The sequence below is a fragment of the Streptomyces sp. Ru71 genome (assembly GCF_002920535.1).
GTDB lineage: Bacteria > Actinomycetota > Actinomycetes > Streptomycetales > Streptomycetaceae > Streptomyces.
In genome coordinates, this window is record NZ_PQSS01000036.1 from 1 (window position 1) to 57671 (window position 57671).

The window sequence follows — 57671 nt, forward strand, 5'->3', positions numbered from 1 at the left end:
CCGGGGTCACCGCTTTTCTCGTGGGCTTCCAGCCGACCGAGACGGGTGGGTGGGTGGGTGGGAAACCCACCGGGGGTCTGGGCGCGGAGCCCCCAGGGACGGTCACCCAGACACCGGGCACGCACAAGCAAAGGGCCCCGAACCCAATGGTCCGGGGCCCTTCTCAGCGGAGCGTCACGGCAGCTGCGCCGCCCGCGCCTCCCGCCGGTTGTCGCGGAAGTTGTTCACCCGCCGAGCCGTGGCGAAGAGCGGGATCACCGCGCCCATCACCAGCTGCAGCGCGCAGCCGGTCTGGAGCAGGAGCTGCCCGCTAGGGGCGCCGAACGCCCAGGCCGCCAGCAGGCCCATGCTGAGCACGATCCAGGAGAGCATCGCCACCGCGAGGCGCCCCCGCGGCTTGGGGTACTCCACCCGGCTCACCATCAGCCACGCCGTCCCGATGATCGCCAGCAGCGTCGCCGCGAACGGCAGCTCCAGCAGCACGATCGCGACCACCGTCAGCGCGCCGAAGGGGCTCGGCATGCCCTGGAAGGTCCCGTCCTTCACCGTCACGCACGAGAAGCGCGCGAGCCGCAGCACGACCGCCAGCAGAACCACGATCGCGCCGACCGCCGCCACTCTCTGGTGGGCGTCGTCGGCGACCATGCCGTAGACCAGGACGAAGTACGCGGGGGCCAGGCCGAAGCTGATCAGGTCGGAGAGGTTGTCCAGCTCCGCGCCCATCGGGGAGGACCGCAGCTTCCGCGCCACCAGGCCGTCGAACAGGTCGAAGACCGCCGCGCAGAGCATCAGGATGACCGCCGTGGCCGCGCTGTGGCGGGCCATGCCGGACTCCTGGCTGCCGGTGAGGTGCGGGATCAGGATGCCGGTGGTGGTGAAGTACACCGCCATGAACCCGCATGTGGCGTTACCGAGCGTGAGGGTGTCCGCTATTGAGAGACGGAGGGAGAGAGGCATCTCCTCCTCGTCCTCCTCGGCCGCCTCGGGCACCCAGCCCGACTGAGTCTGCGGATCAATCACGGTCAATGCGAGTCACCCCAGCCACGGTCTTCTGACCGACCTCGACCGCGACCTCCACACCCTCCGGCAGGTAGAGGTCGACACGCGAGCCGAAGCGGATCAGACCGATCCGGTCACCCTGCTCGACCTTCGTCCCCTGCGGGATGTACGGCACGATGCGACGGGCCACCGCGCCGGCGATCTGGATCATCTCGATGTCGCCGAGTTCGGTGTCGAAGTGCCAGACTACGCGCTCGTTGTTCTCGCTCTCCTTGTTGAAAGCCGGAACAAAGCCGCCGGGGATGTGCTCGACCGACGTCACCGTGCCGGCCAGCGGCGCGCGGTTGACGTGGACGTTGAGCGGGCTCATGAAGATCGCGACGCGGGTCCGCCCGTCCTTCCACGGCATGATGCTCTGCACCACACCGTCGGCCGGGGAGATGACCCGGCCCTGGGCGATCTCGCGCTCGGGGTCGCGGAAGAACCACAGCATCCCCGCCGCGAGCGCGGTGGCGGGAACGGCGACGGCCCGGGCCGCGCCGGAGCGGCGTGCGCGGGCCAGGCTGAGGGCTGCGGTGGCGACGGTCGGGAGAAGCCACGGCGATGCTCCGCGCGCGAGGCGTACGCCGGCTCGGCTGTCGCGAGGTGCAGAGGTTTGGCTGTGGGGCATGGATGACCTTCGTAGCGGATGATGCCGCTCTATTAGGAGGGGGACGGCGGCTTTCCGCGATCGTAGCGGTTCACGGGCACAACTGGGTAAGCCAGGAAGCCGAGTCGGCGTCCGAAGAGTGCCTACGGGGTGTGATCTTCCTCCCGAAGAAAACACCCCGTACCCGGACAATCAGCCCTGGAACCGATACTCTTCGAGCAGTCTGCGCCCGATGATCATTTTCTGGATCTCGGCGGTACCTTCACCGATGAGCAGCATCGGAGCCTCCCGGTAGAGGCGCTCGATCTCGTACTCCTTGGAGAAGCCGTAGCCGCCGTGGATCCGGAAGGCATCCTCCACGACCTCCTTGCAGTACTCGGAGGCGAGGTACTTCGCCATCCCAGCCTCAAGGTCGTTTCGTTCCCCGGAGTCCTTTTTGCGTGCCGCGTTCACCATCATCGCATGCGCGGCCTCGACCTTGGTGGCCATCTCGGCGAGCTTGAACTGGATCGCCTGGTGCTGGGCGATCGGCTTGCCGAAAGTGTGACGCTGCTGGGCGTACTGGACACCCAGCTCGAAGGCACGCTGGGCGACGCCGCAGCCACGCGCCGCGACGTTGACGCGGCCGACCTCCACGCCGTCCATCATTTGGTAAAAACCTCGGCCGGTGACCCCGCCGAGCACCCGGTCGGCCGGAATCCGCAGGCCGTCCATGATCAGCTCGGTGGTGTCGACGCCCTTGTAGCCCATCTTGTCGATCTTGCCCGGGATGGTCAGACCGGGGCGGACCTCGCCGAAGCCGGGCTCCTTCTCGACCAGGAAGGTCGTCATCGACTTGTGCGGGGCCGTGCCCTCGGGGTGTCCTTCGTCACTGCGCACCAGGACGGCCACGAGGGAGGACGTACCGCCGTTGGTCAGCCACATCTTCTGGCCGTTCAGGACGTACTCGTCGCCGTCCTTGACCGCCTTCGACGTGATGGCCGACACGTCGGAGCCCAGGCCCGGCTCCGACATCGAGAAGGCGCCCCGGATGTCGCCGGCCGCCATCCTCGGCAGGAAGTGGTCCTTCTGCTCCTGCGTGCCGTGCTGCTTCAGCATGTACGCGACGATGAAGTGCGTGTTGATGATGCCGGACACCGACATCCAGCCGCGGGCGATCTCCTCCACGCACAGCGCGTAGGTGAGCAGCGACTCGCCCAGGCCCCCGTACTCCTCGGGGATCATCAGACCGAACAGACCGAGCTCCTTGAGCCCGTCGACGATCTGCTGCGGGTACTCGTCGCGGTGCTCCAGCTCCGTCGCGACCGGAATGATCTCCTTGTCGACGAAGTCCCGGACGGTGGAGAGGATCTCCTGCTGGACGTCGGTCAGTCCGGCGGTCTGGGCGAGACGGGCCATGGCCTACTTCTCCTGCTGCTTGAGTTCCGGGCGGCCGGGCTGCTCGCCGCCGCGCTCCTTGATGTACGTCTCGGTCGGCACCATGACCTTGCGGCGGAAGACGCACACCAGCGTGCCGTCCTGCTTGTAGCCCTTGGTCTCGACGTACACGATGCCGCGGTCGTTCTTCGACTTCGACGGCCACTTGTCCAGCACGGTCGTCTCGCCGTAGATCGTGTCGCCGTGGAAGGTCGGTGCCACGTGCTTGAGCGACTCGATCTCCAGGTTGGCGATCGCCTTGCCGGAGATGTCCGGCACGCTCATGCCGAGCAGCAGGGAGTAGATGTAGTTCCCGACGACGACGTTCTTGCCGAAGTCCGTCGTCTTCTCCGCATAGTTCGTGTCCATGTGGAGCGGGTGGTGGTTCATGGTGAGGAGACAGAACAGGTGGTCGTCGTACTCGGTGACCGTCTTGCCCGGCCAGTGCTTGTACGTCGCCCCGACCTCGAACTCCTCGTAGGTGCGTCCGAACTGCATCGCGCTCAGGCCTCCGGGATCTCGAACTTCGACGTGCGCCGCATGCCGGCGGCGCGTCCCTTGCCCGCGATGACCAGGGCCATCTTGCGGCTGGCCTCGTCGATCATCTCGTCGCCGAGCATCGCCGAGCCCTTCTTGCCGCCCGCCTCGGACGTGTAGTAGTCGTACGCGTCCAGGATCAGCTCGGCGTGGTCGTAGTCCTCCTGGGAGGGCGAGAAGATCTCGTTGGACGCCTCGACCTGGCCCGGGTGCAGCACCCACTTGCCGTCGAAGCCGAGCGCGGCGGCGCGCTGGGCGACCTCGCGGTAGCCGTCGACGTTGCGGATCTGCAGGTAGGGGCCGTCGATCGCCTGGAGGTTGTTGGCGCGGGCGGCCATGAGGATCTTCATCAGGATGTAGTGGTAGGCGTCCGCCGGGTAGCCGGGCGGCTGCTCGCCCACGACGAGCGACTTCATGTTGATCGACGCCATGAAGTCGGCCGGGCCGAAGATGATCGTCTCGACGCGCTGGGAGGCCTGCGCGATCTCGTTGACGTTGTTCAGGCCCTGCGCGTTCTCGATCTGCGCCTCGATGCCGATCTTGCCGACCTCGAAGCCCATCGTCTTCTCGATCTGCGTCAGCAGCAGGTCCAGCGCCACGATCTGCTGGGCGTTCTGCACCTTCGGCAGCATGATGCAGTCGAGGTTCTGGCCGGCGCCCTCGACCACCGTCACGACGTCCCGGTAGGTCCACTCGGTCGTCCAGTCGTTGACGCGGACCACGCGCGTCTTGCCCGTCCAGTCACCCTCGTTGAGGAACTTGACGATGGTGTGCCGCGCCTCGGGCTTGGCGAGCGGGGCGCAGGCGTCCTCCAGGTCGAGGAAGACCTGGTCGGCGGGGAGGCCCTGGGCCTTCTCCAGGAAGCGCGGGTTCGAGCCCGGCACCGCCAGGCAGGAACGCCGCGGGCGAAGGCGGTTGACAGGCGTGGTCATGCGGGGACCTCCAGGGGGTCGAGCTTGTTCGCTGTCCGGATCTCGTCGACGATGCGGCCGATGATTCCGGTGATGTCGAAGTCCTTCGGGGTGAAGACCGCGGCCACTCCCGCGGCCCGCAGCTGTTCGGCGTCTCCGCTGGGGATGATGCCACCTGCGATCACGGGTATATCTGTGGCACCGGCCACACGCAGCCGCTCCAGCACGTCCGGCACCAGCTGCGCGTGCGAGCCGGACAGGATCGACAGGCCGACCGCGTGCACGTCCTCGGCGAGGGCGGCGTCCACGATCTGCTCCGGGGTGAGCCGGATGCCCTGGTAGACCACCTCGAACCCGGCGTCACGGGCCCGCACCGCGATCTGCTCGGCGCCGTTGGAGTGCCCGTCCAGGCCCGGCTTGCCGACCAGGAAGCGCAGCTTGCCCACGCCCAGGTCCTGCGCCGTCAGCTCCACCTTGCGGCGCACCTCGGCCAGCTTGGAACCCTGCTCGGCGGGCACGGCCACCGGCGCGGAGGAGACGCCCGTGGGCGCCCGGAACTCGCCGAACACCTCGCGCAGCGCCCCGGCCCACTCGCCGGTCGTCACGCCGGCCCGGGCGCACTCCAGCGTGGCCTCCATCAGGTTGTCGGTGCCCTTCGCGGCCTCCTTCAGCTTCTCCAGCGCCTTGCACGGGCGCGGGTGGTTGAAGGGCGGCTGGTAGCGGGTGTCCCGCCAGTGCTGGAGCGAGGCGATGACCTGGGCCTCGACCGCCGGGTCGACCGTCTGGATCGCGGTGTCCAGGTCGGCGGTCAGCGGATTGGGCTCGGTCGACTCGAAGATGTTGACGCCGACGATCTTCTCCTGCCCGGACTCGATCCGGGCCCGGCGCTCGGCGTGCGAGGAGACCAGCTGCGACTTCAGGTAGCCGGACTCCACGGCGGCCATCGCGCCGCCCATCTCCTGGATCCGCTCCATCTCCGCGAGGGAGGCCTCGACCAGCTCGTCGACCTTCGCCTCGATCACCTTCGAGCCCTCGAAGATGTCGTCGTACTCCAGCAGATCGCTCTCGTAGGCGAGGACCTGCTGGATGCGCAGCGACCACTGCTGGTCCCAGGGCCGGGGCAGGCCGAGCGCCTCGTTCCAGGCGGGCAGCTGCACGGCACGCGCGCGGGCGTCCTTGGAGAGGGTGACCGCCAGCATCTCCAGCACGATCCGCTGGACGTTGTTCTCCGGCTGCGCCTCGGTCAGGCCGAGGGAGTTGACCTGGACGCCGTAGCGGAAGCGGCGCTGCTTGGGGTTCTCGATGCCGTACCGCTCGCGGGTGACCTTGTCCCAGATGCGGCCGAAGGCGCGCATCTTGCACATCTCCTCGATGAAGCGGACGCCCGCGTTGACGAAGAAGGAGATACGGGCCACCACGTCGCCCATGCGCTCCTGCGGCACCTGGCCGGAGTCGCGCACGGCGTCGAGCACGGCGATCGCGGTGGACATCGCGTACGCGATCTCCTGCACCGGCGTGGCCCCGGCCTCCTGCAGGTGGTAGCTGCAGATGTTGATCGGGTTCCACTTCGGGATGTGGGAGACCGTGTACGCGATCATGTCCGTCGTCAGGCGGAGCGACGGCCCCGGCGGGAACACATGGGTTCCGCGGGACAGGTACTCCTTGACGATGTCGTTCTGGGTCGTGCCCTGGAGCTTGGTGATGTCCGCGCCCTGCTCCTCGGCGACGACCTGGTAGAGCGCCAGCAGCCACATGGCGGTGGCGTTGATCGTCATCGAGGTGTTCATCTGCTCCAGGGGGATGTCCTGGAACAGCCGGCGCATGTCACCGAGGTGCGAGACGGGCACGCCGACCCGGCCGACCTCGCCGCGGGCGAGGATGTGGTCGGGGTCGTAGCCGGTCTGCGTCGGCAGGTCGAAGGCCACCGACAGACCGGTCTGGCCCTTGGCGAGGTTGCGCCGGTACAGCTCGTTGGACGCCTCGGCCGTGGAGTGACCGGCGTAGGTCCGCATGAGCCACGGACGGTCCTTTTCCCTCCGGAACTCCGAAGGCTGACGCTCTGTCATCTGCGGCTCTCAGACGTTCCGGAAGCGGTTGATGGCGTCGATGTGCCGGGCACGCATCTCGTGGTCCTTCACGCCCAGGCCCTCCTCGGGCGCCAGGCACAGCACGCCGACCTTGCCCTGGTGCAGGTTGCGGTGGACGTCGTACGCCGCCTGTCCGGTCTCCTCCAGGGAGTACGTCTTCGACAGCGTCGGGTGGATCTTGCCCTTGGCGATCAGGCGGTTGGCCTCGTACGCCTCGCGGTAGTTGGCGAAGTGCGAGCCGATGATGCGCTTCAGCGACATCCACAGGTAGCGGTTGTCGTACTCGTGCATGTAGCCCGAGGTGGAGGCGCAGGTGGTGATGGTGCCGCCCTTGCGGGTGACGTAGACCGAGGCGCCGAAGGTCTCGCGGCCGGGGTGCTCGAAGACGATGTCGATGTCCTCGCCGCCGGTGAGCTCGCGGATGCGCTTGCCGAAGCGCTTCCACTCCTTGGGGTCCTGGGTGTGCTCGTCCTTCCAGAACTTGTAGCCCTCGGCGTTGCGGTCGATGATCGCCGTGGCGCCCATCTTGCGGCAGATCTCGGCCTTCTCCGGGGAGGAGACGACACAGATCGGGTTGGCGCCGCCGGCCAGGGCGAACTGGGTGGCGTAGGAGCCGAGGCCGCCGCTGGCGCCCCAGATCAGGACGTTGTCGCCCTGCTTCATCGCGGCGCCGTTGCGGGAGACCAGCTGCCGGTAGGCGGTGGAGTTCACCAGGCCCGGGGCGGCGGCCTCCTCCCAGCTCAGGTGCTTGGGCTTGGGCATCAGCTGGTTGGTCTTGACCAGCGCGATCTCGGCGAGGCCGCCGAAGTTGGTCTCGAAGCCCCAGATGCGCTGCTCGGGGTCGAGCATGGTGTCGTCGTGGCCGTCGGGGGACTCCAGCTCGACGCTCAGGCAGTGCGCGACGACCTCGTCGCCCGGCTGCCAGGCGTTGACGCCCGGGCCGGTGCGCAGGACGACGCCGGCCAGGTCGGAGCCGATGATGTGGTACGGCAGGTCGTGGCGCTTGGTCAGCGGCGAGAGCTTGCCGTAGCGCTCCAGGAAGGCGAAGGTCGGCACCGGCTCGAAGATCGAGGTCCACACCGAGTTGTAGTTGACCGAGGAGGCCATGACGGCCACCAGGGCCTCGCCCGGGCCGAGCTCGGGCACCGGGACCTCGTCCAGGTGGATCGACTTGCGCGGGTCCTTGTCGCGGGTGTCCAGGCCCGCGAACATCTCGACCTCGTCCTTGTGGACGGTGATCGCACGGTACGACTCGGGGAGCGGCAGGTTGGCGAAGTCGGCCGAGGTGCTCTCGGGCGACTGGATCGCGGCCAGGATGTCCTTCACGGTCACGGTGTTGCCTCCGGCGGTGAGCGCCCTGAGGGAGGGGCGCTGAGGGTTACGTCGGTGCTGCTGAGGGGTGTGAGGGTGTGCCGTCGGTTCGGCGGGGGTGGTGCTTCGGCAGCGCTTTGTGGCGCGGGAGGGTGCCTGTGACGCAGGCGTCCGGGGCGCGCGGACGGTGAGCCCGCTGGGACAGCCGCCCGGACTCCTTCAACGTATGACACCGCGTGTCAGCTGACAAGGCACTGAGTGCCAGAACCTGCTCTCAGATGAAATCTTTACGCAACAAATGAGCGATGATCGATCGAAGAGGGCTCGAAAGCGGCTGGAATTCAGGTGGAAAAGGGGTCCTGACATGGCAAAACGGCCACCCCCAAGGGGTGGCCGTTGTCACAGGGACCGAGTGACTCAGCGCTCCTTCAGCGCCTGCTCGATGGTGCGCATCACCTCGTCGAGCGGCGCGTCGGTCCGGGCGACCGTCACCAGTACCTCGCCGTGCGTGGAGGTGGTCGCCGCGGCGGGCTGGGGCGGCGCGGTGCTGCGGCCCGCCATGATCCCCGTGCCGAACGTCTTGCGCACGATCGCGAAGGCGTGGTCCAGCTGCGCCTCCACGTCCCCCTGGCCGCCGGCCCGCAGCCAGCGCCGCAGTACGTGGTTGTGCGCGGTGACCACCGCGGAGGCGGCGACCTCGGCCAGCAGCGGGTCGTCGTTGGCGTCGTCGTCGTGCGCGTGCTCGTCGAAGTGCCCGAGCAGATAGCGGGTGAACAGACGCTCGTAGCGGGCCACCGAGGCGATCTCCGCCTCGCGCAGGGTGGGCACCTCACGCGTCAGCTTGTAGCGGGCGACGGAGATCTCCGGGCGGCCCGCGTACATCTTCATGACTTCCTTGATGCCGCGGCAGACCGTGTCCAGCGGGTGCTCGTGCGCGGGGGCCGCGTTGAGCACCGCCTCGGCGCGGATCAGGGTGTCGTCGTGGTCGGGAAAGATCGCCTCTTCCTTGGAGCGGAAGTGGCGGAAGAAGGTGCGGCGGGCGACGCCGGCGGCGGCGGCGATCTCGTCGACGGTGGTCGCCTCGTACCCCTTGGTCGCGAAGAGCTCCATCGCGGCGGCCGCCAGTTCTCGGCGCATTTTCAGCCGCTGGGCAGCCGCGCGGGAACCCGCGGCCGTCTCCGGCGCGTCGGGCGTGGCGGGGGTACGTGAGGACTTGGCGGGCTGGGACATGACCCGAACGTACTGCATGTGCGCAGCTCGGTGCGCAGGTCCGGGGCTTCCCCCGCCCTCGGAGGGCGGGGGAGGAGCGGCCGGATCGAGCAGGCCGCCCCAGTCCGCGCGGTCGGAATCGGCCTGCGGCCAGTCGCCGGGACGCCGCCTAGCGGCGGGCATATTCGCGGAAGCCGCGGCCCGTCTTGCGGCCGAGACAGCCCGCGGCCACCAGGTGCTCCAGCAGCGGCGCGGGCGCGAGGCCGGGGTCGCGGAACTCTCGGTGCAGGACCTTCTCGATGGCCAGCGAGACGTCCAGGCCGACGACGTCCAGCAGCTCGAAGGGGCCCATCGGGTAGCCGCCGCCCAGCTTCATCGCCGCGTCGATGTCGTCGAGCGAGGCGTAGTGCTCCTGGACCATCTTGATGGCGTTGTTCAGGTACGGGAAGAGCAGCGCGTTCACGATGAATCCGGCGCGGTCGCCGCAGTCGACGGCGTGCTTCCTGATCTTGGTGCACACCTCGCGGACCGTCGCGTGGACGTCGTCGGCGGTCAGCACCGTACGGACGACCTCGACCAGCTTCATGGCCGGCGCCGGGTTGAAGAAGTGCATGCCGATCACGTCCTGCGGGCGCGAGGTGGCACGGGCGCACGCGACGACGGGGAGTGAGGAGGTCGTGGTCGCCAGGACCGCTCCCGGCTTGCAGACCTTGTCCAGGGTCGCGAACAGCTGCCGCTTGACCTCCAGGTCCTCGGCGACCGCCTCGACGGCCAGGTCGACGTCGGCGAACGCGTCGTAGGAGCCGGCCGGGGTGATGCGGTCCAGGGTCTGTGCCGCGGCCTCCGCCGTCATCCGGCCCTTGTCGACCGAGCGGGCCAGCGACTTGCCGATCCTGGCCTTCGCCGCCTGCGCCTTCTCCTCGCTGCGGGCCGCCAGCACCACGTCGTAGCCGGCCTTGGCGAACACCTCGACGATGCCGGAGGCCATGGTCCCGGAGCCCGCGACACCGACCGAGCGCACCGGGCGGCCGGGCGTGAGGCCGCCGCCCTCCAGCGGGGTCAGGGCGTCGCGCACGACGGTTCCGCTGCCGGGCGCCTCGTAGGTGTAGAAGCCGCGGCCCGCCTTACGGCCCGTCAGCCCCGCCTCGCTGAGCTGCTTCAGGATCGGCGCCGGGGCGTGCAGCCGGTCCCGGGACTCGGCGTACATGGCGTCCAGGACGGTGCGCGCGGTGTCGATGCCGATCAGGTCGAGCAGCGCGAGGGGGCCCATCGGCAGGCCGCAGCCGAGCCGCATCGCGGCGTCGATGTCCTCCCGCGAGGCGTACTTGGCCTCGTACATGGCGGCGGCCTGGTTGAGGTAGCCGAACAGCAGCCCGTCGGCGACGAACCCGGGGCGGTCGCCGACCGCGACCGGCTCCTTGCCCAGCTCCAGGGCCAGGTCGGTGACCTGGGCGACGGCCTGCGGCGCGGTCAGCACGCTGGAGACGACCTCGACCAGCTTCATCGCCGGCGCCGGGTTGAAGAAGTGCAGGCCCAGCACCCGCTCGGGGCGGGCCGAGTCGGCGGCCAGCCGGGTGACGGACAGGGCGTTGGTGCCGGTCGCGAGGATGGTCTCGGGGCGCACGATCCCGTCCAGCTCGCGGAAGATCTGGTGCTTGATCTCGTACGACTCCGGCGCCACCTCGATCACGAGGTCGGCGTCGGCGGCGGCGGACAGCTCGGTGGTGGTGCGGACCCGGGCCAGGGCGTCGGCGCGCTCCTGCTCGGTCAGCCGGCCGCGCTCGACGGCGCGGGCGGTGGAGGCCTCCAGGGCGGCGACGCACTTGGCCGCCTGGGCCTCGCTGATGTCGATGCCGGTCACCTCGCGGCCGGCCCGGACCAGGACCTCGGTGATACCGGTGCCCATGGTGCCGAGACCGACGACAGCGATCTTCTTCAGGGTGGAGGGAGAGCTGGGGGACAGGGGAGTGGCCATCGCGGGACTCCAGGAATGAGGGTGACGACGAGGAGAGCGCCCGGGTGCGCCACGGGGGCGCACCGGGTGCGTGCAGGAGTGCGGGTGTGGACCGGGCTGCGAGCGCACACGCCCGGGGCCGTCGCGGGGACCCCGCTCGGGCGGAAGCCGAGAGTGGGGCGGGCGCGCACACGCCCGGCGAACGGTGGAGGTCCGACCGGCCCTGTCCCGAGGCCGAGTCGTACTGCGGTACGTCAGGTACCGAACCGACTTCTGCTCATGGCGGCCGCGTCACCAAACCGCCAGGAGGAGCTGCGAGTGGGTAACTCGCTCGTCTGAGCTTAACCGCCGGGTAACGAGCGCGCCAGTCCCCGGACTTTGTGATGTACGTCCCTCGGTCCGCCCGGCGCCCCTACCCTCTCAGGCATGGACGAAGAGTTGCGATCGCTCACGGAGCGCTTACGGCGCGAATCCGGCGGCGGGGCGGAGTTCGAGCGGCTGCTCGCCACCGGGGACGACGATGTGCTCGCCGGGGTGCTCACCGCGCCCGGACAGCCGCTGTGGGCACGCGAACTGGCCGCGTTCCGGCTGGGCCGCGCCGGCGACCGGCGGGCCTTCGAGTCCCTCGTCCTGCTCCTCAACCACCGCGACCCCGAGCGCTGCGCGTCCGCCGCGCACGCCCTGGCCCGGCTCGGCGACCCGCGCACCGCCCGCGCGGCGGCCGCGCTCGCCACCAACGAGCTGCGCGTCGCCTACGCCCTGCATCCCGTGCGGCTGCTGGTCGCGCTGCGCGCCCCGGAGTCCGTACCGGCGCTGATCACCACGCTGCGGCGGCGGCTGCGCCCGCACGACCCCTACCGCCGGGTCGCCCTGGCGTGCGTGGAGGGCCTGGGTGAACTGGGCGACAGCCGGGCCCGCCCGGTCCTCGACGAGGCCCTCGCCCACCCCGCCCTGGCCGAGGCCGCGGTGCACGCCCTGGCCCGCATCCCCGGGCAGCGGTGAGGTCGCTCAGCCCGCCACGACCGCCAGCGCCTCGATCTCCATCAGGAACTCCGGCCGCACCAGGGCCGCCACCTGGACCGCCGAAGCGGCCGGGAGGCGGTCGTCCGGTATGTGCGCGGCGCGCGCCGCCCGGATCGCCGGCATGGCGGCCATGTCCGTGACGAAGTAGGTCAGTTTGACGACGTCGTCGAACGACGCCCCGGCCGCGGCCAGGCAGCGGCGGAGGTTCTCGAAGACCTGCCGTGCCTGGGCGGCCGGGTCGCCCTCGCCCACCACGGTGCCGTCCTCGGCCAGCGCGAGCTGTCCCGAGACGGCGACCATGCGGCCCGTGCCGATGACGACATGGCTGTACTGGGCCGCGGGCGCGACACCGTCGGGGGCGGAGATCCTCGTCAGCTCAGTCATGCGTCCATCATGGATCACGGGTCTGACAACGGGCCGCCCCCGACGGAGGGTCAACCGTCCGGTGCCGCCCGCTCCTCAGCCACGGAACCCCAGCAGCCCGTGCAGGGCCGAGCCGCGCGAGCCGCTGGAGGCCTCCTTCGTGCCGAGCGGCTGGGGGTCGGGCAGCGCCGCGCACACCGCGTCGACGGCCCCTCCGCCGCGCGGCACCGTGCCGTCGGCCAGGTAGGCCGCCAGATACCGGTCCAGGCAGCCGTTCCCGCTGAGCGTGATGCCGTGGTTGCCGCCGCCCTGCTCGACGACCAGGCTGGAGCCGGCCAGCAGCCGGTGCACGGCCGCGCCGCCCCGGTAGGGGGTCGCCGCGTCGTTCGTCGCCTGGAACAGCAGCACCGGCGGCAGCTTGGCGCCCGCGAGGTTCACCGGGCGCAGCGCGGACTTCGGCCAGAAGGCGCACGGCGCGTTGTACCAGGCGTTGTTCCAGGTCATGAACGGAGCCTTGGCGTACACCGCCCAGTTGTCCTTGCGCCACTGCCGCCAGTCGCGCGGCCAGGAGGCGTCCCGGCACTGCACGGCGGTGTAGACGCTGTAGCCGTTGTCCCCGGCGGCGTCGACCGCGCCGAAGTTGCCGTACGCCTCGACCAGCGGGGCGGTGTCCTGCCGGGTGACGTACGCCGCGAACGCCTCGGCGAGGTAGGGCCAGTAGCCGTTGTAGTAGCCGCCGGGGATGAAGGTGTCCTCCAGCTCCGAGGCGCCCACCTTGCCCTCGGCCGGCTTCCTCGCCAGCGCCGCCCGCATCGCGTACCACTTCGCCTCGACCTTCGCCGGGTCGGTGCCCAGGTGGTAGGTGGCGTCGTGCCGGGCGATCCAGGCCATCAGGGCCCGGTGGCGGTCGTTGAAGGCCTGGTCCTGGGCGAGGTTGTCGTCGTACCAGACACCCGTGGGGTCGACGACGGAGTCCAGCACCAGGCGGCGCACCCGCTGCGGGTACAGCTTGGCGTAGACCGCGCCGAGGTAGGTGCCGTAGGAGTATCCGAAGTAGTTGATCTTGGACGCGCCGACCGCCCGGCGGATGGCGTCCAAGTCGCGCACCGCGCTCACCGTGTCGATGTGGGGCAGCACATCCGCGTACGTGCGGGCGCAGGCCGCCGCGAACGACGTGGCACGCCGGAGGTTGGCCTGCTCCAGGGCGGTTGTCGCCGGCACCGAGTCCGGACGCACCGGCCCGAAGTGACCGGGCGCGCAGTCCAGGGCGGGGCTGGACCTGCCGACGCCGCGCGGGTCGAAGCCGATGACGTCGTAACTCGCGGCCACCGCCTTGGGCAGCGAGGAGGCGACGAACCCGGCCAGGGTGAGTCCGCTGCCGCCCGGGCCGCCGGGGTTGACCAGCAGCGGGCCCTGGTACGTCTTGGCCGTGTGCGGGACCCGGGACAGCGCCAGGGTGATCCGGCGGCCGTCCGGCACGGCGTGGTCGAGCGGCACTTTCAGGGACGCGCACTGCAGCGTCGGGTAGTCGGCGGTGCCGCAGCTCTTCCAGGTGAGGTGCGCGGCGGGGGCGGACCGTGCGGCACCGGCCTGCGCCGGCGCGGCCGTGAGGGTCGCGGCCAGGACGGCGGCGGCGCCGCACAGCGCGGCTGCGCGTTTGCTCATGGAGCCTCCCAGGACAAAGGGGGCGGGCCGCGCGTGTCACGGTCCACGCCGCATCGTCCCGGAAAGCGACTGCTGGGGAACGCGTTCTGGCGATACTTGACCCAATTGGGCCGCCGGATGCCCTCGAACGCTCTCACATGAGGGAAAGCTGGGTCGGTTCGGTCGTCCGGGGGGTGTCGGCCGGCTCCGCCGGCCGGATCCGGCGGGGCAGCCCCGGGCCGGCCGGCCCGATGCCGTACTCCTGGGCCAGTTCGTGCACCTGACGGGTGATCCGGCGCTGGTACCACTTCGGCGCGTAGGCCCCGGCGGCGTACAGCCGCTCGTAGCGCGGCACCAGGTAGGGGTGGTGCTCGTGCAGCCAGGCCATGAACCACTCCCGGGCGCCGGGCCGCAGATGCAGCGTCAGCGGCGTCACCGAGGTCGCCCCGGCGGCCGCGATGGCCCGCACGGTCGCCCTCAGCTGTTCGGGCCGGTCGCCGAGGAAGGGGATCACCGGCGCCATCAGCACCCCGCATCCGATGCCGTGCCCGGCCAGGGTCCGTACGACGTCCAGGCGCCGCTGCGGGGCCGGGGTGCCCGGCTCCACGGTGCGCCACAGCTCGCCGTCGACGAAGCCGACCGAGACGGAGATGCCGACGTCGGTCACCTCGGCCGCCTGCCTCAGCAGCGGAAGGTCGCGCAGGATCAGCGTGCCCTTGGTGAGGATCGAGAACGGGTTCGCGCGGTCGCGCAGGGCGGCGATGATGCCCGGCATCAGCCGGTAGCGGCCCTCGGCGCGCTGGTAGCAGTCGACGTTCGTGCCCATCGCGATGTGCTCGCCCTGCCAGCGCGGCGAGGCGAGCTGGTGGCGCAGCAGCTCGGGGGCGTTCACCTTCACCACGATCTGGGTGTCGAAGCCGATGCCGGTGTCCAGGTCCAGATAGCTGTGCGTCTTGCGGGCGAAGCAGTACACGCACGCGTGCGAGCACCCCCGGTAGGGGTTCACCGTCCACTCGAACGGCATGCGGGAGGCGCCGGGCACCCGGTTGATGATCGAACGCGCCCGGATCTCGTGGAAGGTCATCCCGGCGAACTCGGGCGTGTCGAACGTGCGGCGGACCACCGCGTCCGCGCCGAACAGCGCGGTGTCGTCGGCCCGGCCGTGCTCGCCGGAGTCCACGGTGAGGTTCTCCCAGCGCATGACGCCTCCTCGGTAGCTCGGGCGAAGGACTCGGTGCCTCCGGCCACACAATAGAACACTTGTTCCCATGATCGTGCGAGCGTCAGCTCCGGTCGTCCGCCGACCCCCGATCGATCACTTCCGCCACCCCGATTTGGGCCCCCGCACGGCGGGGTGGTTGGCTTGCCCCCATCCGAGAACACGAGGTCCTGGAGGGATCCGATGGCGCAGGTCGAGGCCACTACCGAGCGGGTCGTCGCGGCGGACCGGGAGAAGGTGTTCGACACCCTCGCCGACTACAGCGGCGCCCGCGAGAGGCTGCTGCCCGAGCACTTCAGCGAGTACGAGGTCCGCGAGGGCGGCGACGGCGAGGGCACCCTCGTCCACTGGAAGCTCCAGGCCACCAGCAAGCGCATCCGCGACTGCCTGCTGGAGGTCACCGAGCCCACCGACGGGCAGCTGGTGGAGAAGGACCGCAACTCCTCCATGGTCACCACCTGGACCGTCACCCCGGCCGGGGAGGGCAGGTCCCGGGTCGTCGTCACCACCACCTGGACGGGCGCCGGCGGCATCGGCGGCTTCTTCGAGAAGACCTTCGCGCCCAAGGGGCTCGGCCGGATCTACGACGCGATGCTCGCCAAGCTCGCCGCCGAGGTCGAGAAGTGACAAGTAGCCGGTGACCCACCGGGGTTGACCTCCGGTTGACTGACTCACCGGTTCGAGTGGATCTCCGTTCGACGAGCCGATTCGCCGTAACTCGCCGCGCCTGCCCGTAGTTGTCGCCTTACGCGGGAATTGTGCGACAGGCGCGACGAGGGGAGCGGCACGTGGGCGGGATCACCCTGACGCAGGAGGAACTGCGGGAAGCGCCCCCGGCGGCGCCCCCCGAACCTCCCGCGCCCGAGCCCGGCACACCGGCCGGGCTCACCCCGCGCCGGGTGCGCCTGGTCTTCGTCGGACTGATGCTCGCGCTGCTGCTCGCCGCGCTGGAGCAGATGATCGTCGCCACCGCCCTGCCGAAGATCGTCGGCGAGCTGCACGGCCTGGAGCGGATGTCCTGGGCGATCACCGCCTATCTGCTCACCTCCACGGTCGGACTGCCCGTCTACGGCAAGCTCGGCGACCTGCTCGGCCGCAAGGGCGTCTTCCAGTTCGCGATCGTCGTCTTCGTCATCGGCTCCGCGCTGGCCGGGCGGGCGCAGAGCATGGACCAGCTGATCGCCTTCCGGGCCGTGCAGGGCGTCGGCGCGGGCGGTCTGATGATCGGCGTGCAGGCGATCATCGCCGACATCGTGCCGCCCAGGCAGCGCGGCCGGTTCATGGGCCTGATCGGCGCCGCCTTCGGCCTCGCCTCCGTCGCCGGGCCCCTGCTGGGCGGCTACTTCACCGACCACCTCTCCTGGCGCTGGTGCTTCTACGTCAACGTCCCCTTCGGCCTGCTCACCCTCGCCGTCGTCACCGTCGTACTGAAACTGCCCAAGCCCACCGCCCGGCCCCGCTTCGACGTCCTCGGCACCCTGCTGCTCGCCGCCGGCTCCACCTGCCTGGTCCTGCTGACCAGTTGGGGCGGCACCGAGTACGCCTGGGACTCGCGCGTCATCACCGGCCTCGGCGCCGGCGCGCTCCTGGCCGCCGTGCTCTTCCTGCTCGCCGAGCACCACGCGGCCGAACCCATCGTCCCGCTGCGGCTGTTCCGCGACTCCGTCTTCAACACCTCCGCCCTGGTGGGCCTGGTGATCGGGGTCGCCCTGTTCGGCGCCGCCAGCTATCTGCCGACCTTCCTGCAGATGGTCGACGGGGCCTCCGCCACCGAGTCCGGGCTGCTGATGCTGCCGATGATGGGCGGCATCGTCGGCGCCTCCATCGTCTCCGGCCAGCTCATCAGCCACACCGGCCGCTACAAGCTCTACCCGGTGCTCGGCGGCGCCGTCTCCGCGCTCGGTATGTGGCTGCTGTCCCGGCTGGAGGCGGACACGCCCCGGCTGCACTACAGCATCTGGATGGCCGTCCTCGGCATCGGCATCGGCCTGGTGATGCCCGTGCTCGTGCTCGCCGTGCAGAACTCCGTGCGCCCCGCCGACCTCGGCACCGCCACCAGCGCCAACAACTACTTCCGGCAGATCGGCGGCAGCGTCGGCGCCGCGGTCTTCGGCACCCTCTTCGCCGACCGCCTCAGCGACGCCCTCGCCGACCGCCTCCCGGCACACGCGGGTGCCGCCCTGCCCGACGCCGAGTCCATCACCCCGCAGCTCGTCCACCGGCTGCCGCCCGCGCTGCGCGACGCGTACATCGCCGCCTACGCCGACGCCATGCCGCGCATCTTCCTCTACCTGGTGCCGGTCCTCGCCTTCGGCCTGCTCATCGCCTTCTTCCTCAAGGAGAAACCCCTGGTGTCCCACAACGCCCCCGCCCCCGAGACGCAGACCGAGACCGTGCACGCCGCCGTTCCGCAGGCCCGCGCCCCCCACGCCGCCGGCATCGCGGTGTGCGGCACGGTCCAGCACCCCGACGGCACCGTCGTGCCCCGGGCGGCGCTCACCCTCATCGACGTCGCCGGGCAGCAGATCGGCCGGGGCGCCAGCGGCGAGGACGGGCGGTACGCGCTGGCCACGCCCGGCTCCGGGGCGTACGTCCTGATCGCCGCCGCGGGCGGGCACCAGCCGCAGGCCGTCTCCGTGACCGTCGGCGAGCGGCCCGTCGAACTGGACGTCGTCCTCGGCGGCGCCGGACGCCTCGCGGGCAGCGTGCTCACCGCCGACGGCACGCCCGTGCGGGACGCCACCGTGACCCTCACCAACGTGCACGGCGAAGTCGTCGCCACCACCCGCAGCGGACGCGAGGGCGGCTACGTCATCACCGAACTGGTCGCCGGCGAGTACACCCTGGCCGCCAGCGCCCCCGCCTTCCGCCCCGCCGCCCTCCCGGTCACCGTGCAGGCCTCCCGCGAGACCCGGCAGGACATCGAACTCGCCGGCGGCGCCGTGCTGCGCGGCACCGTGCGGGCGAGCGGCGGACGGCCGGTGGAGGACGCGCGTGTGACGCTGCTCGACGCCGCCGGCAACGTCGTCGACACCCTCACCACCGGAGCGGACGGCACGTTCCGGTTCGTCGACCTGTCGTCCGGCGAGTACACCGTCATCGCCGCCGGCTACCCGCCCGTCGCCACCGTCCTGCAGGTCGCCGGCGGCGGCCGCACCGAACGGGACCTGCAGCTCGGCCACGAGGACTGAGCCGGCCGCCGGGGCCCGCGCATCGGGCGGCGGCAATTCCCCTATTGCCGCACACCACGGTGCGCGGTCCCCTTACCGTGGGAGGGCGGCGCAGATCTTGAGGGCGCGGCACCCACGGGGAACCCACCTGACGTCGAGGGGGAGAAGGGGCCTGGGCCATGGACCGTGGCACCGAAGCGGGCGTACGCCCCGGCCACGCGGCCGGCGGGGAGAGTGGACGGGCGGGTGCCGGCCGGATTCCGCTCGCCGTGGTCGTCGTCGACCGCGACGGTCTGGTGTCGCACTGGAGCACCGGCGCGCGGCGGCTGTTCGGCACCGCCCGCGAGGACGCCGTCGGCCGGGCGGCCGTCGACCTGCTGCCGGTCTCGGGCGCCCTGCCCGAGGACCCGGAGGACGGTCCGACGCTCGACGCCTACGGCCCGTACGAGGCGTACGACGGCCTCGGCCCCGATCTGGAGGCCTCGCTGGGCGGCCGCACCGCCTACCCGGCGGCGGGCCGGGCGCGCGTCGCCCACCCCGGCGGCACCGACCGCCTCGACATCCTGTGGTGGGCCTACCCGCTGGTCGGCCCCGACTCCGCGCGACTGCTGGTGCTCGCCGCCGACGCGGCACGGCTGCACGCCGAACGCGGCTACGACGACGAGCTGATCGAGCGGATCGCGCCCGGCTTCGCCCGCCACACCGAACTGCCCGACGCCGACGGCCTCGCCGGCCGGCTCCCGCAGATCCTGCCCAGCATGGGCCCGGGCCGCAGCGCCCGGATCGTCTCCCAGATGCTGGAACTGGGGTATCCGGTGCTGGAGTTCAGCCAGTTCGACCGGGTGCCCGTGACCCCCGACTGGGGCGTGCCGCGCCGCGCCGACCGCGGTGCCCCGGCCGTCGCGAACCCGCCGCGCCCGGTGCTGCCGGTGGCCGTCCCGGCCGGCGCCGAGGAGGACCTGGAGTACGCGGCCGTCCGCGAGCGGCTGGAGTTCCTCAACGAGGTCAGCCGGGGCATCGGCTCCTCCCTCGACCTCGGCGAGACCATCCGCGAGGTCACCAGCGCCGCCGTGCCCCGCTTCGCGGATTTCGCCGGCACCCATCTGCGCGCGGCCGTGCTGGCCGGCGAGGGTTTCCCGGACGGGCCGCCGGACGCGCGGACCGTGATGCACCGCGTCTGGGTCGAGCACAACGACGAACCGGGCCGCTGGGACGACACCGTGCCCGTCGGCGAGACCTTCGCCTTCCCCGAGCACACGCCCTTCTACCAGTGCATGGTCACGGGCGAACCCGTCCTCATCCCCCGGGTGAGCCCCGAGATGGGCGAACGCATCTCCGGCGAGTTCGAGAAACGCGACCTGCGGCCGCTGATCACCGGCCGGTCGCTGCTGATCGTCCCGCTCAAGGCGCGCAACGTCGTCCTCGGCTTCATGGTGCTCATGCGCCGCCCCGACCGCGCCGCCTTCGACGACATGGACCGCACCACCGGCGCCGAACTCGCCGCCCGCGCCGGTCTCGTGCTCGACAACGCCCGTATGTACACCTACCAGGAGAACGTCGCCGAGACCCTCCAGGACAGCATGCTGCCCCAGGTCGCCCCGCGCATGGCGGGCTGCGACACCGCCACCCGCTATCTGCCCGGCACCCGCCTCGGCCGGGTCGGCGGCGACTGGTTCGACACCATCAAACTGCCCGGCGCCCGCACCGCCCTCGTGGTCGGCGACGTCATGGGCCACGGCCTCAACTCCGCAGCCATGATGGGCCAGTTGCGCACGGCCGTACAGACCATGGCGGCCATGGAGGTGCCGCCCGACCGGCTGCTGCGCAACCTCGACGACCTGGCCCGGCGACTCGGCGACACCTACCTCGCCACCTGCCTGTACGCCGTGTACGACCCGATCCACGGCGAGCTGCGGATCGCCAACGCCGGGCACATCCCGCCGGTGCTGGTGCGCGCGGCGGACGGCCGCAGCGAACTGCTGGACCTGCCCACCGGGGCGCCCATCGGCATCGGCGGCGTCCCCTTCGAGACCGCGGTGGTGCGGGTGGCGTCCGGCGACCGGCTCGTGCTGTGCACCGACGGGCTGGTGGAGGTGCGCGGCGCCGACATCGGGGAAGGGCTCGCCGCGCTGTGCGAGTCCGCCGCCCACCCCGCGGCCTCCATGGACGACGCCTGCGACACCATCATCCGGGCGCTCAACCCGCGCGGTGGACGCAAGGACGACGTCGCCCTGCTGATGGCCCGGCTCAACGGCATCCCCGCCGGCCACATCGCCGAGTGGCGGCTCGGGCACGACCCGCGCGAGGTGCGCCGCGCCCGCCGCCTGGTCCACGACCAGCTGCTCGCCTGGGGGCTTCCCGACGCGGTGGAGAGCGCGCAGCTGCTCGTCAGCGAGGTCGTCACCAACGCCGTACGGCACACCGACGGCGGCCGGATCGGTCTGCGGCTCGTGCTCGCGGACGCGCTGCTCGTCGAGGTCACCGACGAGGGGGCCGAGCTGCCCGCGCTGCTGGAGAAGGGGCGGCTGGAGGAGTCCGGGCGGGGACTGCGCGTGGTCAGCCGGCTGGCGCGGGAGTGGGGTGCGAGCGCACAGGGGCAGGGGAAGACGGTCTGGTTCGAACAGGCCCTGACCTCCTGACGATCTCCTCGAACATCCGGTGAAGGGCTGCTCCCGGCCCTTGCCGTCCCCTCGGCCGTCGCGATATGTCGATCACGACGCCGACCACTCGGGAGCACGTATGAACGTCTCGGACAACTACCGCGACAACTGGGAGAGTTACTGGCGCAAGACGTCCGACGAACCCGGTGAGGCGATCTGGGACGCCGGTGTGGAGCTGACCGCCGTCCCGCACACCGAGCTGCTGCTGCCCCACGCCGACGCGGCGCTGCCCGTCGTCGACCTCGGCTGCGGCAACGGCACCCAGACCCGGTACCTCGCCACCCGGTTCGCGCGGGCCGTCGGCGTCGACCTCTCGCACGCCGCGATCGAGCACGCACGGCACGGCGGGGAAGGCGACGGCGTGGAGTTCCAGCAGCTCGACCTGACCGACACCGACGCCGTGCACGGCCTCCACGAGCGACTCGGCGACAGCAACGTGTACATGCGGGCCGTCATCCACCAGAGCGAACCGCAGGCCCGGCCGGCGGTCGCCGCCGCGGTCGCCGCGCTCCTCGGCACCCGGGGCCGGGCCTTCGTCGTCGAGCTGACCTCCGGCTCCCGCGAGGTGCTGCGGCGGGCCGCGCAGGGCCCGGGCGGGCCGGGGCCCAAGCTGCGCCGGGTCTTCGAGCACGGGCTCAAGCCGGCCGACGCGCCCGACGAGGAGATCCCGCGCGTGCTGGGCGCCGCCGGCCTGGAGATCCTCGCCGAGGGGGACACCGCGCTGGCGCAGACCGAGTACCTGGCCGACGGCAGCCTGCTGGAGCTGCCCGCGCACTGGTTCGTGCTGGCCCGTAAGCGGGTGTGACCGCGTTCACAGGGCGCGGCGCCGCCGGGCCGGTCACACCGTGGCGCCGCGTTCCGTCAGGCCGGTGACAGAGCAGCACGGCCGTCACCGCCAAGGAGCAGCAGCCATGTCCACCGCCTACCTCGTCGTCACCGTCCTCGCAGCCGCCCTGGCGGCCTTCTCCGCCGGTTCGGTCTTCCTCCACGCCGAGTGGACCGTCAAGCCGCTGGCGGACTACGGCGTACCGCGCGCCTGGTGGCCGTGGCTGGGCGCGGCCAAGGCCGCGGGCGCGGCGGGCCTGCTGGCCGGCCTGGCCGTCCCGGTGATCGGCCGGCTGGCGGCCGTCGGCCTGATCCTTTACTTCCTGGGCGCGGTGATCACGGTGCTCCGCGCCCGCTGGTTCTCCCACGTGCCGTTCCCGCTGGTGTACGCGGCCCCGGCGGTCGCGTCCCTGGTCCTGGGCCTGGCGGCCTGAGAGACGGCAGCGGGGCGGACCGGCGGGTCCGTGACACCGGTCCGGCCGCGAAGACCTGCGGCCGGACCGTCCCACGCGGGCGGCGTCCGGCGGGCCCGGAGCCGGGCCGTCGGGGGCACCGGGCCGGGGGCGGCAGTCGGGGACACCGGGGCCGGGAGCCTGGTCCAGGGGGCGGTCGGCGCGTAACGTGGCGCATCATGAAGATCCTCATCAGTGCCGACATGGAGGGTGCCACGGGGGTCACCTGGCCGGCCGACGTGCTGCCGGGGACGCCGCAGTGGGAGCGGTGCCGGGCGATGTTCACCTCCGACGTGGACGCGGCCGTGCGGGGCTTCTTCGACGGCGGCGCCGACGAGGTGCTCATCAACGAGGCCCACTCGACCATGCGCAACCTGCTGCTGGAGCGGCTCGACGAGCGGGCGCAGATGATCACCGGGCGGCACAAGGACCTGTCGATGGTCGAGGGCGTGCAGCACGGCGACGTGGACGGCATCGCCTTCGTCGGCTACCACGCGGGCGCCGGCATGGAGGGCGTCCTCGCCCACACCTACCTCGCCAACCAGATCACCGGCGTCTGGCTGAACGACGTACGCGCCAGCGAGGGCCTGCTGAACGCGCACGTCGTCGCCGAGTACGGGGTGCCGGTGATCCTGGTGACCGGGGACGACGTCACCTGCGAGGACGCGCTCGGCTACGCGCCCGAGGCGCTGAAGGTCGCCGTCAAGGACCATGTGTCGCGGTACGCCGCCGTGTGCCGTACGCCGGCCCGCACCGCCGCCGACATCCGCGCGGCCGCCAAGGAGGCCGCCCGGCTGGCGGTCCGTCAGGAGCTCGTCACCCAGGGGCCGTTCACGGTCGCCGTGGAGTTCGACGCCGAGCACCTGGCGATGGCCGCGACCGTCGTGCCGGGCGTCGCCCGGATCGGGGAGCGGAAGGTGGCGTACACCAGCGCCACGATGTACGAGGGCATTCGCACGTTCAAGGCGGTCACCACCATCGCCTCGGCCGCCGTGGAGGAGCAGTATGGCTGACGACCTGGCCCTGGACGAGGTGGTCGCCTTCACCTCGGACCTCATCCGCATCGACACCACCAACCGTGGCGGCGGCGACTGCCGCGAGCGGCCCGCCGCCGAGTACGCCGCCGAGCGGCTGGCCGGCGCCGGGCTGGAGCCGGTGCTGCTGGAGCGGACGCCGGGGCGCACCAATGTCGTCGCCCGCATCGAGGGCACCGACCGGTCGGCGGACGCGCTGCTGGTCCACGGTCATCTGGACGTCGTACCGGCCGAGGCCGCCGACTGGAGCGTGCACCCGTTCTCCGGGGAGGTGCGCGACGGCGTCGTGTGGGGGCGCGGGGCCGTCGACATGAAGAACATGGACGCGATGATCCTCGCCGTCGTGCGGGCCTGGGCCCGGGAGGGCTTCCGGCCCCGGCGGGACATCGTCGTCGCGTTCACCGCGGACGAGGAGGCCAGCGCCGAGGACGGCTCCGGCTTCCTCGCCGACCGTCACCCGCACCTGTTCGAGGGCTGCACCGAGGGGATCAGCGAGTCCGGCGCCTTCACCTTCCACGACGGCTCCGGGCGGGAGATCTACCCCGTCGCCGCGGGCGAGCGCGGCACCGGCTGGCTGAAGCTGACCGCGCGCGGCCGGGCCGGACACGGCTCCAAGGTCAACCGGGACAACGCGGTGACCCGGCTCGCCGCCGCCGTCACCCGCATCGGCGAGCACTCCTGGCCGACGCGTCTGACCCCGACGGTCCGGGCCGCGCTCACCGAACTCGCCGCGCTGTACGGCGTCGAGCCCGACCTGGACGACGTCGACGCGCTGCTGGGCAAGCTCGGCCCGGCCGCCCAGCTGGTCGAGGCCACGATCCGCAACAGCGCCAACCCGACCATGCTGGACGCCGGTTACAAGGTCAACGTCATCCCGGGCGAGGCCGTCGCCTACGTCGACGGGCGCTGTCTCGCGGGCCACGAGGAGGAGTTCCGCGCCACGCTCGACGAGCTGACCGGCCCGGACGTCGACTGGGACTTCCACCACCGGGAGGTCGCCCTCCAGGCGCCGGTGGACTCACCGACGTACCGGAAGATGCGGGCCGCCGTCGAGGAGTTCGCGCCGGAGGGGCACGTGGTGCCGTACTGCATGTCGGGCGGCACGGACGCCAAGCAGTTCTCCCGGCTCGGCATCACCGGCTACGGCTTCTCCCCGCTGAAGCTGCCCGAGGGCTTCGACTACCAGGCCCTCTTCCACGGCGTCGACGAGCGCGTGCCCGTTGAGGGGCTGCACTTCGGCGTCCGTGTCCTCGACCGCTTCCTGCGCACGGCCTAGGAGGAACGAGCAGCGTGCAGACCCTGCCGTACGGATCGTGGCCGTCGCCGATCGACGCGGCGCTCGCGGCGGCCCACGACGGGTTCCCGGAGTACGTCGGCTTCGTCGGCGACGAGGCCTGGTGGACCGAGCCCCGGCCCACCGAGGGCGGCCGGCGCACCCTGGTGCGTCGGCGGGCCGACGGCCGACAGGAGCCGGTGCTGCCCGCGCCGTGGAACGTGCGCAGCCGGGTCATCGAGTACGGCGGCCGGCCCTGGGCCGGTGTGCTGCGCGACGGCCGGCCGCTGGTGGTGTTCACGCACTTCGCCGACCAGCGGCTCTACGCGTACGAGCCGGGCGGCGAGCCCCGCCCGCTCACCCCGGCGGGGCCGCGCTTCGCCGAGCCGCGGATCCTGCTCGACCGCGGCGAGGTGTGGTGCGTGCTGGAGGAGTTCACCGGCCCGGCGCCCACCGATGTGCGGCGCGTCCTGGCCGCCGTACCGCTGGACGGGTCGGCCGCCGAGGACCGGGGCGCGGTGCGCGAACTGACCGGCGAGCGGCACCGGTTCGTGTCCGGGCCGCGGCTCGCGCCGGACGGGCGCCGGGTGGCGTGGCTGGCCTGGGACCATCCGAGGATGCCGTGGGACGGCACCGAGCTGCTCGTCGCCGACGTCGGCGCGGACGGCACCTTCGGCGAGCCGCGCCTGGTGGCGGGCGGGCCGCGGGAGTCCGTGGCGCAGGCCGACTGGGCGGCGGACGGGCGGCTGCTGTACGCGAGCGACCGCAGCGGCTGGTGGAACCTCTACCGCGACGGGGAGCCGCTGTGCCCGCGCGAGGAGGAGTTCGGCGGGCCGCTGTGGAAGCTGGGGCAGCGCTGGTTCGCGCCGCTGGACAGCGGGCTGATCGCCGTGCTGCACGGGCGCGGTCCCGCCGTCCTCGGGATACTCGATCCGGAGACCGGCGAGCTGGTGGACGCGGCCGGCCCGTGGACCGAGTTCGCCGCCACGCTCGCCGCGCACGGCGACCGGGTCCTCGCCGTCGGGGCGAGCCCGCGGACCGGCGGCGAGGTCGTCGAGCTGGACACCTGCACCGGGCAGGCCCGGGTGGTCGGCGCCGCCCACGAGGACGCCGTGGACCCCGCCCACTACCCCGAGCCGCAGGCCCGGACCTTCACCGGCCCCGGCGGACGCGAGATCCACGCCCATGTGTATCCGCCCCACCACCCGCAGTGCGCGGCACCCGACGGTGAGCTGCCCCCGTACGTCGTGTGGGCGCACGGCGGACCCACCAGTCGCTCCCCGCTCGTGCTGGACCTGGAGATCGCCTACTTCACCTCGCGCGGCATCGGCGTCGTCGAGGTGAACTACGGCGGCTCCACCGGATACGGCCGCGCCTACCGCGAGCGGCTGCGCGAGCAGTGGGGTGTGGTGGACGTCGAGGACTGCGCGGCCGTCGCGCTCGCCCTCGCCGAGGAGGGCACCGCCGACCCGGCCCGGCTGGCGATCCGCGGCGGCAGCGCCGGCGGCTGGACCGCCGCCGCCTCCCTGGCCACGACGGACGTCTACGCCTGCGGCACGATCATCTACCCCGTGCTCGACCTCGTCGGCTGGGCGTCGGGCGGCACCCACGACTTCGAGTCCCGCTATCTCGACTCCCTCGTAGGGCCGTTCAGCCCGGAACGCTACGCCGAGCGCTCGCCCGTCACGCACGCGGAGAAGATCAGCGTCCCCTTCCTGCTGCTCCAGGGCCTGGACGACGTGATCTGCCCGCCCGAGCAGTGCGAGCGCTTCCTCGCCCGCCTGGAGGGCCGGCGGCTGCCGCACGCCTACATCGCCTTCGAGGGCGAGGGCCACGGCTTCCGGCGGGCCGAGACCATGGTGCGCGCCCTGGAGGCCGAACTGTCCCTGTACGCCGAGGTGTTCGGGCTGAGCAGCACGGGCGTCCCGCTGCTGGAGCTGACCCGGTGAAGCCGCTGCGCAGGCCCCGCCGTCTCGCCCCCGGCGCCCGCGTGGCCGTCGTCGCGCCCAGCGGTCCTGTGCCCGAGGAACGGCTGCAGGCCGGGCTCGACGTGCTGCGCGGCTGGGACCTGGACCCGGTCGTCGCACCCCATGTGCTGGACCGGCACCGCGACTTCGACTACCTCGCGGGGACCGACGCGGACCGGGCCGCCGACCTTCAGGCCGCCTGGTGCGATCCGGCCGTCGACGCCGTGCTGTGCGCGCGGGGCGGCTACGGCGCACAGCGCATGGCCGATCTGCTCGACTGGGACGCGATGGCGGCGGCCGGGCCGAAGGTGTTCGTCGGCTTCAGCGACATCACGGCGCTGCACGAGGCGTTCGCGACCCGGCTCGGCCTGGTCACGCTGCACGGGCCGATGGCCGCCGGGATCGACTTCGTGAAGAACGCCCGGGCCCAGGGGCATCTGCGGGCCACGCTGTTCGCCCCGGAGACGGTCCGCACGATCGCTCCCGGTGCCGGTGCCCTCGCCTCCGGCGGTGCCGGTGCTCTCGTGCCCGGGCGGGCGCGGGGCGTGCTGCTGGGCGGCTGCCTGAGCCTGCTCGCCGCCGAGCTGGGCAGCCCGCACGCCCGGCCGTCCGCGCGGGGCGGACTGCTGTGCCTGGAGGACGTCGGCGAGGAGCCCTACCGCCTGGACCGCTACCTCACCCAACTCCTGCGCTCCGGCTGGCTGGAGGGCGTGCGGGGCGTGCTGCTCGGCTCCTGGGAGGAGTGCGGCCCCTACGAGCGGGTGCGGGCGATGCTCGCGGACCGGCTCGGCGGACTGGGGGTGCCCGTCGCCGAGCGGTTCGGGTTCGGGCACGGGGCGGGTGCGCTGACGATCCCGTTCGGCGTCGGGGCCGAACTCGACGCGACAGCAGGCACGTTGACGCTCGACGTTCCCGCCCTCGGCTGATCCGTCCGGTGACGGTGGGTCACGGGGTCGACTGTCGGCTTCGTGGGCTGCGAGAAGAGGTTATTTCACCTTACGTCGCACACACCTCTTGATGAAAAGCTGCTGGTTGGGTGCGTATTCCGCAAAGAGATCGTAAAGACGGACGTCGCACTCGTGCGGGAGATGTGAACGGGCAGTGATGGGTGGAGTCCTGGGGTCATCGCGTTTACCCGGGTGTCCGAGATCAAAACCCGCCATCTTCGACGGCTCCCCCTCGGCTCTTTACTCTCACCAGGGATGTTCTTTACTCAGGTAAAGCCTCCAGGCAGGACGCCTGTGGATCATGGGGCCGCCACCCCCCGTGTATCGACGTCCCTTGCGCATCCCAGGAGATTGCGGATGAATCACGCGCGCCTGAAGGCGTGGCCGAGAACGGCCGCAGCCAGCGTGCCCCGACGAACGCGGCAGCGAAGAAGAACCGCTGCCGCGTTGTCACTGACCATGCTGGCCGAGATAGCCCTGATGCTGAACACCGGCCAGGCCGTCGCGGTCGGCAAGGCCGAAGCCGGCGCCCCCACGAGCAAGGCCGCCAAGGCGGTCGGACCGGCCGAGGCGCAGGACACCGCCTCGGCCATGCTGATGGCCCGTCTCCAGGACCGCAGGATCGAGGTGCTCTCGGCGCGGACCGAGGACTCGAACACCTGGGCACTGCCGTCGGGCGCCCTGCAGACCGAGTCCTTCGCCGGCCCGGTACGGGTGAGGCGGGCCGGCAAGTGGCAGGACATCGACACGTCGCTGTCCGACGTGGGCGCCGATCTGAAGCCGAGGGCGGCGGCCGCGGATGTCGCCGTCTCCGACGGCGGTGACAGCGAACTCGCGTCGGTCGCCCGGGGCAAGTCCCGCTTCTCCATGGGCTGGCAGGGCAGGCTGCCCGCGCCGAAGGTGAAGGGCTCGACCGCCTCCTACGACCTCGGCGCCGGGCAGACCCTGAAGGTCACCGCGCAGAAGCAGGGCTTCTCCGAGGAGGTGATCCTCGCCGACAGCCCCGACAACCCGGTGTCTTACCGCATTCCGTTGCGGCTGGACGGGCTGAAGCTGTCCCAGGCGGCCTCCGGTCACCTGCTGATGAAGGACGCGAGCGGGCGTCTGGTGGCCGAGGCGCCGGCGCCCATGATGTGGGACTCCTCCAAGGACCCGCGCTCGGGTGATCCGAAGCACGTGGCCCGGGTCGCCACGAAGATCGAGACGGCGAAGGACGGGTCGCAGACCCTGGTCCTGACCCCGGACGCGAAGTTCCTGGCCGACCCCGCGCTGACCTACCCGGTCACGGTGGACCCGACGTCCACCCTGGCGGTCACGACCGACACGTGGGTGCAGACCCCGGACTACCCGGACTCGCAGCTGTCGTCGGGCGAGCTGAAGTCGGGAACGTACGACGCGGGCTCGGACATCGCGCGGTCGTACCTGAAGTTCAACGTGTCGCCGTTCACCGGCAAGCACATCATCGACACGAACCTGGCGCTGTACTCGTACTACTCCTCGACCTGCGCCACGACGGGTGCGGGCACCGAGGTGCGCCGCATCACCGGCAACTGGGACTCCTCCACCATCACCTGGGGAACCCAGCCGGCGACCACCACCACCGGCGCGGTGGTGAACAAGGCGGCGCTGGGCTACAACACGTCGTGCCCGGCCGGCACGATGAACTTCGACATCGACGCCATCGTGGCCGCGTGGGCGAGCGGCAGCGCCAACTACGGTCTGCGGATCGGCGGCGCGAGCGAGACCGACTCCCTGACGTGGCGGCGGTTCCGGTCCGCCAACTACATCTCCGGTGACAACTCGGTCGAGCCGCACCTGACGGTCACGTACAACTCCTACCCGGCCGTTCCCACGTCCTCCGCCATCTCGCCGTCCGTGGTGAACGCCTACAACGGCAAGCGGTACGTGACCTCGCTGACGCCGACGCTGTCGGCGAAGGTGACGGACTCGGACGGCGGCACGGTCAAGGCCCAGTTCGAGGTCACCCCCGACCCCGCGTACGCCGACACGACATACACGTACACCGCGACGAGCGCGGGCGTGGCGTCCGGTTCCACAGCCTCCCTGGCCGTCCCGTCGGCCAACGCCTTCCCGGCCGGCGCGCACCTGCGCTACCGGGTGCGCGGCTACGACTCCACCGACTACGGGTCCTGGACCGGGTACACCACGTTCGTGCTGAACACGGCACTGCCCGCGGCCCCGACCGTCAACTGCGCCCCGTACCCGCAGGGCACCTGGTCGGCGAAGGCGCCGGGCTCGGTGACCTGCACGCTCGACACGACGTCGACGGACGGCCAGGGCTTCAAGTGGGGCCTGGACGACTCGGCGATGTCCAAGAGCGTGTACGACACGGTGGACGGCACCGGCGGTGACCCGCTGAACATCGCCATCACGCCCGCCGACGGCTGGCACACGCTGTACGCCCAGACCATCGACTCGGGCGGCAACCTGTCGACGGCCACCACCAAGTACTCCTTCGGTGTGGGCACCGACGGTGCCGCGCTGCTGAGCCCGGGCGACGGCGACCGGCCCGCCCGGCGCGTCGCTCTGTCCGCCACCGGCAAGACCACCTACACCGGCGTCACCTACCAGTACCGCCGCGGTGAGACGGACACCTGGCACAACGTGCCGCTCGCGGACGTCTCCAAGAACAGCGACGGTACCGCTGTCACCGCCTGGCCGCTGGCCGCCCCGAACGGTGCGCCGCCCGCGCTGACCTGGAACATCACCACCTCGCTGGCCGAGGACGGCCCGGTCGAGATCCGCGCGGCCTTCACCGACGGCACCACCACCGGCAACTCGCTGCCCGTGACGGTCACCGTCGACCGCCAGGCCGGCGACGCGCCCACCCAGTCGGTCGGCCCGGGCGAGGTGAACCTGCTCACCGGCGACTTCTCCTTCTCCGAGAGCGACGTCTCGGCGTTCAGCATGAGCGTCGACCGTTCCGTCTCCTCCCGGCAGCCGACCGCGGGCAGCGACGCCGAGGGGCAGGTGGCGATCTTCGGTCCGCAGTGGACCTCCGGCACGACGGCGGAGACCTCCGACTCCGACTACGCCTACATCCGCAAGACCTCGGCCACCTCGGTCTCGGTCGTGGACGTGGACGGCGTCGAGACCGGCTTCACCGCGACCAGCACGGGAGGCTGGAAGAGCGAGCCGGGTGCCGAGGAACTCACCCTGACCGGCAGCCTCACCGGCTCCTTCACGCTGAAGGAGACCGACGGGACCACCACGACCTTCACGAAGGTCGACGCGGCCGCCACCACCTGGCAGGTGTCCACCACCTACCTGCCGACCGACAACTCCACCACCAAGGTCGTCTCGGAGAAGGTGGTCAGCGGTTCGCTCACGCTGGCCCGCCCGAAGTACGTCATCGCGCCCACCTCGGCCGTGGCACCCGCCACCTGCGAGACGACGCCGTCGACGAAGGGCTGCCGCCTGCTGGAGTACGTGTACGCCACCTCCACCACGGCCACGTCCACGGCGTTCGGCGACTACGTGGGGCGCGTCACGTCGGTCCGGCTGTGGGCCACCGACCCCGGTGCCGCCTCGGCGACCGCCACGGCGATGGTCCAGTACGCCTACGACGCCTCCGGCCGGCTGCGCGAGGCGTGGGACCCGCGGATCTCCCCGCTGCTGAAGACGGCCTACACCTACGACAGCGCCGGCCGGATCGCGACCCTGACCCCGGGCGGTGAGCTGCCGTGGACCTTCACCTACGGCACGGCGGGCAACGCGGCCACCGCGGGCCCGGGCATGCTGCTGAAGGCGTCCCGGCCCACGCTCGTGCAGGGCTCGAAGACGCAGACCGACGGGGGTACGGCCACCACCAGCGTGGTCTACGACGTGCCGCTGACCGGCGCGAAGGCCCCGTACGCGATGGGCGCCCCGGACGTCGCCGCCTGGGGCCAGAGCGACGCGGCCTCGGACGCGACGGCGGTGTTCCCGCCGGACGCGGTGCCGGCGTCGAACGACGGCGCGGCGCTGACCGCCGGTTCCTACAGCCGGGCCGCCATCTCCTACGCGGACGCCTCCGGTCGTGAGGTCAACAGCGCCGACCCCGGCGGCCACATCATCACCACCGAGTACGACCACGTGGGCAACGTCGTCCGCGAACTGAACGCCAGGAACCGGGAACTGGCCCTGGCCACCGGCGGTTCCGGCCTCGACCAGCTCACCCGGCTGGGCATCAACGGCTCCTCCACCGCCGAGCGCGCCCAGAAGCTGTCCACCGTGCACGTCTACTCCAGCGACGCGACGCGTGAACTGGAGACGTTCGGACCGCTGCACCTGGTCACCCTGGTCAACACCCTTCAGGGTGGCGCCGGCGGCACCTCGCTCGCCGCGGGCACCGAGACCCCCGCCCGCCAGCACGTGGTGACCGCCTACGACGAGGGCCGTCCCACGGACGGCAGCGCCACGGTGAGCAACCAGCCCACCACCATCACCACCAGTGCGCGCGTCGACGGTTTCCCGACCGACGCGGACGCCCGCGTCAGCACCATGCCGTACGACTGGGCCAAGGGACTGCCCACCTCGACCACGGACGACCCGAACGGTGTGAACATCACCCGGACGACCGTGTACGACGCTCAGGGCAGGGTCGTCAAGACCATGCAGCCCAAGTCCAACGGATCCGACGCCGGGACGACGGTCACCACGTACTGGTCGGCCACCGGCACCGGAGCGTGCAACGGCCGCCCGGAGTGGGCCGACCTGCTCTGCTCGGTGGGGCCCGCCGGCGCGATCACGGGCGGCGGCGCCAACCCGGCCGAGCTGCCCACCAAGACCACCGAGTACGACCGGTGGGGCAACGTGGCCAAGGTGACCGAGACGGCCAACGGCCTGACCCGCACCACCACGCTCACCTACGACGCGGCCGGCCGCGCGATCAAGTCGTCGATCACCGGTGGGCTCGGCACCGCGGTGTCGGACACCACGACCACCTACGACGGTGCCACCGGCACCGTGGCGTCCGTGACCTCGAACGGCCAGACCATCACCCAGAGCAGTGACATGCTCGGCAGGGGGATCTCCTACAGCGACGGCTCGGGCAACACCACGACCACCGAGTACGACAGCCTGGACCGCCCGGTCAAGGTGACCGACTCGGCACCGTCGACGACCACGTTCACCTACGACACCGCCCAGGAGCCGCGCGGCCTGCCGGTCTCCCGCACGGACTCGCTGGCCGGCACCGTCAGCGCCGTCTACGACGCGAACGGAAGCCTCGTCTCCGAGAAGCTGCCGGGCGGCTACACCCTCACCCTGACCCAGGACGAGGCCGGTGCGCCTACCACGCGGGTCTACACCCGGGACAGCGACGGCGTCGTCGTGGCCTCCGACACGGTCAGCCGCTCGGTGCACGGCCAGATCGTCGAGGGCACCGACACCGCCGGTACGAGCCGGACCCGTTCCTACACCTACGACGGGATCGACCGGCTCACCCGCACGGACGACACCGCCCCGGACGGGACCTGCACCCGCAGGGACTACACCTTCGACAAGAACACCAACCGCACCGCCCTGGCCACGTCCACCGGCGCCGCGGGCGAGGCCTGCACCTCCACGGGTGCGACCACCGTCGGCAGCACCTACGACACCGCCGACCGGCTGCTCGCCGCGGGTACCGTCTACGACGCCTTCGGCCGCACCACGACCACGGGCAGCACCACGCTGACGTACCACGTCAACGACCTCGTCCAGAGCGAGACCGTCGGTGACAACCGCACGCAGTGGTCCCTGGACGCGGTGGGCCGCCTCGCGCAGTCCGTCCAGCAGACCAAGGACGCCGGCGGCGTCTGGAACACCACCACCACCCTCACCAACCACTACGGATCCAGCGGAGACAGCCCGGCCTGGAGCCGGTCGTCCGCGGGCGCCGTCGTCCGCAGCGTCCCCGACATGGCGGGCGGCCTCGGAGCGTCGACCAGCGCCACCGGCGACGTCGTCCTGAAGCTGACCAACATGCACGGTGACGTCACGGTGCAGCTTCCGCTCGACACCGCCGTGGCCCCGGTGGCCCAGTCCTACGACGAGTACGGCAACCGTCTCGACGACACCGCCGCCACCACGTACGGCTGGCTCGGCGGCGCGCAGCGCGACAGCGGCACCCTCAGCGGAATCACCCTGATGGGCGTCCGGCTCTACGACTCGGCCACCGGACGCTTCCTGCAGATCGACCCCGTCCAGGGCGGCAACGACAACAACTACGAGTACTGCCGCGGCAACCCCGTGGGCTGCACCGACGTCAGCGGTGCGTACTCGTACACGTACAGTTACGACCTCGGGTACTTCTGGAGCTCCGCCAAGGAGGTGTTCAGCTGGGTCCGCCACCACTTCTGGGTGTTCCCCTTCACCGGTTGCGGATCCACGCTGAGCTACGGCGAGCGGTGCAACCTGGCGTACGGCGTCTTCCCCGTCCGCGTGGTCGAACTCGGCAAGACCTACTGGAAGTTCAAGTCCCTCAAGGGACACCTGGAGGGCGCCGGCAAGACGATCAAGTTCTCGTTCTCCAAGAGCTGGGGCCGTGTCAAACTGACGGTGAGCGCCAAGGGGGCCAACGACAAGTGGTTCCAGAAGCACATGCTCACCAGGTGGGGCAACATGGCGGGAGCCTGGCTCACATGGCTGTGGTTCGCCAGCAACGTCGCCTGGTACGCCCCGCGATGGTAGGAGAACCGACATGAACACACCGAGCCGGACGACGAACCGATGGGTGCTGGCGCTCCTGGTTCCCGCGGAGTTCGTCCCGGGCATCCTGGCGGCGCTCATCCTCGGCACGGTCGGAACCGACCAGATCCTCCGGTCCCTCGGAGTGATCAGCCGTGCGTCGAGCGACCCCTCCCTCCTGCTGGGGGTGCTCCTCGTGTCCGTAGCACTCGCTCCCTTCGCCATCGCGGCGATCACCGCCGCGTACCAACGCAGACGCGGTGGCTCCTGGGAGCGGGCGCTGAAGGCGTGCGCGAACGCGGCGCTCGTCTCAGGCCTGCTGGCTGTTCTCGTGGCCCTGCCGGTGTCGATCACCGTCGCGTGACCCCCTCGCGGGGTTCCGCCTGACACCATCCACACAAGGGGCGGCCGATCCGGATTCCGGGTCGGCCGCCCCGCTCAGACTTCGGGAAAGAAATGCGCCGATTCGCCGCGCTCCTGCTGGCACCCGCCCTCGCGCTCGTGGGGTGCAGCAACGATCATTCATCGGGCAAGCCCCGGCCGGACGGCTGGCACCGGCCGCTGGCGGCCCCTTCGGTCCCGGTGCACGCGAAGCCCCTGCCCGCCGTGGTGCGCACCGACACCGTGCTGCCCAGCGTGTCGGGGCCGTTCGGCAGCCGGGCCACGATCTCGCTGCCGAAGTCCGCGCCGAGCGGGAAATTCGTCGTCGCGCCGCAAACACCGGGGCGGGGGCGCTCGGCGCACGCCGGTGACGTGGCCATCGTCCGCTACACGGCCAAAGTCTGGCGGACCGGCAAGGAACTGCCCGGTTCGTACGACAAGGGCAGCCGCCCCCAGGTGTTCGCCGTCGGGCGGGGCGCGACACTGCCCGCGCTGGACCAGGCCGTGCAGGGGCAACGTGCCGGGAGCCGGCTGCTGGTCGTGGCGCCCCCGGCGGCCGCGTACGGAACGACCGGCAGTGCTCGGCTCGGGGTCACCGGCAAGGACACCATCGTCTACGCCGTAGATGTCCTGAACGTCATCGCCTCGCACGCCCTCGTCACCGGCGACCAGAAGCCGGTCCCCGGTGACCTGCCGCAGGTGCGCATGAACGACAGCGACGGCACCGCCTCCGTCGCCGTCCCGGACAAGGCCGCTCCCAAGGGCCTGGTGGCCCGGAACCTGGTGGACGGCACGGGACCGGTGGTGCGGGACGGGCAGACACTCGTGGTGCAGCATTCCTCGGCCGCGTGGGACGGGTCGCGGGGCGAGGACGAGGCCGACCTCTTCCTCAGCTCCCGCGCCGAAGGCGGGCCCCTGTCCGTCGTCATCGGCCGGGGCAACGTCATCGCGGGGTGGGACCAGGCCCTGGCCGGGAGGAGGGTCGGCAGCCGTGTGCTCGCCGTGATCCCGGCGGGTCTGGCATACGGAGCGCATCCCCCGAAGGGGCTGACACCCGGCTCCAGCGTGGTATCGGTCCTCGACATCCTCGCCGCCGTCTGAGGCACCGCGAGGACTGGTCACCCGCAGGCACGGCTCGCCGTGCGTGAGCACCGCCCCGGCCGCACCCTGGGTGAATGAGGACCAAGACGAAGACACCCGTCGGCGAGGTCAAGCACGGCGGCTGGTCGGCGATGCTCACGCCGCGCCGGATCATCGCACTGGTGCTCGCCGTGCTCGGTCTGGTCTTTATTTTCGAGAACACCCAGGAGACCGAGATCCGGCTGCTGGTGCCGCTGGTCACCATGCCCCTGTGGGTGGCGCTGCTGGCCACCGGCGTGATCGGCGCGCTGTGCGGGGCGTTCTTCCTCACCCGGCGCCGCTAGCGGCCCCGCGCGCGGGGCGCGGGGTGCGTCGTTAGGGTGACGGCATGCCGCACACCGCATCCCGTTGGCTCGCCGAGGGGCCCCGCGTGGGCATACGCTACTTCGGCTACGACGACGGCCCCGAGTTCACCGCCCGGGCCCGTGAGAGCAAGGACCTGCACCAGCCGTGGCTGTTCCCGCCGGACAGCGCCGACGCCTACACGGCGTACGCGGGCCGGCTGATCGAGGACCCGACGAAGGCCGGGTTCCTGGTGTGCGAGAAGGACGGCGGGGGCATCGCCGGCTTCATCAACATCAACAACATCGTCCACGGCGCCTTCCTCAGCGGCGCGCTCGGCTACGGCGCCTTCGCGCACGCGGCCGGGCGCGGGCTGATGCGGGAGGGGCTGGACCTCGTCGTCGGCCACGCCTTCGGCCCGATGCGGCTGCACCGGCTGGAGATCAACGTCCAGCCGGGCAACGCCGCCTCCGTCGGCCTGGCCCGCGCCTGCGGCTTCCGGCTGGAGGGGTTCTCGCCGAAGATGCTCTTCATCGACGGGGCGTGGCGCGATCACGAGCGGTGGGCGATCACCGCCGAGATGCGGGCTTGTAGTTGATCTTCATCGTGTCGAGGTCGGTGACGGACGACTTCAGCTCCCCGAAGCCGTAGCCCAGACCGCGCAGCGTGGTCGCGGCCCGGTCCTCCGCGACGGCCGCGGCCATCTCCTCGCCGTCCGCGGCGTCCGACACCACGACGAACCGCATCGAGAAGTGCTTCAGCGGCCGCGGCTCGTAGGTGAGCGTCCCCTCCTCGGTGAACCGCATGCTCGCCAGCCCGTGGCCGGCCGCCTCGGCCAGCAGCCGCTCCCGGGCCTCCTCGGTCAGGCCGTCCCAGGTGCCCCGGACGATCACCCGGTAGGTGTGCTGCTCGCTCATGAAACGCTCGTGCTCCTTACGACGCTGTCGCTGAAAGGGCCGACTGTACGGGCGCGGTGGCCGGCCTTCCCACCGAATAAAACCGGCGGCTTTGCGCAATCCTGACCCGCACCGGCCCTGGCCGGATCACCGGGCAACCGCTTCCATGGCCATCGTGACGACGATCCGACATGAGGTACTGACGCTGCCCGCCGCGGACCTCGGCCCGGACAACCCGCTGCCCGCGCTGACCCTTCCCCCACTCTCGAATTCGCTCGACCGGGGGGACCCCCATGACGAGACGCACCGCATCGACGACCGCGACAAGCAGGACCTGCCGCGCGACATGGCCCGGCAGATCGGCTACGCCCCGCTGACCGGCCTGCTGCCCGTGCGGCTGCGCGACGGCTACGACCGTGACCGCGCCCCCCGCTCCCTCGACGCCCTGGTCCTGGAGAACGACCGCCTGCGCGCCACCGTCCTGCCCGGCCTCGGCGGCCGGATCGTCTCCCTGCTTCACAAACCCATGGGCCGTGAACTCCTCTACCGCAACCCGGTGTTCCAGCCCGCCAACTTCGCCCTCAACGGCGCCTGGTACTCCGGCGGCATCGAGTGGAACATCGGCGCCACCGGCCATACGACCCTGTCCTGCGCCCCGCTGCACGCCGCCCGGGTCCCGGCGCCCGACGGCACGGACATGCTGCGGCTGTGGGAGTGGGAGCGGCTGCGCGACCTGCCCTTCCAGGTCGACCTGTGGCTGCCGGACGGCTCCGACTTCCTGTACGTCGGCGTGCGCGTCCGCAACCCGCACGAGCGGCCCGTGCCCACCTACTGGTGGTCCAACATCGCCGTCCCCGAGGAGTGCCGGGTCCTCGCCCCGGCGACGGAGGCGTACCACTTCGGCTACGAGCGCCGGCTGCGCCGGGTGCCGGTCCCGGCGTACGACGGCGTCGACCGCACGTACCCGCTCAACAGCCCTTATGCCGCCGACTACTTCTACGAGGTGCCCGAGCGGCGCCGGCGCTGGATCGCCGCGCTGGACGCCGGCGGACACGGCCTGGTGCAGACCTCCACCGACGCGCTGCGCGGCCGCAAGCTGTTCGTGTGGGGCCACCTGCCCGGCGGACGCCGCTGGCAGCAGTGGCTCACCGAACCCGGCACCGGCGGCTACTGCGAGATCCAGGCCGGCCTCGCCCGCACCCAGCTGGAGCACGTGCGGCTGGAGCCGGAGAGCGAGGTGTCCTGGCTGGAGGCCTACGGGCCGTTCGACGCCGACCCGCAGGGGGAGTGGAACGCCGTCGTCGACCGGGCCGAGGCCCGTCTGGAGGCCGTACTGCCGCGGGCCGACGTCGACGCCGCGTACGCCGCCTGGCTGCCGCACGCCGACATGGAACCGGCCCAGACCCTCGCCACCGGGTCCGGCTGGGGCGCGCTGGAGGTGCTGCGCGGCGGGTTCAAACTGCCCGGCACGCCCTTCGAGGAGTCCACCCTGGGCGAGGAGTAGGAACCGTGGCGGGAGCTGCTGCGCACCGGGATGCTGCCCGAGCCGCGCCGGGTACGGCCGCCCGGCCCGAGCCTCGTCGCCCCGCACTGGCGGGACATGCTGGAGACCGCGCCGGCCCGCCCGTACACCGAGTACCACCTCGGCGTCGCCCAGTGGCACGCCGGCGACCGCGCGCAGGCCGTGCGCAGCTGGGAGCGCGCACTGCCGCTCGCCCCCGCCGCGTGGCCGCTGCTGCGCTGCCTCGCCGTCGCCGACCGGGAGGGCGGCCACGGCGAGCGCGCCGCCGAGCGGTACGCGCAGGCCTTCGACGACCTGTGCCGTCAGCGGCGCGACAGCGACCCGGAGTGGACCGCCGCCACCGCCGCCCTCGGCCGGGAGGCCGTCGAGGCGCTGCTCGCGGCCGGCCGCGCCGACGATGCGCGGGCCGTGTGGGAGCGGCTGCCCTCCGCGACCCGGGAGCGCGGCCGGTTCCGGCTGCTGCAGGCCGCGCTGCTGCTCGCCGAGGGCCGACGGGATCAGGCGCGGGCGGTGTTCGACGCGGGCTTCGAGGTCGCCGATCTCCGCGAGGGCGACGAGGTGATCGGCCGGCTGTGGGCTCGCCTCTTTGACGAACCCCTGCCCGACCGCTACGACTTCCGGATGCGGCCCGCTCAAGGGTCGGCTCCGTGAATCGTTCAGGCCGCAGTTCCGTCCGGGGCGAACGCGTGCCGGAAGGTGAAGGCGTGCGGCGCTGAGCCGTGGTCGTGGAGGTGCTCCAGCCGGGACACCCCGTCCTGCCAGACGGGTGTCACGCCCTCGGAGACCCACCACAGGACGTGACTCGGCTTTCCCGTCCTCTCGAACCAGTCGTGACGCCGGTTCAGCGCCTCCCGGTGCGGACCGGTGTAGACGGCGTCGAAGGCCGAGCGCAGGTCGGTCCAGAGGGAGAGGGTCGCGTCCATGGCGGTGGTTTCCGCCGTACGGCCCTTGCCGTACCAGGCCGGTACGGCGAACTCGCCCCACGCGCCCCAGTCCAGGTCGAAGTGCGCGCCCCGGCCGCCGTTGACCGCCTCGGCACGAGCGAGGTACCCGGGGTGCCGGCTGACCTTCCGGTAGACGGCCTCGCCGCGGTCGCGGAGTGCGCGCGGGAGAGGTGAGGGATCGGCGAGAGGTGACTTCAGGACACCGAACGTGTACAGCGCAAGACGGGGCATGCCTCTCCCTGGTCGAAGGTGCCTGGTGCGGATCCCGTGGCCTGACGGAACTCCGGTGCGACCGTGGGCGATCGCCGAGGCCCCGGTGAAGGTAGCCGCCTTCGCGAGCCATGTCGACGTTGCGTTTTTCCCGTCCGAGTGGCCTCGCGCACCGGTCACCTCGCGGTCCGGCTCGGCGCGGCAGGGACCCCTGCAACCTCCTGCAACCCTTGTTGCCCCTCGGCGGCGCGATCACATTGGCCACACCGCAGTCACCTGCGCGTAGCACGCCCGTGACGCGGCAGAAAACCACACCCCCCTCGCCGTACCCGCAACTCCGCCGAGGAGCCCCCGATGACCGAGACACTCCCCGCCCGCCCGGTGCCGGGACTGGATGAGAAAGCCCTGCTCAGGGCCTATCGCACCATGCGGACCATCCGCGTGTTCGAAGAGCGCCTGCACGACGAGTTCGCGACCGGTGAGATCCCCGGATTCGTCCACCTGTACGCGGGCGAGGAAGCCTCGGCCACCGGGGTGTGCATGAACCTCGACGACGACCGCGACTCCATCTCCAGCACCCACCGCGGCCACGGCCACTGCATCGCCAAGAACGTCGACGTCAAGGAGATGATGGCGGAGATCTACGGCCGCACCACCGGCTCCTGCCACGGCAAGGGCGGCTCGATGCACATCGCCGACCTCAGCAAGGGCATGCTCGGCGCCAACGGCATCGTCGGCGGCGGACCGCCGCTCATCTGCGGCACCGCCCTCGCGGCCAAGCTGCGCGGCGACGGCGGCGTCGGTGTCGCCTTCTTCGGCGACGGCGGCAGCAACCAGGGCACCACTCTGGAGTCGCTGAACCTCGCCACGGTGTGGAACCTACCGGCGGTGTTCGTCGCCGAGAACAACGGCTACGCCGAGGCCACCGCCAGCTCCTGGTCCGTCGGCGGCGGCTCCATCGCCGCCCGCGCCGCCGCGTTCGGCATGCCCGGCGCCGTCGTCGACGGCTTCGACTTCTTCGCTGTGTACGAGGCGGCCCGCGAGGCCGTGGAGCGGGCCAGGACCGGCGGCGGCCCCACGCTCATCGAGGTGCGGCTCACCCGCTACTACGGCCACTTCGAGGGCGACCAGCAGACCTACCGCTCGACCGAGGTCACCGAGGCCCGCGAGAGGCTCGACTGCCTCAAGCGGTTCCGCGCGCGGGTGACCGCCGAGGGCCTGCTCACCGACGAGCAGCTCGACCAGGTCGACGCCGACGTGGCCCGGCTGGTCGACGAGTCCGTCGAGGAGGCCAAGGCGGCGCCGCTGCCGACCGCCGCCGACCTCACGACCGACGTCTACATCTCCTACTGACACACCGAAGGACACACCGTGGCACGCACGATCAGTTACCGCGAGGCCCTCAACGAAGCGCTGGCGCAGGAGATGGAGCGGGACAGCTCGGTCATCGTGATGGGCGAGGACAACGCCGGCGGCGCGGGCGCACCCGGCGAACCCGACGCCTGGGGCGGCGTCCTCGGCGTCACCAAGGGGCTGTACGGCAAGTTCCCCGGGCGGGTGCTGGACACCCCGATCTCCGAGTCGGCCTTCATCGGCGCGGCGGTGGGCGCCGCGACCCGGGGCCTGCGGCCGGTGGCCGAGCTGATGTTCATCGACTTCATGGGCGTCTGCTTCGACCAGATCTTCAACCAGGCGGCGAAGTTCCGGTACATGTTCGGCGGCAAGGCCGTCACGCCGGTCGTCATCCGCGCGATGTACGGCGCCGGACTGCGCGCCGCGGCACAGCACTCGCAGGCGCTGTACCCGCTGTTCACCAACATCCCCGGGCTCAAGGTCGTCGTACCGTCCTCCCCCTACGAGGCCAAGGGCCTGCTGATCCAGGCGATCCGCGACGACGACCCGGTCGTCTTCTGCGAGCACAAGGCGATGTACGACACCGTCGGCGAGGTGCCGGAGGAGAGCTACACCATCCCCTTCGGTGAGGCCAACGTGGTGCGCGACGGCGACGACGTGACCGTCGTGGCGTTCGGCCGGATGGTCCAGGTCGCCGCCGAGGCCGCCGAGGAGCTGGCCCGGGCGGGCATCCAGTGCGAGGTCATCGACCCGCGCACGACCAGCCCGCTGGACGCGGACACCATCCTCGAAAGCGTCGAGAACACCGGACGGCTGGTCGTCGTGGACGAGTCCACCCCGCGGTGCAGCATGGCCGCCGACGTCTCCGCGCTCGTCGCCAGGGAGGCCTTCGGGTCCCTGCGCGCCCCGATCGAGACGGTCACCGCACCCCACACCCCGGTGCCCTTCAGCCCCGTGCTGGAGGACCTCTACGTGCCGGACGCGCAGCGCGTGGTCAACGCGGTCAAGTCGGTGACGGAGTGGGAGCGCTGATCATGGCGGACGAACGCATCGGCATCGTCACGATGCCCAAGTGGGGCCTGTCGATGAAGACCGGCAAGATCATGGAGTGGGTCGTCGCCGTGGGCGACGAGGTCGAGGAGGGCGACGACCTCGCCGAGATCGACACCGACAAGATCGCCGGCACCCTGGAGTCCACGCACGCGGGCGTGGTGCGGCACATCGTCGCCGAGGCCGGCTCGGACGCGCCCGTCGGCTGCCCCATCGCCGTCGTGGCCCCGGCGGATGTGCCGCAGGCCGAGATCGACGAGGTCGTCAGGGCGGCCGAGGAGCAGCTGGCCCGCGGCGCCGTCGACGAGGAGGACGGGCCGCGGCAGCGGACCGTGGAGGTGGACGGCCGCACCATCGCGTACACCACACTCGGCGACGGCGAGGACGTGGTCGTCCTGGTGCACGGGTACGGCGGTGACAAGAACTCGTGGCTGTTCGTGCAGGAGCCGCTGTCCCAGGCCCGTACCGTGCACGCCCTCGACCTGCCCGGCCACGGCGACTCGGCCAAGGACGTCGGCGACGGAAGCCTGGACGGCCTCGCCGGCACCGTGCTGGGGTTCCTCGACGCGCTGGGCGTCGAACGGGCCCACCTGGTCGGCCACTCGATGGGCGGAGCCGTGGTCACGGCCGCGGCGGCGGCCGCACCGCAGCGGGTGCGGTCCCTGACCCTGGTGTCGCCGGCCGGGTTCGGACCCGAGATGGACGCCGGCTACCTGCGCGGGTTCGCCACCGCCGGTTCGCGGCGCGAGCTCAGGCCGCACCTGCTCAAGCTGTTCGCCGACGAGGGCCAGGTCACCCGGCGGCTCGTCGACGACCTGCTGAAGTACAAGCGCCTGGACGGAGTGGACCTCGCGCTGAAGACCCTGCTCGGCACCCTGCTGGACGGGGAGAGGCCGGCGATCGACGCGCTGCCGCTGCTGGCCGGGGCCGGCGTTCCCACCGTGGTGGTGTGGGGACGCGACGACCAGGTGATCCCGGCGTCCAACGCGGCCCGCCTGCCGGCGAGCACGAGCGTCCACGTGGTGGACGGCGCCGGCCACATGGCGCACATGGAGACGCCCGCGGCCGTGGTCGCCGCCGTGGAGCAGGCCACAGGCAACGCCTGACACCCGGCCGCCCGCCGCGGGGCGCGCACGGGCCCGGACCCGGGTGCTTCGGGCCCGGGCCCGGACCGTGCCCGGGGGCGGGCGGCCCGCTCAGCCGACCGACATCGAGACCAGGGACAGGAACATGCGCGCAGCTGTGTACCGAGGCCGTGAGCACGTCACCATCGACGACGTGCCGGAGCCGGAGTGCCCACCGGGCCACGTCAAACTCCGCGTGGCGCACAACGGCATCTGCGGGACGGACCTGCACGAGTACTACGCCGGTCCGATCTTCTTCCCCACCGAACCCCACCCGCTGACCGGCATGACCCTCCCGCTGGTCATGGGCCACGAGTTCGCCGGGACGGTGGTCGAGGCCGGCGAGGGCGTCACCGCTGCCCGCGTGGGCGACCGGGTGACCGTGGAGCCGATCCACCGGTGCGGCAGCTGCCCGCCGTGTCAGGAGGGCCGGTACAACGTGTGCCGGCGGATCGGCTTCCACGGGCTGATGGCGCACGGCGGGATGGCCGAGTACACCGTGGTGCCCGAGCAGATGCTGCACCGGCTCCCCGACGAGGTGAGCTGGGAACTGGGAGCCATGGTGGAGCCCATGGCCGTGGCCTACCACGCGGCCCGGCTCGGCGGCGTCGGACCGGGCGGGCACGCCGTCGTGTTCGGGGCGGGCCCGATCGGCATCGGGCTGTGGTTCGCACTGCGTGGCGAGGGCGTCGAGGACATCACGGTGGTCGAGCCCTCCGCCGAGCGGCGAGCCGCCCTTGAGCGTCTCGGCGCACGGGACGTGATCGATCCGCGCCGCACCGACCCCGTCCGGCACGTGATGCGGCGGACGAAGGACCGCGGGGCGGCGGCCGCCTACGACGCGGCGGGTGTCGAGGCCAGTGTGGACGCGGCCCTGAGCTGCGTGGCGGCGCACCGGCCGGTGGTGTCGGTCGCGGTGTACGAGCGCCCGCTGACCACGCCGCTGCTCAAACTGGTGCTGTCCGAGAGCCGCATCCAGGGCTCGCTGTGCTACACGGCCGAGGACTACCGGCGCGTGATCGAGCTGATGGCCGCCGGCCACTACGACACCGAGGGATGGGTCGGCCACATCCCGCTTGAGCGGTTGCACGACGAGGGGTTCGCGGCGCTGCACGCCGGCCGGAAGATGAAGGTCCTCGTCGACCTGTGAACGCCGCGCGTCGGGCCGCTCATGTCATCGACGAGGGGTTTACCGCCCCGGGGGGCTGACGCACCATGGAGGGGCCCGGCGACCCGGCCCGCCGCACAAGTCGGTCAAGGACGACTGGAGAACCGCGTGCGCAACGTGCACCTCGACCCAGCGGTCCCACCCGAGGGCACCGACCCCCGCCAGTACGCCCGGCTGCTCGCCCGGGTCCACGAGGCGGTGCTGAACGGTGAGGCCCCGTCCGCCTCACCGCGCCCGGTGATCCACGAGTCCTGGCAGCGGGTGCTGGCCACCGGCGTGGACCCGGACCGCGGCGCGGCCACCGGCCCGCTCACCGTCGAGGAGGTCGAGCACCAGCGCCGGACCTGCGGCCTGAGCGACGTGCTGGACACGCTGCGCGGCAGCCTGCTGTCCATCGCCGACGCCTCCTGGCACATCCTGGTGATCGCCGACCGCGAGGGCCGCGTGCTGTGGCGGGGCGGCAGCCGGGCGGTGCTCACCAAGGCCCAGTCACTGGGCTTCGTCGAAGGGGCCTCCTGGTCGGAGACCACCGTCGGCACCAACGCGATCGGCACCGCCCTGGTGACCCGGCGGCCGGTGCAGGTCCACTCGGCGGAGCACTTCGTCCGCACCCACCACGCCTGGACCTGCGCGGCCGCCCCCATCCGCAGCCCCCGGGACGGCCGGGTGCTCGGCGTGATCGACGTGAGCGGGCCCGCCTCCACCTTCCACCCCAGCACCCTGGCGCTGGTCGACGCCGTCGGCCGCCTGGCCGAGGCCGAACTGCGCACCGCCCACCTCGGCGATCTGGAACGGCTGCGGTCCGTCGCCGCCCCCGTGCTCGCCCGTATCCCGGACCGGGCGCTGGTCGCCGACCGGCACGGCTGGGTCGCCGCCGTCTCCGGGCTGGCCCCCGTCGACCGGGTGGTCCTGCCGGGCACGGTGCACGACGGCCAGGCCTGGCTGCCCGCGCTGGGGCGGTGCGCCGTCGAACCCCTCCCCGGCGGCTGGCTGCTGCGGGTGATGGAGGAGGAGAGCGCGCCGCCGACCCGGATCGTCCTTGACGTACGGCACCCCCGGCAGGCGTACCTCAAGGTCGAGGGACCGAGCGGCACCTGGACGCACGACCTCAGTCCGCGCCACGCCGAGGTCCTGCTCGTCCTCGCCGAACACCCCTCGGGCCGCACGGCGGCGGAGCTCGCGGACGACCTCTTCGGCGACCGCAGCCGTACCGTCACCGTGCGCGCGGAGGTGTCCCGGCTGCGGCGGCAGCTCGCCGGGCTGCTCCAGCACCGCCCCTACCGCTTCGCCGACGGCGTGCGGACGGACGTCGTCCGCCCGGACGAGCCCACGGCGCTCCTGCCCCACTCCACGGCGCCGGCGGTGTGCCGGCTCAGGCGCGCGGCGCAGGAGGGGCGTGCCATGACACCGGCGGCTGCCGGCCGGTGACGCTCGCCGGGCCGCCCGCCTGACGTCGAGCCGGCGCAACCCCCCGCAACGGTTGGCGCCCCGCGGGCCGGCCAGCACAGTGACGGTGCGGGCGGCCGTCCCGGCCGCCGCCTGAGCCGAGGCCCGAGGGAGCGTACGACATGACCGTCGCGCCGGACGGGCGCAGGCTGTTGCGCGTCGAGGCCCGCAACAGCCGGTCGCCCATCGAGGACAAGCCGCCCTGGATCAGGACCAGGGTGCGCACCGGACCCGAGTACGAGCGGCTGCTCGACCTGGTCGAACGCGAGAGCCTGCACACCGTGTGCCAGGAGGCGGGCTGCCCCAACATCTTCGAGTGCTGGGAGGACCGCGAGGCCACCTTCCTGATCGGCGGCGACCGGTGCACCCGGCGCTGTGACTTCTGCCAGATCGACACCGGCAGGCCCGAGGAGCTGGACCGCGACGAACCGCGCCGGGTGGCCGCGTCGGTGGCCGCCATGGGGCTGCGCTACGCCACGGTCACCGGCGTGGCCCGCGACGATCTGCCGGACGGCGGGGCCTGGCTGTACGCGGAGACGGTCCGCCGCATCCACGCGCTCGGCACCGGGACGGCGGTGGAGCTGCTGATCCCGGACTTCTCCGGCCGCCCAGAGCGGCTCGCCGAGGTCTTCGCGGCGTGCCCCGAGGTGCTCGCGCACAACCTGGAGACCGTGCCGCGGATCTTCCGCCGGGTCCGGCCCGGCTTCCGCTACGAACGCTCGCTGGAGGTGCTCACCCGCGCGCGGGCGGCCGGCCTGGTGACCAAGTCCAACCTCATCCTCGGCATGGGCGAGGACCCGGAGGAGGTCGGCCCGGCGCTGCGCGACCTGTACGAGGCCGGGTGCGAGCTGGTCACCATCACCCAGTACCTGCGGCCCTCGGCGCGGCACCTGCCGGTGCGGCGGTGGGTCGGGCCGGACGAGTTCGTCCGGCACCGCGAGACGGCCGAGGCGATCGGTTTCGCCGGCGTCCTGTCCGGACCCCTGGTCCGCTCCTCCTACCGCGCCGGACGGCTCCACGCCCAGGCGATCGCATCACGCACGAACACCGACTGGAGTACCCGTGAACCACGCTGACCTCGTCGTCCTCGGCGGCGGACCGGGCGGCTACGCCTGCGCGTTCCGCGCCGCCCAACTCGGGCTGTCCGTCACCCTGGTGGAGAAGGACAAGCTCGGCGGCACCTGCCTGCACCGGGGGTGCATCCCCACCAAGGCGCTGCTGCACGCCGCCGAGGTCGCCGACACCGCCCGCGCGGGCGACCGCTTCGGGGTGAAGTCCTCGGTGGAGGGCATCGACGTCGGTGCCGTCACCGCCTACAAGGACGCCGTGGTGGACAAGCTGTACCAGGGCCTGCGGGGACTGGCCGCGGCGCACGGCGTCACCGTGGTCGAGGGCACCGGCACGCTCGTCGCGCCCGACACCGTGGAGGCCGCCGGGCGGCGCCACACCGGCCGGCACGTCGTGCTCGCGACGGGCTCGTACGCCAGGACACCGCACGGGCTGGAGACGGGCGGGCCCGTCGTCACCAGCGACCAGGCCCTCGAACTGGACTTCGTACCGGAGCGGGTCGTCGTCCTGGGCGGCGGTGTGATCGGCGTGGAGTTCGCCAGCGTCTGGCGCTCCTTCGGAGCGGAGGTCACCGTGGTCGAGGCGCTGCCGCGGCTGCTGCCCGGCGAGGACGAGTTCGCCTCCAAGCTGCTGGCACGGGCGTTCCGCCGGCGCGGTATCAAGGTCAGGACCGGTGTACGGCTCGCCGGGGCGGAGCGCGACGGTGACGGCGTGTCGGTGGTCCTGGAGTCCGGCGAGCGCCTGTCGGCCGACCTGTTGCTGGTCGCCGTCGGCCGCGCCCCCCACTCCGCCGGGCACGGCTACGAGCGGACCGGACTGGCCCTCGACCGCGGATTCGTGGTCACCGACGAGCGGCTGCGCACGAACCTGCCGGGGGTGTACGCGGTCGGCGATCTCGTGCCCGGCCCGCAACTGGCCCACCGCGGCTTCCAGCACGGCATGTTCGTCGCCGAGGACATCGCCGGACTGAACCCCGGCCCGGTGGACGAGGCCACCGTTCCCCGGGTGACGTACTGCACCCCGGAGGTCGCCTCGGTCGGCCTGACGGAGGCGGCCGCCACCGCCGCGTACGGCAGCGCGCAGACCGTGACGTACGACCTGGCCGGCAACGGCCGTTCACAGATCCTCGGCACCGCCGGCGGGATCAAACTGGTCCGGGCTCCGCACGGACCGGTCGTCGGCGTCACCATGGTGGGCGAACGCGTCGGTGAACTGATCGGCGAGGCCCAGGTCATCTGCGGCACGCGGGCGAGCGTCGAGGACCTCGCGGGCCTCGTCCACGCACACCCGACGCAGGCCGAGGCCCTCGGCGAGGCACTGCTGGCCGTGGCGGGCAGACCGCTGCACGTCCACGGCTGAGGCCGCCCGGCCACACCGCGCGGGCGAGGCCGCCCGGCTCAGCGCGGGGGCCGGCGGTCCACGTACTCGTACACCGCGCCGTCCGGGTGGCGGGCGATCAGGTTGCGGCCCACCGGGGTCGGCACGGGGCCCGCCACCACCTCGGCACCCAGCTCGGTGAGGACGGCGTGCGCCTCGTCGACGTCGGCGACCGCGATGGTCGCCGCGACCCGGCGCAGCACCTCGATCTCCGCCTCGGGCCCGCTCATCAGCAGGAAGCAGCCGACCGCGGCGACCTGCACGCCGGCGCGCTCGAACCGCAGGGCTCTGCCGCCCGCGAGCCGCTCGTAGAAGGGGATCGCGGCATCGAGGTCGTCGACGCAGATGCGGAGCGTGGCACCGAGGATCTCCATACGGGGAAGCCTAGTTGGGCGCCGCCCGCCCGGTGATCGCTTCACACGATCCCCGCGCCCCGCTGCACGCCGTTACGCTCAGGTCGCCCCGGGTACCCGGCCGTCATGAAACCGCTGGATCACCTGGAGCATCTGGACAAGCACCTGGTCGACGAGCTGGCGCAGGTGGCTCGTGAGACCGTACGGGACGAACTGCGGCGGCAGACCCGGGAACGGCGCCGCACCGCCCTGCTGTACGCGGCGTCCGGCGCCGCCGCGCTGTACGCGGGCGCGGCCCTCGCGCTCGCTCTGGGACTGGCGCTCGCGCTCGGCCTGCCCGGCTGGGCGGCCGCGCTGATCACGGCCGCGGTCCTCGGGGCCGCCGCCTACGCGCTGCGCGCCGCCGCACGGCCCTCCGCGTCACGGCCCGCTCCGCAGAGCACGGCCGGACCCGCGGCGGGCGGGGGCGAACACCCCGTGGGCGGTGCCTGGCCCGCCGGCCGCGCGGACGGCTCCGGCGCCGGCGTCCGGCCCGTGCCGCCGATGCCGCCCGTGCCGCCCGTCACGCCGGGCGGGGCCGGCCCGGACGGCGCCGACACCGAGTCGCCCCACCATCGGGCGTGACGAGCGGGCGCGGGGGCCGTCCGGAAGGGACGCTGGAGGGAAGAAGGGCTGCCGCGAGTGCTGAGGGGTTGCTGACGTGGTGCTGAAGAAGCGAGGCAAAGCCGTCGTGGTCACCGGGGCGAGCGGCGGCGTGGGCCGGGCCACCGCCCTGGCCTTCGCCGAGCGCGGCGACCGGGTCGCCCTGCTCGCCCGTGGCCGGGAGGGACTGGCCGCCGCGGCGGACGAGGTGCAGCGGGCCGGCGGGGAGGCGCTCGTCGTCCCCGTCGACATGTCCGACGCCAAGGCCGTCGACGACGCCGCGCAGCGGGTCGCCGACACCTTCGGCGGCATCGACGTATGGGTCAACAACGCCTTCTCCACCGTGTTCGCGCCGTTCACCGAGGTCACTCCCGACGAGTTCCGCCGGGTGACCGAGGTGACCTACCTGGGCTATGTGTTCGGCACCCGGGCCGCGCTGCGGCACATGCTGCCGCGCGACAAGGGCACCGTCGTCCAGGTGGGCTCCGCGCTCGCCTACCGCGGGGTGCCGCTGCAGTCGGTGTACTGCGGTGCCAAGCACGCCATCCAGGGCTTCACCGAGTCCCTGCGCTGCGAGCTGCTGCACGACGGCAGCAAGGTGCGGACCACGATGGTGCAGCTGCCGGCCGTGAACACCCCGCAGTTCGACTGGGTGATCGACCGGCTGCCGGGGCGGGCACGCCCGGTCGCCCCCGTCTACCAGCCGGAGCTGGCGGCGAAGGCCATCGTGCACGCGTCCTCGCACGCCCGGCGGCGCGAGTACTGGGTGGGCGGCTCCACCGCGGCCACGCTGATCGCCAACGCCGTGGCGCCCGGACTGCTGGACCGGTACCTGGCGCGCACGGGGTACGAGTCCCAGCAGGAGGAGGGCGGGCACGGCGGGGGCGGGAACCTGTGGAGCCCGTTCGACGGCCCGCACGGCCACGACCACGGGGCGCACGGACGGTTCGACGCCGAGTCGGCCGGGCGGAGCACCCAGGTGTGGTTCTCGCTCAACCGCGGCCGGCTGGGCGCGGGACTCCTGGCGGGCGGCCTGGGCGCGGCGCTCGCCGCGGGGCTGCGGCGCGGGCGCGGGTGAGACCGGCCGCAGTGCGGAGTGCGCTCCCCGGGGTGGCGCGGTGCCCCGCGGGTGCCGCCGAGCCGGCCGGCCGCGCTCGGCTCACGCCACCCGGTACCGCGCCACCTCTTCCGTGCGCAGCTCCAGCCCGTGGCCGGGACCGGTCACGGGCCGTATCGTGCCGCCGGCCGGATCCAGGGCGCCGTCGAAGAACATGTCCTCGATGCGGACGTGGTCGTGGAACCACTCGATGTGCCGCAGGTTCGGCAGCGCCGCGCAGGCGGCGGCGTGCGCGTGCGGGGCGCAGTGCGCGGACACCTCCAGGCCGTGTGCCTGGGCCAGCGCCGCGGCCCGCAGGAACTCCGTGATCCCGCCGCATCGGGTCGCGTCGATCTGCAGGCAGTCGACCGCGCCTGCGGCGATCATCCGGGCGAAGTACGGCAGGTCGTAGCCGTACTCGCCGGCCGCCACGTCGCACACCAGCGCGTCCCGCACCAGGCGCAGCCCGGTCAGGTCGTCGGAGGACACCGGCTCCTCGAACCAGCCGACGCCCTGTTCCGCGAGCGTGTGTCCGATGCGCACCGCCTGCTTGCGGGTGTAGGCGCCGTTGGCGTCGACGTACAGCTCGGCCTGTGAGCCGATCACCCGGCGGGCCTCGCGCACCCGGGCCAGGTCCCGGCGTACCGCGCGCCCCCAGTCCTCACCGATCTTGATCTTGACGCGCGGGATGTGCTGGCCGTGCACCCAGCCGTTGAGCTGGGCCGCGAGATGGGTGTCGTGGTACGTCGTGAAGCCGCCGCTGCCGTAGACCTGGACCTCCTCGCGGCAGACGCCCAGCAGCCGGGCCAGCGGCAGCTCCAGCAGCCGGGCCTTCAGGTCCCACAGGGCGATGTCCAGCGCGGAGATCGCGCAGGCGGCGACCCCCGGGCGGCCTGCGTTGCGCACGGAGGCGCTCATCGCGGCGTGCACCGCCGGGATGTCCAGCGGGTCGCGGCCCTCGACGAGCGGGCCCAGCTGCTCGTCCAGGAACGCGCCGACGGCCGGCGGGCCGTACGTCCAGCCCGTGCCGGTCGCGTCGCCCGCGCTCACCTCGGCGATCACGATCGACGTCGCGTCCCAGGAGAGCGTGCCGTCCGCCTCGGGGGCGTCGGTCGGCACCGTGTACACCGACACGGCCGGCCGGTGGAGCTTCATCGCGTCCCTGTCCTCTCAGGTCAGCTGCGGCAGCACCTTCGTGCGGTAGAAGTCGAAGAAGCCGCGCAGGTCGGGGCCTATCTGGTTGACGTAGACGACGTCGAAGCCCGCGTCGGCGAACCGGCGGAGCTCGGCGACGTGCTCGTCCACGTCGTCGCCGCACACCCGGCTCTCGCGGACCATGTCCTCGGTGACCAGCTGCTGGGCCTGCTCGAAGTGCTTGGGCGAGGGCAGCACCTGGCCGAGTTCGCCGGGCAGCTGCTCGTTGGCCCACAGGCGGTGGACCGTGCGGACGGCGGCGTCCTTGTCGGTGTCGTAGCAGACCTTGGTGCCGCCGCTGACGGGCTTGGCCCCGCCGCCGCCCTTGCGGTACTGCTCGACCATGTCCGGGTCCGGCTCGATCGTGATGTAGCCGTCGCCGACCCGGGAGGCCAGCTTGGTGGCGGCCGGGCCGAAGCCGGAGATGTCGATGGGGACCGGCTCGTCGGGGACCGTGTAGAGGCGGGCGTTCTCCACCGTGTAGTGCGTGCCGTGGTGGTTGACCTCCTCGCCGGTGAACAGGCGGCGCATCACCTGGATGGCCTCGTCCAGCATCTCCAGGCGTACGTGCGCCGGGGGCCAGGGGCCTCCGAGGATGTGCTCGTTGAGGGCCTCACCGGTGCCGACGCCAAGACGGAAGCGGCCGTTCGTCATGACCGCGCTGGTGGCGGCGGCCTGCGCGACGACGGCGGGGTGGATGCGGACGGTGGGGCAGGTGACGGCTGTCTCGATCGGCAGGGACACGGCTTCGGAGAGGGCGCCTATCACCGACCACACGAAGGGGCTCTGGCCCTGTTCGTCGTTCCAGGGGTGGTAGTGGTCCGAGATCCACAGGGCCTGGAACCCGGCCTGCTCGGCCATCCGGGCCTGCTCGATCAGCTCCGCGGGTCCGTACTGCTCGCAGGAGAGGAAGTAGCCGTACTCGGGCATGGGTGGTGCCTCCCCGAGATGGGGGTGGGAGCGCTGGTCCGCGACCGAGTACCCACAGCCGCGCCACTGAACGCTGGGGCCGCGCCACCGAGCCCCACGTTTCGGCCCCCCGCCCGGGGAAACGCGGAGGGTCTCGTGGCAGATGCAGGCGGTGGAGGGGAAGTCATGGTGAGTCGACCCCGGATCGTGATCGTCGGTGGAGGATTCGCCGGTTACCGGGCGGCGCGGACTCTGGGGCGGCTGGCCCGGGGACGGGCCGAGATCGTGCTGCTCAATCCCACCGACTACTTTCTGTATCTGCCCCTGCTGCCCCAGGTCGCCGCCGGGATCCTTGAGGCGCGGCGGGTCACCGTGTCGCTGACCGGGACCCTGCGGGACGTGCGGCTGGTGCTCGGGGAGGCCGGTCGCGTCGACCTGGACGCGCGGACCGTGCACTACACCGGGCCCGAGGGGGACAGCGGGGCCCTGGAGTACGACCGGCTCGTGCTCGCCGCGGGGAGCGTCAACAAGCTGCTGCCCATTCCCGGGATCGCCGAGCACGCCCACGGTTTCCGGGGGCTGCCCGAGGCGCTGTATCTGCGGGACCACGTGATTCGGCAGGTGGAACTGGCCGCCGGCGCCGACGATCCCGCCGCCCGGGCCGCACGCTGCACCTTCGTCGTCGTCGGCGCCGGGTACACCGGAACCGAGGTCGCCGCGCAGGGGCAGTTGTTCACCGACGCGCTGGTGCGCAGGCGTCCCGTGGGTGACGGAACCCGCCCGCGCTGGATGCTGCTCGACATCGCCGAGCGCGTCCTGCCCGAGCTGGACGAACGGCTGTCCCGCACCGCCGACCGCGTGCTGCGCGAGCGCGGCGTCGACGTGCGCATGGGCACGTCCGTGAAGGAGGCGACCGAGCGCGGCGTCCTGCTCACCGACGGTGAGTTCGTCGACACCCGCTCCCTGGTGTGGTGCGTGGGCGTGCGGCCCGATCCGCTCGCCGAGTCGCTGGGGCTGCCGATGGAGAAGGGGCGGCTCCTCGTCGAGCCGACCCTGCGCGTGCCGGGGCGGCCCGAGGTGTTCGCCTGCGGGGACGCCGCCGCCGTACCGGACCCGGCCAAGCCGGGCGCGTACACACCGATGACCGCGCAGCACGCCTGGCGGCAGGGGAAGCTCGCCGGGCTCAACGTCGCCGCCTCGCTCAGCGGCGGCGAGCTGCGGCCCTACGCGCACCGGGACATGGGGTTCGTCGTCGATCTCGGGGGCGTCCAGGCCGCCGCCAACCCGCTCGGCGTTCCGCTGTCCGGAGCGCCGGCCGGGCTCGTCACCCGCGGCTACCACCTCGCGGCGATGCCCGGCAACCGGGTCCGGGTCGCCGCCGACTGGCTGCTGGACGCCGTACTGCCGCGCCAGGGCGTGCAGTTGGGGCTCGTGCGGTCCTGGTCCGTGCCCCTGGACACGGCCTCACCCGAGCTGGCCCGGATGCCCGGAGGACCCGACCGTGAGTCCGCCCAGCAGCCCGGACCCGACGTCCTCGACGCCGACCATCCCGCCCCCGGTCCCGTCAAGCGCACCGACGAACCCGACGACCGAAGCTGAAGGAGCCTCATGAACACCGGTGAACTCGTCGAACTCGGACAGCAGTTGCGCGTGGACAGCGTGCGCGCGGCCGCCGCCGCGGGCTCCGGGCATCCGACGTCGTCGATGTCCGCGGCCGATCTGATGGCCGTCCTGCTCGCCCACCACCTGCGCTACGACTTCGACCGGCCCGACCACCCGGGCAACGACCGCTTCGTCCTCTCCAAGGGCCACGCCTCGCCCCTGCTGTACGCCGTCTACAAGGCGGCCGGGGCCATCGACGACGACGAGCTGCTCACCTTCCGCAAGCTCGGCAGCCGGCTGGAGGGGCATCCGACCCCGCAGCGGCTGCCCTGGGTGGAGACCGCCACCGGTTCGCTCGGCCAGGGACTGCCGGTCGGCGTCGGCATCGCGCTGTCCGGCAAGCGGCTGGAGCACGACGGCTACCGGGTGTGGGTCCTCACCGGCGACAGCGAACTCGCCGAAGGGTCGGTGTGGGAGGCCGCCGAGCACGCCGGGTACGAGCATCTGGACAACCTGGTGGCGATCGTCGACGTCAACCGGCTCGGACAGCGCGGACCCACCCGGCACGGCCACGACCTCGACGCCTACGCCCGCCGCTTCCAGGCCTTCGGCTGGCACACCATCGAGATCGACGGCCATGACGTCGACGCCGTCGACCGCGCCTACGGGGAGGCCCTGTCCACCGCCGGGCAGCCCACCGCCATCCTCGCCCGCACCCTCAAGGGCAAGGGTGTGGCAGCGGTCCAGGACCGCGAGGGGCTGCACGGCAAGCCCCTGCCCGAGGCCGAGGAGGCCGTGCGGGAGCTGGGCGGCGTGCGCGACCTGCGCGTCGAGGTGCACGCGCCGCCGACGGTCACCGTGCTGCGGTCCGCCACCAGCACACCCTACGAGCTGCCCCGCTGGGACAAGGGCGAGGAGGCCGCCACCCGGGACGCCTACGGCAAGGCGCTGGCCGCCCTCGGACGCGGGCGCGGCGACGTCGTCGCCCTCGACGGCGAGGTCGGCGACTCCACCCGCGCCGAGCTGTTCGGCAAGGAGCACCCCGACCGGTACATCGAGTGCTACATCGCCGAGCAGCAGATGGTCGCGACCGCCGTCGGGCTCGCCGCGCGCGGCTGGACGCCGTACGCCTCCACCTTCGCGGCCTTCCTCACCCGCGCCTACGACTTCGTGCGGATGGCGGCCGTCAGCGGGTCCGGCATCAATCTGGTCGGCTCGCACGCCGGGGTGGCCATCGGGCAGGACGGCCCCTCCCAGATGGGCCTGGAGGACCTGGCGATGATGCGGGCCGTGCACGGCTCCACCGTGCTGTACCCGTGCGACGCCAACCAGGCCGCACACCTCGTCGCCGCGATGGCCTCCCTGGACGGCATCCGGTACCTGCGCACCTCGCGCGGCAAGTCCCCGGTGCTCTACGGCCCGGACGAGGACTTCCCCGTCGGCGGCAGCAAGGTGCTGCGCTCCTCCGGGAGCGACCGGCTGACGATCGTCGCGGCCGGGGTCACCGTGCCCGAGGCGCTCGCCGCCGCGGACGCGCTGGCCGCGCAGGACATCGCCGTCCGGGTGATCGACCTGTACTCCGTCAAGCCGGTCGACGCCGACACGCTGCGGCAGGCCGCCGAGGAGACCGGCTGCCTGCTCACCGTCGAGGACCACCATCCCGAGGGCGGCCTCGGCGACGCCGTCCTGGACGCCTTCACCGACGGGCGGCCCGTGCCGCGCCTGGTCCGGCTCGGGGTGCGGAACATGCCGGGCTCGGCGACCCCCGAGGAGCAACTGCGCGCCGCCGGCATCGACGCCGAGTCGATCGCGGCCGCCGGGCGGCTGCTGGTGGGGGAGGCGGTCGTGCGGTGAGCGCCCCGGAGGCGCGCACGGTGCGGGCCGGGCGCCGGACCGTTCAGGTGCACCGGCCCGCCAAGGTGCTCTTCCCGGGCGACGGCGGCGGGGCCGAGGAGTACACCAAGGCGGACCTGGTCGACTACTACCGGTCCGTCGCCGCGTTCATGCTGCCGCATCTGCGCGGCCGGCCCTTGATGCTGGAGCGGCACCCGGACGGCGTGGACGGGCCCCGGTTCATGCAGAAGAACACCCCGGAGCACTATCCGGAGTGGATCAGCCGCGTCGAGCTGCCCAAGGAGGACGGCACCGTCTGCCACACCGTGTGCGAGGACACCGCCAGCCTCGTCTACCTCGCCGACCAGGCCTGCCTCACCTTTCACCGCTGGCTCTCCCGTACCGGCAGCATCGACACCCCGGACCGCCTGGTCTTCGACCTCGACCCGCCCGGCGACGACTTCCCGGCCGTCCGGCAGGCCGCCCGGTGGCTCGGCGAACTCCTCGACGAGCTGCGCCTGCCGTCGGCCCCGATGACCACCGGGTCCAGGGGCCTCCATGTCGTCGTCCCGCTGAGTGGCCGTCAGGATTTCGAGGCGGTGCGGCAGTTCGCCCGGGACGTCGCCGAGCTGCTCGCCGCCGGGCATCCCGACCGGCTCACCACCGCCGCCCGCAAGAAGGACCGCGGCGACCGGCTCTATCTCGACGTCCAGCGCAACGCCTACGCCCAGACCGCCGTCGCCCCGTTCACCGTGCGGGCGCTGCCCGGCGCACCCGTGGCCGTGCCGATCACCTGGGACCAGCTGGACGACCCCGGGCTCCACGCCCGCCGCTGGAGCATCGCCGACGCCGTCGACCAGGCACGCACCAACCCCTGGGCCGGACTGATGGGCCGCGGGCGCGCGCTCGGGCCGGCCCGGCGGCGGCTCGACGCGCTGCGCGGCTGACCGACCACCGTGCGCGAGTGGAAGCGCTCATACCACTTGCGCCTGCCCGGGTGAAGGTTTGGCCATGGAACGAGCGGCCACACGGAGGGGAGAGGTGGCCATGGCGAACACAAAGAACACGCGAGATTCGCAGAATTCACCGAACGAACCCGATGAGCGGCAGACCGCCGACGAGCGGCTGACCCCGATGGAGGTGCTCCGCAACGCACGGGCCCAGCTCGCCGAGCTGACCGGTATGAACCCCGAGTCCGTGTCGTCCTTCGAGCAGACGGAGGACGGCTGGTCCCTGGAGGTCGAGGTCCTCGAACTCGCCCGGGTGCCCGACACGATGAGCCTCATGGCGAGCTACCAGGTCGACCTCGACCCCGAGGGGCAGCTCACCGGATACCGGAAGGTCCGGCGTTACGAGCGCGGCCGGGCAGACGCCCGAGGCGGCCGTTAGGTCTCCGGACCGCGAGCCGGCCGGTGGATCACCGGACCCGCACGATGCGGGCGGTGGACCACCGGGCCCGCACCGGGCAGCCGGTGGATCACCGGTCTCGACGACCGCAACAGACACGATCACTGACGACAGAAGGAGGCACGGTCGGCATGACCGTTGTCCCGGCACAGCAGACCGGCGGCGGAGGCGGCACCAGCGGCCTCTACGACGTTCTGGAGCTCGTTCTCGACAGGGGGCTGGTCATCGACGCGTTCGTGCGGGTGTCCCTGGTCGGCATCGAGATCCTCAAGATCGACGTACGCGTCGTGGTGGCCAGCGTCGACACCTACCTGCGCTTCGCCGAGGCGTGCAACCGGCTCGACCTGGAGGC

General features: G+C 72.2%; 46 protein-coding genes and 1 pseudogene (1 of these 47 running past the window's edge). 30 read left to right on the top strand and 17 right to left on the bottom strand.

The window, feature by feature from the left end; translation table 11 throughout:
- Positions 1-174 precede the first annotated feature (174 nt).
- The 9 genes from pssA to C3489_RS21330 all read right to left on the bottom strand — a co-directional run bounded on the left by pssA (position 175) and on the right by C3489_RS21330 (position 11094).
- Entirely contained in the window at positions 175-990 is an 816-nt protein-coding gene (gene pssA / locus C3489_RS21290; RefSeq protein ID WP_103783613.1) for a CDP-diacylglycerol--serine O-phosphatidyltransferase, read from the bottom strand.
- 22 nt (positions 991-1012) lie between these two features.
- Positions 1013-1669 carry a phosphatidylserine decarboxylase gene (locus C3489_RS21295; protein ID WP_103783614.1) on the bottom strand — a complete coding sequence of 219 codons (657 nt, stop codon included), beginning with the start codon at positions 1667-1669 and terminating at the stop codon, positions 1013-1015.
- 171 nt (positions 1670-1840) lie between these two features.
- Positions 1841-3046 (bottom strand): acyl-CoA dehydrogenase family protein, encoded by a 1206-nt coding sequence (locus C3489_RS21300; protein WP_103783615.1) that lies wholly within the window; start codon positions 3044-3046, stop codon positions 1841-1843.
- A gap of 3 nt (positions 3047-3049) precedes the next feature.
- Positions 3050-3562, bottom strand: a complete 513-nt coding sequence (locus C3489_RS21305) for a MaoC family dehydratase (RefSeq protein ID WP_019757884.1) — start codon at positions 3560-3562, stop codon at positions 3050-3052.
- 5 nt (positions 3563-3567) lie between these two features.
- Positions 3568-4533, bottom strand: a complete 966-nt coding sequence (locus tag C3489_RS21310; protein ID WP_103783616.1) for a CoA ester lyase — start codon at positions 4531-4533, stop codon at positions 3568-3570.
- A complete protein-coding gene (locus tag C3489_RS21315) occupies positions 4530-6578 on the bottom strand; it encodes a protein meaA (RefSeq protein WP_103783617.1) in 2049 nt (682 codons plus the stop codon). The genes C3489_RS21310 and C3489_RS21315 overlap by 4 nt, the downstream gene beginning before the upstream one ends.
- Before the next feature lie 9 nt (positions 6579-6587).
- Positions 6588-7925: a crotonyl-CoA carboxylase/reductase gene (gene ccrA / locus C3489_RS21320; protein WP_181139777.1), complete on the bottom strand. Its 1338-nt coding sequence runs from the start codon at positions 7923-7925 to the stop codon at positions 6588-6590.
- Between the two features lie 402 nt (positions 7926-8327).
- Positions 8328-9140 carry a TetR family transcriptional regulator gene (locus tag C3489_RS21325; protein WP_181139776.1) on the bottom strand — a complete coding sequence of 271 codons (813 nt, stop codon included), beginning with the start codon at positions 9138-9140 and terminating at the stop codon, positions 8328-8330.
- Between the two features lie 148 nt (positions 9141-9288).
- Positions 9289-11094 carry a 3-hydroxyacyl-CoA dehydrogenase family protein gene (locus C3489_RS21330; protein WP_103783620.1) on the bottom strand — a complete coding sequence of 602 codons (1806 nt, stop codon included), beginning with the start codon at positions 11092-11094 and terminating at the stop codon, positions 9289-9291.
- A 405-nt stretch (positions 11095-11499) separates the two neighbouring features.
- Between C3489_RS21330 and C3489_RS21335 the strand changes: the two genes are divergently transcribed.
- Positions 11500-12075, top strand: a complete 576-nt coding sequence (locus tag C3489_RS21335) for an adenylosuccinate lyase (protein ID WP_103783621.1) — start codon at positions 11500-11502, stop codon at positions 12073-12075.
- Positions 12076-12081: 6 nt separating this feature from the next.
- Here C3489_RS21335 and C3489_RS21340 read toward each other — a convergent pair whose 3' ends face one another.
- The 3 genes from C3489_RS21340 to C3489_RS21350 all read right to left on the bottom strand — a co-directional run bounded on the left by C3489_RS21340 (position 12082) and on the right by C3489_RS21350 (position 15304).
- Positions 12082-12480, bottom strand: coding sequence for a RidA family protein (locus C3489_RS21340; protein ID WP_103783622.1), 399 nt, complete (start codon positions 12478-12480; stop codon positions 12082-12084).
- A gap of 75 nt (positions 12481-12555) precedes the next feature.
- Positions 12556-14124, bottom strand: coding sequence for an alpha/beta hydrolase (locus C3489_RS21345; RefSeq protein WP_103783623.1), 1569 nt, complete (start codon positions 14122-14124; stop codon positions 12556-12558).
- 133 nt (positions 14125-14257) lie between these two features.
- Positions 14258-15304 (bottom strand): Rv2578c family radical SAM protein, encoded by a 1047-nt coding sequence (locus C3489_RS21350; protein WP_103783624.1) that lies wholly within the window; start codon positions 15302-15304, stop codon positions 14258-14260.
- A gap of 201 nt (positions 15305-15505) precedes the next feature.
- Here C3489_RS21350 and C3489_RS21355 point away from each other — a divergent pair, with 201 nt between their 5' ends.
- The 14 genes from C3489_RS21355 (at position 15506) to C3489_RS21420 (ending at position 36723) form a co-directional block, all read left to right on the top strand.
- Positions 15506-15949, top strand: coding sequence for an SRPBCC family protein (locus tag C3489_RS21355; RefSeq protein ID WP_103783625.1), 444 nt, complete (start codon positions 15506-15508; stop codon positions 15947-15949).
- Positions 15950-16110: 161 nt separating this feature from the next.
- Positions 16111-18513, top strand: coding sequence for an MFS transporter (locus C3489_RS21360; RefSeq protein WP_103783626.1), 2403 nt, complete (start codon positions 16111-16113; stop codon positions 18511-18513).
- 158 nt (positions 18514-18671) lie between these two features.
- Entirely contained in the window at positions 18672-21131 is a 2460-nt protein-coding gene (locus C3489_RS21365; RefSeq protein ID WP_103783627.1) for a SpoIIE family protein phosphatase, read from the top strand.
- 100 nt (positions 21132-21231) lie between these two features.
- On the top strand, positions 21232-21957 hold the full coding sequence (locus C3489_RS21370) for a class I SAM-dependent methyltransferase (protein WP_103783628.1): 726 nt from the start codon (positions 21232-21234) through the stop codon (positions 21955-21957).
- Positions 21958-22063: 106 nt separating this feature from the next.
- A complete protein-coding gene (locus C3489_RS21375) occupies positions 22064-22411 on the top strand; it encodes a DoxX family protein (RefSeq protein WP_103783629.1) in 348 nt (115 codons plus the stop codon).
- A 197-nt stretch (positions 22412-22608) separates the two neighbouring features.
- Positions 22609-23442 (top strand): M55 family metallopeptidase, encoded by an 834-nt coding sequence (locus tag C3489_RS21380; RefSeq protein ID WP_103783630.1) that lies wholly within the window; start codon positions 22609-22611, stop codon positions 23440-23442.
- Positions 23435-24739, top strand: coding sequence for a M20/M25/M40 family metallo-hydrolase (locus C3489_RS21385; RefSeq protein ID WP_103783631.1), 1305 nt, complete (start codon positions 23435-23437; stop codon positions 24737-24739). The genes C3489_RS21380 and C3489_RS21385 overlap by 8 nt, the downstream gene beginning before the upstream one ends.
- A 14-nt stretch (positions 24740-24753) precedes the next feature.
- Positions 24754-26685 (top strand): LpqB family beta-propeller domain-containing protein, encoded by a 1932-nt coding sequence (locus C3489_RS21390; RefSeq protein ID WP_103783632.1) that lies wholly within the window; start codon positions 24754-24756, stop codon positions 26683-26685.
- Entirely contained in the window at positions 26682-27629 is a 948-nt protein-coding gene (locus C3489_RS21395; protein ID WP_103783633.1) for an LD-carboxypeptidase, read from the top strand. Before C3489_RS21390 ends, C3489_RS21395 begins: the two co-directional genes overlap by 4 nt.
- A 468-nt stretch (positions 27630-28097) precedes the next feature.
- Positions 28098-34325, top strand: a complete 6228-nt coding sequence (locus C3489_RS21400; RefSeq protein WP_258054882.1) for a DNRLRE domain-containing protein — start codon at positions 28098-28100, stop codon at positions 34323-34325.
- 10 nt (positions 34326-34335) lie between these two features.
- Positions 34336-34686: a hypothetical protein gene (locus C3489_RS21405; RefSeq protein ID WP_103783635.1), complete on the top strand. Its 351-nt coding sequence runs from the start codon at positions 34336-34338 to the stop codon at positions 34684-34686.
- A 92-nt stretch (positions 34687-34778) separates the two neighbouring features.
- Entirely contained in the window at positions 34779-35804 is a 1026-nt protein-coding gene (locus C3489_RS21410; RefSeq protein ID WP_103783636.1) for an FKBP-type peptidyl-prolyl cis-trans isomerase, read from the top strand.
- A gap of 74 nt (positions 35805-35878) precedes the next feature.
- Entirely contained in the window at positions 35879-36127 is a 249-nt protein-coding gene (locus C3489_RS21415; RefSeq protein WP_258054883.1) for a LapA family protein, read from the top strand.
- A 44-nt stretch (positions 36128-36171) separates the two neighbouring features.
- Positions 36172-36723, top strand: coding sequence for a GNAT family N-acetyltransferase (locus C3489_RS21420; protein ID WP_103783637.1), 552 nt, complete (start codon positions 36172-36174; stop codon positions 36721-36723).
- Here C3489_RS21420 and C3489_RS21425 read toward each other — a convergent pair.
- Positions 36695-37042 (bottom strand): DUF6204 family protein, encoded by a 348-nt coding sequence (locus C3489_RS21425; protein ID WP_103783638.1) that lies wholly within the window; start codon positions 37040-37042, stop codon positions 36695-36697. The two genes, C3489_RS21420 and C3489_RS21425, sit on opposite strands and share 29 nt — an antisense overlap.
- A gap of 145 nt (positions 37043-37187) precedes the next feature.
- Between C3489_RS21425 and C3489_RS21430 the strand changes: the two are divergent.
- Positions 37188-39194, top strand: a pseudogene (locus C3489_RS21430) (DUF5107 domain-containing protein).
- 5 nt (positions 39195-39199) lie between these two features.
- Here the strand turns inward: C3489_RS21430 and C3489_RS21435 are convergent.
- Entirely contained in the window at positions 39200-39718 is a 519-nt protein-coding gene (locus C3489_RS21435; RefSeq protein WP_103783639.1) for a DUF3291 domain-containing protein, read from the bottom strand.
- Between the two features lie 333 nt (positions 39719-40051).
- On the opposite strand from C3489_RS21435, the gene C3489_RS21440 reads away from it, so the two are divergent.
- The 7 genes from C3489_RS21440 to lpdA all read left to right on the top strand — a co-directional run bounded on the left by C3489_RS21440 (position 40052) and on the right by lpdA (position 48265).
- Complete coding sequence (locus C3489_RS21440) at positions 40052-41050, top strand: thiamine pyrophosphate-dependent dehydrogenase E1 component subunit alpha (protein ID WP_103783640.1); 999 nt, start codon at positions 40052-40054, stop codon at positions 41048-41050.
- Between the two features lie 18 nt (positions 41051-41068).
- Complete coding sequence (locus tag C3489_RS21445) at positions 41069-42082, top strand: alpha-ketoacid dehydrogenase subunit beta (RefSeq protein WP_103783641.1); 1014 nt, start codon at positions 41069-41071, stop codon at positions 42080-42082.
- A 2-nt stretch (positions 42083-42084) separates the two neighbouring features.
- Positions 42085-43206 (top strand): acetoin dehydrogenase dihydrolipoyllysine-residue acetyltransferase subunit, encoded by a 1122-nt coding sequence (locus C3489_RS21450; protein WP_103783642.1) that lies wholly within the window; start codon positions 42085-42087, stop codon positions 43204-43206.
- A 124-nt stretch (positions 43207-43330) separates the two neighbouring features.
- A complete protein-coding gene (locus C3489_RS21455) occupies positions 43331-44374 on the top strand; it encodes a 2,3-butanediol dehydrogenase (protein ID WP_103783643.1) in 1044 nt (347 codons plus the stop codon).
- 135 nt (positions 44375-44509) lie between these two features.
- Positions 44510-45820, top strand: coding sequence for a helix-turn-helix domain-containing protein (locus C3489_RS21460; RefSeq protein ID WP_258054889.1), 1311 nt, complete (start codon positions 44510-44512; stop codon positions 45818-45820).
- A 140-nt stretch (positions 45821-45960) separates the two neighbouring features.
- Positions 45961-46914 carry a lipoyl synthase gene (locus C3489_RS21465; RefSeq protein ID WP_103783645.1) on the top strand — a complete coding sequence of 318 codons (954 nt, stop codon included), beginning with the start codon at positions 45961-45963 and terminating at the stop codon, positions 46912-46914.
- On the top strand, positions 46901-48265 hold the full coding sequence (gene lpdA, locus C3489_RS21470; RefSeq protein ID WP_103783646.1) for a dihydrolipoyl dehydrogenase: 1365 nt from the start codon (positions 46901-46903) through the stop codon (positions 48263-48265). Before C3489_RS21465 ends, lpdA begins: the two co-directional genes overlap by 14 nt.
- Positions 48266-48303: 38 nt before the next feature.
- Here the strand turns inward: lpdA and C3489_RS21475 are convergent, their stop codons facing one another.
- The gene (locus C3489_RS21475) at positions 48304-48657 is read right to left on the bottom strand and encodes a VOC family protein (RefSeq protein WP_103783647.1); all 354 of its coding nucleotides are present in this window, start codon (positions 48655-48657) and stop codon (positions 48304-48306) included.
- A gap of 105 nt (positions 48658-48762) precedes the next feature.
- On the opposite strand from C3489_RS21475, the gene C3489_RS21480 reads away from it, so the two are divergent.
- Together C3489_RS21480 and C3489_RS21485 are read left to right on the top strand one after the other, a co-directional pair.
- Positions 48763-49260 (top strand): phage holin family protein, encoded by a 498-nt coding sequence (locus C3489_RS21480; RefSeq protein WP_103783648.1) that lies wholly within the window; start codon positions 48763-48765, stop codon positions 49258-49260.
- A 79-nt stretch (positions 49261-49339) separates the two neighbouring features.
- Positions 49340-50356: an SDR family oxidoreductase gene (locus C3489_RS21485; RefSeq protein WP_103783676.1), complete on the top strand. Its 1017-nt coding sequence runs from the start codon at positions 49340-49342 to the stop codon at positions 50354-50356.
- An 81-nt stretch (positions 50357-50437) separates the two neighbouring features.
- On the opposite strand, the gene C3489_RS21490 is transcribed toward C3489_RS21485, so the two are convergent.
- Together C3489_RS21490 and C3489_RS21495 are read right to left on the bottom strand one after the other, a co-directional pair.
- Positions 50438-51529 carry an enolase C-terminal domain-like protein gene (locus C3489_RS21490; protein WP_103783649.1) on the bottom strand — a complete coding sequence of 364 codons (1092 nt, stop codon included), beginning with the start codon at positions 51527-51529 and terminating at the stop codon, positions 50438-50440.
- A 15-nt stretch (positions 51530-51544) separates the two neighbouring features.
- Positions 51545-52498 (bottom strand): LLM class F420-dependent oxidoreductase, encoded by a 954-nt coding sequence (locus tag C3489_RS21495; RefSeq protein WP_103783650.1) that lies wholly within the window; start codon positions 52496-52498, stop codon positions 51545-51547.
- Positions 52499-52663: 165 nt separating this feature from the next.
- On the opposite strand from C3489_RS21495, the gene C3489_RS21500 reads away from it, so the two are divergent.
- The 5 genes from C3489_RS21500 to C3489_RS21520 form a co-directional block, all read left to right on the top strand.
- On the top strand, positions 52664-54076 hold the full coding sequence (locus C3489_RS21500; protein WP_103783651.1) for an NAD(P)/FAD-dependent oxidoreductase: 1413 nt from the start codon (positions 52664-52666) through the stop codon (positions 54074-54076).
- Between the two features lie 9 nt (positions 54077-54085).
- Positions 54086-55933: a transketolase gene (locus C3489_RS21505; RefSeq protein WP_103783652.1), complete on the top strand. Its 1848-nt coding sequence runs from the start codon at positions 54086-54088 to the stop codon at positions 55931-55933.
- Positions 55930-56859: a non-homologous end-joining DNA ligase gene (gene ligD, locus C3489_RS21510; protein ID WP_103783653.1), complete on the top strand. Its 930-nt coding sequence runs from the start codon at positions 55930-55932 to the stop codon at positions 56857-56859. The genes C3489_RS21505 and ligD overlap by 4 nt, the downstream gene beginning before the upstream one ends.
- 100 nt (positions 56860-56959) lie before the next feature.
- A complete protein-coding gene (locus tag C3489_RS21515; RefSeq protein ID WP_103783654.1) occupies positions 56960-57301 on the top strand; it encodes a gas vesicle protein in 342 nt (113 codons plus the stop codon).
- Positions 57302-57450: 149 nt separating this feature from the next.
- Positions 57451-57671, top strand: partial view of a gas vesicle structural protein GvpA gene (locus tag C3489_RS21520; RefSeq protein WP_103783655.1) — the 5' portion only. It continues 208 nt past the right edge of the window; only the first 221 of its 429 coding nucleotides appear in the window; the start codon lies at positions 57451-57453; its stop codon lies beyond the right edge, outside the window.

Excerpts from the sequence above, each read along its gene's own strand:
- C3489_RS21435 (WP_103783639.1), bottom strand. The coding sequence starts at position 39,718 with ATGCCCCGTCTTGCGCTGTACACGTTCGGTGTCCTGAAGTCACCTCTC.
- C3489_RS21310 (WP_103783616.1), bottom strand. The coding sequence starts at position 4,533 with ATGACCACGCCTGTCAACCGCCTTCGCCCGCGGCGTTCCTGCCTGGCG.
- C3489_RS21340 (WP_103783622.1), bottom strand. The coding sequence starts at position 12,480 with ATGACTGAGCTGACGAGGATCTCCGCCCCCGACGGTGTCGCGCCCGCG.
- C3489_RS21380 (WP_103783630.1), top strand. The coding sequence starts at position 22,609 with ATGAAGATCCTCATCAGTGCCGACATGGAGGGTGCCACGGGGGTCACC.
- C3489_RS21385 (WP_103783631.1), top strand. The coding sequence starts at position 23,435 with ATGGCTGACGACCTGGCCCTGGACGAGGTGGTCGCCTTCACCTCGGAC.
- C3489_RS21375 (WP_103783629.1), top strand. The coding sequence starts at position 22,064 with ATGTCCACCGCCTACCTCGTCGTCACCGTCCTCGCAGCCGCCCTGGCG.
- C3489_RS21500 (WP_103783651.1), top strand. The coding sequence starts at position 52,664 with ATGGTGAGTCGACCCCGGATCGTGATCGTCGGTGGAGGATTCGCCGGT.
- C3489_RS21315 (WP_103783617.1), bottom strand. The coding sequence starts at position 6,578 with ATGACAGAGCGTCAGCCTTCGGAGTTCCGGAGGGAAAAGGACCGTCCG.
- C3489_RS21440 (WP_103783640.1), top strand. The coding sequence starts at position 40,052 with ATGACCGAGACACTCCCCGCCCGCCCGGTGCCGGGACTGGATGAGAAA.
- C3489_RS21355 (WP_103783625.1), top strand. The coding sequence starts at position 15,506 with ATGGCGCAGGTCGAGGCCACTACCGAGCGGGTCGTCGCGGCGGACCGG.
- C3489_RS21465 (WP_103783645.1), top strand. The coding sequence starts at position 45,961 with ATGACCGTCGCGCCGGACGGGCGCAGGCTGTTGCGCGTCGAGGCCCGC.
- C3489_RS21405 (WP_103783635.1), top strand. The coding sequence starts at position 34,336 with ATGAACACACCGAGCCGGACGACGAACCGATGGGTGCTGGCGCTCCTG.
- C3489_RS21365 (WP_103783627.1), top strand. The coding sequence starts at position 18,672 with ATGGACCGTGGCACCGAAGCGGGCGTACGCCCCGGCCACGCGGCCGGC.
- C3489_RS21490 (WP_103783649.1), bottom strand. The coding sequence starts at position 51,529 with ATGAAGCTCCACCGGCCGGCCGTGTCGGTGTACACGGTGCCGACCGAC.
- C3489_RS21515 (WP_103783654.1), top strand. The coding sequence starts at position 56,960 with ATGGCGAACACAAAGAACACGCGAGATTCGCAGAATTCACCGAACGAA.
- C3489_RS21415 (WP_258054883.1), top strand. The coding sequence starts at position 35,879 with ATGAGGACCAAGACGAAGACACCCGTCGGCGAGGTCAAGCACGGCGGC.
- C3489_RS21325 (WP_181139776.1), bottom strand. The coding sequence starts at position 9,140 with ATGTCCCAGCCCGCCAAGTCCTCACGTACCCCCGCCACGCCCGACGCG.
- C3489_RS21495 (WP_103783650.1), bottom strand. The coding sequence starts at position 52,498 with ATGCCCGAGTACGGCTACTTCCTCTCCTGCGAGCAGTACGGACCCGCG.
- C3489_RS21370 (WP_103783628.1), top strand. The coding sequence starts at position 21,232 with ATGAACGTCTCGGACAACTACCGCGACAACTGGGAGAGTTACTGGCGC.
- C3489_RS21425 (WP_103783638.1), bottom strand. The coding sequence starts at position 37,042 with ATGAGCGAGCAGCACACCTACCGGGTGATCGTCCGGGGCACCTGGGAC.
- C3489_RS21475 (WP_103783647.1), bottom strand. The coding sequence starts at position 48,657 with ATGGAGATCCTCGGTGCCACGCTCCGCATCTGCGTCGACGACCTCGAT.
- C3489_RS21505 (WP_103783652.1), top strand. The coding sequence starts at position 54,086 with ATGAACACCGGTGAACTCGTCGAACTCGGACAGCAGTTGCGCGTGGAC.
- C3489_RS21295 (WP_103783614.1), bottom strand. The coding sequence starts at position 1,669 with ATGCCCCACAGCCAAACCTCTGCACCTCGCGACAGCCGAGCCGGCGTA.
- C3489_RS21410 (WP_103783636.1), top strand. The coding sequence starts at position 34,779 with ATGCGCCGATTCGCCGCGCTCCTGCTGGCACCCGCCCTCGCGCTCGTG.
- C3489_RS21450 (WP_103783642.1), top strand. The coding sequence starts at position 42,085 with ATGGCGGACGAACGCATCGGCATCGTCACGATGCCCAAGTGGGGCCTG.
- C3489_RS21420 (WP_103783637.1), top strand. The coding sequence starts at position 36,172 with ATGCCGCACACCGCATCCCGTTGGCTCGCCGAGGGGCCCCGCGTGGGC.
- C3489_RS21300 (WP_103783615.1), bottom strand. The coding sequence starts at position 3,046 with ATGGCCCGTCTCGCCCAGACCGCCGGACTGACCGACGTCCAGCAGGAG.
- C3489_RS21455 (WP_103783643.1), top strand. The coding sequence starts at position 43,331 with ATGCGCGCAGCTGTGTACCGAGGCCGTGAGCACGTCACCATCGACGAC.
- C3489_RS21350 (WP_103783624.1), bottom strand. The coding sequence starts at position 15,304 with ATGCGCTGGGAGAACCTCACCGTGGACTCCGGCGAGCACGGCCGGGCC.
- C3489_RS21480 (WP_103783648.1), top strand. The coding sequence starts at position 48,763 with ATGAAACCGCTGGATCACCTGGAGCATCTGGACAAGCACCTGGTCGAC.
- C3489_RS21330 (WP_103783620.1), bottom strand. The coding sequence starts at position 11,094 with ATGGCCACTCCCCTGTCCCCCAGCTCTCCCTCCACCCTGAAGAAGATC.
- C3489_RS21335 (WP_103783621.1), top strand. The coding sequence starts at position 11,500 with ATGGACGAAGAGTTGCGATCGCTCACGGAGCGCTTACGGCGCGAATCC.
- C3489_RS21305 (WP_019757884.1), bottom strand. The coding sequence starts at position 3,562 with ATGCAGTTCGGACGCACCTACGAGGAGTTCGAGGTCGGGGCGACGTAC.
- C3489_RS21345 (WP_103783623.1), bottom strand. The coding sequence starts at position 14,124 with ATGAGCAAACGCGCAGCCGCGCTGTGCGGCGCCGCCGCCGTCCTGGCC.